A 57,671-nucleotide genomic window follows, 5' to 3' on the forward strand; every position below is an offset into this window, starting at 1 on the left:
TCAACCGCTGTTCCTGAGATATCCTGAACATCAACTCCCTGTGGATCCTGACCGATTGCAATAGCTGTATTGCTTACCACTCCGGCATCAATATCAGCTTGTGTGATAGTATATTCCTGTGTGACTACTCCTGTTGCCAATGGTGCTAACGTAGATGGAACTAAGGCCAAAGCGGTGGTTCCTAATTTAGCATCATTGATTACAATATTACTTACCGTTACATTTCCGGTATTGCTTACTGTGAAAGTGTACGTAATCTTATCACCTACAACAGCTTTAGTCGCATCACCATTATAAACTCCTGTTTTAACAAAAGCTAATGAACCTGATTTTGGGATAGTCGTCTCTGTGCTGGTATCATTATCAACCGCTGTTCCTGAGATGTCCTGAACATCAACTCCCTGTGGGTCCTGACCGATTGCAATAGCGGTATTGCTTACAACTCCTGCATCAATATCAGCCTGAGTAATCGTATATTCCTGTGTAACTACTCCTGTTGCCAATGGTGCTAAAGTGGATGGAACTAAGGCCAAAGCTGTCGTTCCTAATTTAGCATCATTGATTACAATATTACTTACCGTTATATTTCCGGTATTGCTTACTGTAAAAGTGTAGGTAATCTTATCTCCTACTACTGCTTTAGTCGCATCACCATTATAAACTCCTGTTTTAACAAAAGCTAATGAACCTGATTTTGGGATAGTCGTCTCTGTGCTGGTATCATTATCAACCGCTGTTCCTGAGATATCCTGAACATCAACTCCCTGTGGATCCTGACCGATTGCAATAGCTGTATTGCTTACCACTCCGGCATCAATATCAGCTTGTGTGATAGTATATGTTCCTTTAATGGTTGCATTTGACATTCCAACACCTAAAGTAGCTATCGGATTACCTGTAATTACCAATCCTGTCATTGGGTCAGTTACTACAACATTACTTAATGTCGTATTTCCTGTATTCGTTACACTAAATGTATAAGTAACCGTATCTCCTACTGATGCTCTAGTAGCATTTCCATTATAAATTCCTGATTTCACTAAAGCTATCGCAGGGGTTTGTGTAACCGGAGTTTCCGTAGCATCATCTGTTACTGCTGTTGTTCCGGAAACATCCGTAACATTATTATTCTGTGGATCTTTTGCTATTACTAATGCTGAGTTTGTAACTTTTCCTGCATCAATATCAGCCTGAGTAATTATATAAGTTCCTGTGATAGTTGTATTAACCGCTCCAGGTGCTAATGTAGCTATTGGATTTCCTGTTATAGTTAATCCCACCATCGGATCACTTACTACAATGTTTTTTAATGTAGTAGTTCCTGTATTAGTTATACTAAAATTATAAGTAATCACATCTCCTAAAATCCTTGTTCCTCCCGGAACTGAAGCTGCTGTTTTTACTAAAGCAACAGATGATGTTTGAGTTACCGGTGTTTCTGTAGCATCATCGGTACCAATTGTAGTTCCCGAGATATCCGTAACCGGATTATTTAAAGGATCATTTGCAGTCACGGTTGCCTGATTAACTACTTTCCCTGCATCAACATCAGCCTGAGTAATAGTATATGTCCCTGTGATACTTGTATCTGTACTTCCCGGTGCTAATGTAGCTATTGGATTTCCTGTTATAATTAATCCAGACATTGGATCAGTTACTATGATATCCGTTAAGGTTGTAGTTCCGGTATTGGTTACTTCAAAAGTATACGTAATAACATCATTTAAAACTCCTGTACCACCAACGCTTGCTGATTTAACCAGTGCAATTGTTGATCTTTGACCCACTGGCGTTTCAGTGGCATCGTCTGTAGTTAAGGTAGTTCCGGATATATCAGTAACATCATTATTTTGTGGATCCTGTGCGGTAACTAATGCTGAGTTAGTTACTTTTCCTGCATCAACATCAGCCTGAGTAATATCATAAGTCCCTTTGATACTTATATTAGTAGCTCCCGGTGCTAATGTAGCTATTGGGTTTCCTGTTATAATTAATCCAGACATTGGATCAGTTACAACTACATTTGTAAGCGTTGTTGTTCCTGTATTTTTGACAGCAAAAGTATACGTAATTGTTTCACCCAATCCTCCGGCTCCAACAATACTTCCTGTCTTAACCAAAGCAATCGAATTAGTCTGATTCACCGGAGTTTCTGTATTATCATCAGTCGTAATAGTTGTCCCTGAAATATCAGTTACATTATTATTTTGCGGATCCTTAGCAGTTACTAAAGCCGAGTTAGTTACCATTCCTGCATCGACATCGGCTTGTGTTATAACATAAGTTCCTGTAATATTTGTATTTGTAGCTCCCGGAGCTAATGTAGCTATTGGATTTCCTGAAATTACTAAACCTGGCAACGGGTCAGTCACTACAACATTAGTCAATGTTGTGTTTCCTGTATTTGTCACACTAAAAGTATATGTAATTACGTCTCCCAAAACTCCTGTTCCACCTACAGATGCAGTTTTAACTAAAGCAATTGTATTCGTTTGTGTTAGTGGTGTAGCTGTACAATCCGTGCATCCAGGGTTTACCGGACAAGTTGCACAAGGTGTCGGATCAGTAGAAGTAGCTGTAATAGTAGTTCCTACATTAGTTGTTGCACTAGCTGTTGCTAAGTTATACACTACTCCTGCATCAATATCAGCCTGAGTAATCAAATAAGTTGCTGTATAACTTGTGGTATCATTTGCACCGGCAGCCAGACTCGCTATTGGAGTTCCGGTTACTGTGGCATTATTATCAGTCACAGTTACATTTGTCAAAGTCTCAAAACCGGTATTTCTTACATCAAAAACATAATCAATTCGGTCGCCTACATTTGTAATTCCATCATTGTTAGCATCAACATAAGTTCCGTCTTTAGTAATTGTAACTGCAGAAGAATTACATTCTAAACCACTTCCCGGTCCTCCGTCACTTTCTGAAGTATTTACAAATGCTCCATATACATCTATTGAATTGATAACACTAGCAATAGAATTCAACGTAAGTCTTATTTCATCAAAAGGTAAGCTTGTTTTAAAACCTACATTATATACTCCTGGAGTTGATCCTAAAATATCAATTCCCAAAAGAGATAAATCAATTAACTGTCCTGCAGTTCTTGATTCTTGTAAAACATTATTATTATAAGTACTAATAGTCAGTGACTGAAGCAAATTAACCTGAGCTAAAGTTCCAAGGTCTCTGATAACATATCCTGCAAAAGTTCCCTGAGGATAAGTAAACAACTGATCTTTTACGGCAACTGATCCGGAACCAACCACTCCAGCAATTAAAGTGATATTAGCAAAATCTGTTTGATCGGCTGTCAATAAGTTATCTGTATTATTTACTGCACATGAAACGCAGGCAACTCCGTCAATTCCTGTTCTGTCTCCATTAATTACAACCGGAAAATCAGGATTTGACAAAACATAATCTTCATTACATTCAACGACTGGATCACATAATCTTTGGAAAACCGCATTATAAACTCTAACCTGTCCTAAATTTACAGAAGCTAAATTTTCAAAAGTAATCTGAACTTCATCAAAAGGCATTGTAGAGACAAAACCTACAGTGTTTCTTCCTGTACCCACTAACAAATCAGTACCAACAGACACTAAAGGTCCGTTCCCTGTTTTTGTTTCCTGCTGTACACCGTTTAAATAAGTGGTCACTCTTACTGCGTCTAAAGCTCCAACTGTTAACAGAGCCGGATTTTCTATAGTATAACCGGCAAAAGTTCCTGCAGGATAATCCGTAATTTGTTCTTTAACTGATAAGCTTCCTGTTGTTCCTACTCCTACAGACAAATTCACCTCAGCATAATTAGTAAGATCTGCATCTATTAAATTATCCTGATTAACAACAGTACATAAAGCACAAAGCACGCCATCAATACCCGTATTATCACTATTAATATATACCGGATAAGTTGGTGAAGTCAAAGCTGTTTTTGTATTACAATCTAAAGGAGGACCTGCACAAAATCTTTCAAATACAGCATTATAAACTCTAACCACTCCTAAATTTACGGAAACTAAATTTTCAAAAGTAATCTGTACTTCATCAAAAGCTGTTGTAGATACAAAACCGATCGTTGTTCTTCCTGATCCTCCCAGCAAATCACTACCAATAGCTACTAACGGTCCATTACCTGTTTTTGTCTCCTGTTGAACACCATTTAAAAAAGTGGTAACTCTTACTGCACCCAATGCATTAACATCAAGCAATTTTGGATTTTCTACCATATAACCGGCAAAAGTTCCTGCCGGATAATCTGTAATCTGTTCTTTTACAGATAAACTTCCTGTAGTTCCTAATCCTACTGCCAGATTAACTTCTGCATAATTATTAGGATCAGCATCTACTAAATTATCCTGATTAACTACTTCACATAAAGCACAAAGCACCCCATTAATACCTGAATTTACATTGTTTACATAAACCGGGAATGTTGGAGAAGTCAAAGCTGTTTTTGTATTACAATCTAAAGCTGGTCCTGCACAGAATGTTTGAAAAACAGCACCATATACTCTTGTAGTCCCAAGATTTAAACCAACAGTCTGATTAAGAGATAATTTCACTTCATCAAAACTCAGTGTACTAACAAATCCCAGTTTAAAACGACCTGCCGAAGGAAGCAATCCAACATTTGCAACTAAATCACTACCGCTGAATTGTTCTTGTACAGCTCCGTTTAAATAAGTAGAAACGACAACATTTCCTAAAGCAGCTATATTTAAAAGACCCGTATTTTCTATTTCAAAACCGGCATAAGTTCCTGCCGGATAATCAGTAAGCTGATCTTTTACAGCGATACTTCCTGACGCTAATAAACCAACAGTTAAATCAATTGTTGCATAATCAGCATCATTAGAGCTAATCGCATTTTCAACATTAGAAACACTACCTACACTAATACCTGACATTCCTGTATTAGCCTGACTAATGGCTACAGGGAAAGTTGGCAAACTCATTTTAGTAACTGTATTACAGTCCAAAGCTGGTCCTGCACAATATTCTCTTACAACTGCATGATATATATTAGTAGAACTCAGTAAAGCCACTCCTCCATTTAAAACAATTTCTACAGCATCAAAGCTTTGAGTTGTATTAAAACCAACAATATACTCATCCGAACCTGATAGCAGATTCAAACTTAATAAAGATGCTCCAGTGAATGTTTCTCTCAGATTACCATCATTATAAGTTATTATAGTTACACCATTTAATAAATCTAAACTTAGCAATCCTCCGCTAGGCGAAATTTTGAATCCTGCAAATGTCCCAGCAGCATACGTGGTATTACCATCAGTCACTCTTAATGAATGATTAGTACCAACACTTAATACCCCAAAACTAGCCGTGGCAAAATTAGTTAGACTTGTATCTGTTAATCTGTTTTCATTATCTATACCACAACCTAATAATTCAGCACATGCACCAGTAGTATTTGTAGATACTGACAAATCATCAAAATTATCAGACACAAAAGGTGTTGGAATTTCAACATTACATTGTCCGTAAGAATTTAAAGACAATAATATAAAACCAATAACTAATAGAAGAGAACGGAATCCGCTTCTTGTTTTTTTAATATCGGTAAAGGTTTGATTAGATAAATCTGGGTAGTTTTTTCTCATAATTCAAAAAATTTAATTTTGACTGAAATCCATGCTAAGGCTTTTTTATCCGAATAGTAAGACTATAAAAATTATAAAATCAACAGCAATAAAGATTTATTGACAAAATTAAAGGATACGATAGAGATAGAAACAGAATTATGCTAGACATAAAACTATAACTTAACAAAATAAAAACTATTAAAAAATAGCTAAAATTCAATCTCAAAACAGATTTATTCTTACAAAAAGTACTTAATTATAATGGTATATTTGTGAAGAAGAATCCTGACATTGATAAAAATTGCTTTCCGTGTCATTGGATTTCTTACATTAACAACCCAATCAAATTACACCAACTTATTTTTTTGAAAAGATTGAAACAGGCTAAAGCAAATACTATCACTTTTTTGATTATAATATTAACCGCTTGCTCCATGTTAATAGTCATCAATTTTTACACTATTAAAACACTTTCGGCTACCAGAGCATATGTTAATGGAGAATCCCGCTATTCTAAAGGGCATAACATTGCCACACGCAACCTGATCAATTACATTTTTACTTCCAAAAATGAATATTGGACAAATTTTAAAGCAAATCTTGCTATCCCTATAGGTGATGCCAAAGCCCGAATCGCATTAGAAGGCGAATTAGATACTGAAACAATAAAACAAGGATTCAGAGAAGGTCAAAATAGCGAGGAAGACTTGAATGACATGATCTGGTTGTATAAAAATTTTAAAAATTTCTCTTTTTTTAAAAATGCGATAGCCGAATGGAAAGCTGGGGATGAACTGAATTTAGAATTATATCAAACAGGTCATCAAGTAAAAGAAAAATTAGACAATAACGAAATCGATATCGATGAAAAAATTCAAACATTAGAAATACTGGACAATATCAGTAAAAAAATTGCTATTAAAGAAGATAATTTCTCTAACTCTCTGGGAAAAGGAACACGAACAGTAAAGTACTACCTTCTTTTAACAAACATTTTCTTTATCTGTATAATTATTGGTTCTATCAGTATTTACTACAGTGCCATGCTGAGAAAAATAATAAAATCCAAACAGGAGCTGAACCAGCAAAAAGAACAGCTGGAAGCTATAATTAATGATTTGGAAAAAACAAAACAAGATTTACATTCTGAAATTATTCAACATAAAAAAATAATAGGAACAGTCAGTCACGATATCAGAAGTCCGTTAAAATATATTCAGCTAATTGCAAAACACCTGAGCAGCAACACTAAAAAATCCAAAGATGCTACCTTAACTAAATATGTAAATTCAATCTATAAATCCTCTTCACAACTCTATGAATTTACTAAAACACTGATTGAATATTCCAAAATATATATCGAGGATCGTGACTACAATCAAACCCCATATTCTGTTTATGATTTAATTGAAAACAAAAAAAACTTTTTTGAAGAAATCGCTGCCAATAACGGTACGAAAATTATCAATAAAACCGATTTAAATTTAAAATCAGATTTAAACATAAGAATCATCTCCATAATTATTCATAATCTGATAGACAATGCAGTAAAAAATACTTTTTCTGGCATTATAGAGATAGGCGCTCATATCAATTCAGAAAATATAACTTACTGGGTAAAAGATACCGGTTCAGGAATGAGTCAGGATATTATTGACTATTACAACAGCCTGTTTAAAAACAGAGATACTGAGAAATTAATTCTAAGTACTTACGGCATCGGTTTACATCTTGTTTTAGAATTATTAATTATCCTTAAAGGAGATATTTCATTTTCAAACCCGAGTAACCAAGGAACAACTGTAACAATTGATATCAATTTAAAACAAAACAAGTCTTTAATCTAAATATTTAAGCTATGCAAAAAGAAATCCTTATAGTTGACGACCATTTAGTGGTAAGAACCGGTGTTTCAATCATATTAGAAGAGAAATTCAAGAATATCACGATTACAACCTCAGAAAACTACAACGAAACCTTAGCTGTATTAAAAGAAAAGAAATTTGATTTAATCATATTAGATATAAATATTCCCGGTGGTCGCAATACTGCTATGATTGAACAAATAAGAGAAATTCAGGAGGATGTAAAAATACTTATTTTTTCGGTATATGAAGAAGAAACTCATGCCTGTCCGTATGTTATAGCCGGAGCAAATGGATACCTTAATAAATTAAGTGACAAAAAAAAACTGACCAGTGCAGTCGATTCTATTTTAAAAACAGGGAATTATTTAACTCCTGATATAATCAAAAATTTAGTAAAGGCTTCAACAAATAAAGAAAGTATCAATCCGCTGGACAAACTATCCAAACGGGAAAGAGAAATCTCTGAATTACTGGTTCAGGGTGACGGAAATATCGAAATAGCGAATAAACTAAGCATTCAGCTCACCACTGTAAGCACTCATAAAAATAAAATTTTTAATAAACTACATATAAAAAACATTGTAGAACTCATTTCTTTATTCAACAAATCCTTAGGACTGGACAACTAAAAACCTGTATAATAAAAAAGCCAGGCTCTTCTCTTTGTTGAAAAACCCAGCTTAATAATAAATTTGCAAAATTACTTATTGCCTGTCATCAAATTTTTCGTGTTTGATAATCTTAGCCTTAATCATAAAATGAACATGCTCGGCAATGTTAGTACAATGTTCTGAAATGCGTTCTAAATGTTTTAAGACCATCACTAAGTTCATCCCCGAAACAACAGTCTTAGAGTTAGATTTCATCTCATTCATTAAATTATGAATGGTATCGTCTGTTCCTTTTTTAATACTGTTATTAAGAACAAAAATCTCCCCTATTGTAGTTTCACTTCTGTCCAGAAAACACTGATTCATTTTCACTGTAATCTGTTCCACCTGCTTGGCTAATTCCGCAATATTAAATTTGATTATTAAATCATGTTTGTCTTTAATATTCTTGGAGTTTTTGATAACACTCATTGCTAAATCCCCTATTCTTTCAATTTCATTACTAATTTGCATTGAAGCCATAATGAATCGCAAATCAGAAGCTACAGGCTGTTGTAGAGCAAAGATAGTCTGACAAATCTCATCGATTTTCACATCCAGTTTGTCGATTTTATCTTCGGTCTTTTTTACTTCCTTCTTTTCGGCCATCGGCTCAGAAAGTAACGCTTTTACAGCTTCGCTCAATTGGGATTCTGCAAGATTACCAATTTTGATAATTACATTTTTAAGCTTTTCTAATTCTATTTCGAAGTGTGATGCCATTTTATTTAATTTAAAAGTTGCTAACTGATGATACTATATAAAAATTAACCAAATCTTCCTGTTATATAATCCTCAGTTTGCTGTATTGTTGGTTTTGTAAAAATTGTTTTTGTTTTATTGTGTTCAATCAGTTTACCCATATAGAAAAAAGCTGTATTATCACTTACACGTGCAGCCTGCTGCATATTATGAGTTACAATAACAATCGTATATTTATTTTTCAATTCATGAATCAATTCTTCGATTTTAGAAGTCGATATAGGATCTAATGCCGAAGTAGGTTCATCCATTAATAAAACAGAAGGCTGAATTGCTAATGCACGAGCAATACACAAACGCTGTTGCTGTCCTCCTGAAAGTTCAAATGCCGATTTTTTTAATTTATCTTTTACCTCATCCCATAGCGCCACCTGCTCAATAGAAGTGACTACTCTTTCTTCAATAATTTTTTTATCCTCAATACCATTTACTCTTAAACCGTAAGCTACATTTTCATAGATTGTTTTAGGAAAAGGATTCGGTTTTTGAAAAACCATTCCTACATTCTTTCTCAAATCATCTACATTAGTATTTCTAAGATAAATATCTTTCTGGTCAATTAAAATACTCCCTTCCATTCGGGTATTATCAATCAGATCATTCATTCGGTTCAACAAACGCAGGTAGGTAGATTTTCCACATCCCGATGGGCCAATAAGCGCCGTCACGGTGTTTTCCTTTATCGACAAAGAAATATCGTGTAAGGCCTGAGTTTCTCCGTAAAAAAAGTCTACGTTTCTGGATTCTATTTTGTACATGTTATACTTTTTACTTTACTTTATAAAACAGCTGATTCTGGTATAATGCCGTTGTATTATTTTTATTTGTTCCAATATTCTGTTGTCTTTTCTAACAAACAGTATTAATTCATTTTTACTTTTTTTCCGTAATATTTACGAAGTGCATTTGCTAATAAATTAGAGATTAATACAATTAAAATTAAGATAAGTGCTGTTCCATAAGCCATTGCACGGGATTTCTCTATGTTAGTTCCACTGGTCGCAATTACATATAAATGGTACGGTAACGCCATAGCCTGATCAAAAACAGAAGAAGGTAATTTAGGCAAAAAATAAGCCGCTACGGTAAATAAAATAGGAGCTGTTTCTCCCGAAACTCTTCCGATTGAAAGAATCAAACCGGTAATAATATTAGGAAAAGCAATAGGCAGAACCACTTTACTTGTCGTTTGCCACTTAGTAGCTCCCAAGCCCAAACTGGCTTGTCTGAAAGTGGCATCTACTGCTTTCAGGGATTCTTCGGTAGTTCTGATCACTACAGGAAGCACTAATAATCCTAATGTTAAACCACCAGCCAGAATAGAATCTCCAAAACCTAATTTATTGACAAACAATGACATTCCAAATAATCCAAAAACAATGGAAGGTACGCCCGCAAGGTTATTAGTCATTTGTTTAATTATTTTTTTTACCCAACCATCCTTTACATATTCATTCATGTAAATAGCTGCTAAAACACCCACCGGAAAAGCAAAAACCATACTCGCAAAAACCAGACAAAGGGTACCCACAATAGCCGGAAAAATTCCGCCTTCAGTCATTCCGTCACTTGGCATTGCAGTAATAAACTCCCAGCTGATTACGCTGATTCCTTTGATCACAATAAAAGCTAATATAACAAATAAAAGAGCGACAATAGCATAACTGACAACTGTAAAAATCCCAAAAGCAATGTTCTGACTGATTCTTTTTTTACGGGCTAATTTATTATTTTCTGAATTCATTATTAATGTTTTTTGTGTGATTTTCTGTTAGTCACTAATTCTACCAACATGTTAATCCCAAAGGTGATTAAGAATAAAATACAACCTAAAGCAAATAAAGCTTCATAATGCAAACCACCATTGGGCGCTTCACCCAGTTCGGCAGCTATAGTTGCAGGAATAGTTCGTACCGGTGCTAAAAGTGTATGGGGAATTACTGCTGCATTTCCGGTAACCATTAAAACAGCCATCGTTTCTCCAATAGCCCTTCCAATTCCTAAAATAGCTCCGGCTGTAATCCCGGATGCCGAATAAGGCATTACTACTTTATAAATAGTTTGCCACTTACTGGCTCCAAGTGCTAAACTGGCTTCTTTCATGGCACGAGGCGTATTACGCATAGCATCTTCTGAAATGGTAATAATAGTAGGCAAAGCCATAATGGCCAAGACCACACTTCCTGCTAATGCAGTTTCTCCTACAGGTAAATTAAAAGTACTTTGTATTAAAGGAACAATAACTACTAATCCAAAAAAACCATACACTACCGATGGAATTCCGGCTAATAATTCGATTAAAGGTTTTAATAAACTGCGGGTTCTTTTTTTAGCAATTTCACTAAGGTAAATTGCTGCCGCTAACCCAATAGGTAAAGCCAATAAAATAGCACCAAAACTTACCCACAAAGTTCCGTAAATCAAAGGCTTCACTCCCATTTGAGCAATAGGCTGGGCAGTAGGAAACCATTCTTCGCCAGACAAAAATTCTCCAACCTTGATTTTATCAATATCTAATTCTCTGCCACTAAAATTATCCGACTTATATTTATCTGAAAAGAAAGCTATAATCCCTGGTTGTTTACTGATTAACTCATTAATCTTTTCCGGGAAATATTCAAAATCAGGACCTAATTCTTCTTCTGTGTAATAATCGGTAATATCACTTGTCCGAAACAATACGATAGGTCTGTTTTCTCCTCCTACCTGATTCCAATTCGTGATTTTTTTATCAAAAATATCTTTAATCTGTGACGGATGAAGTCCTTTAACTTTATTAGTAGCATTCACCGCTAACAAATACCCGTCATCAATTGGTTTTCTGTTAAAAACACCGGCACCTTCAATAAATAAAAAAAAGACAATCAAAACTACTGTTATACTGGTAGCCGCACCGCTCAGCATCAAAATCGTTTCAATGATTTTTTCTTTTAGCTGTTTCAAATTTGTTTTCAAATCAGTATCTTTTATTTTTTGCAAAACTACAGCGGCTTTAAGCAAACAACGTTCTGTAGTGATTATGTTTAAGTTAACTTAATGTTAAGCAATTGTATTTTTAGAAAATAATCAATAAAAAAGGCTACCGATAATGATAACCTTTTTTAATACAGAATAACAACCTTTATTAGTTTAATGGAATATATCCAATATCAGAAACTGTTTTTTGACCTTGTTCTGAAAGTGCATAATCAACAATTGATTTTACTTTAGCAGCATTCGTTTTATCAAACATATAAAACAATGGTCTTGAGATTGGATACGTTTTATCTTTAGCACTTGCTACAGATGGTTCGATAAAAGTTTTTCCCTGATCATAAGAAACCCCTAATTGTTTTACTTCTTTAGTTTCATAAGCTAAACCAATATAACCAATAGCACCTTTAGTCTGACTAACTGCCTGAACAATTGCCCCAGTAGCCGGTAAACTTAATACATCAGTGGCATAGTTTTTCTTTTCCATTACTTCTTCTTTAAAAAACTCGTAGGTTCCTGAAGATGATTCTCTTGAATAGGCTACGATTTTCTCATCTGCACCACCTACTTCTTTCCAGTTTTTAATTTCACCGGTAAAAATTTTCTCTAATTGCTCACGGGTTAGCTGTGATACTTTATTAGCCGGATTAACAATAACTGTTAATGCATCAAAAGCAATAATTACTTGTTCGATTTCTTTTTTCTCCTCAGAAAATTTTAATTTTTCTTCCGTTTTTAAATCTCTCGACGCCATAGCAATATCTGTAGTTCCGTCAACAAGGGCAGTAATTCCCACTCCTGATCCGCCACCTACTACTGTGATACTTACGTTTTTGTCTGATTTCATCAAATCTTCAGCTTCTTTTTGAGCTAACGGCAAAACAGTATCACTTCCTTTTATAGTTACCGAAACAGCTGCTGCATTATCCTCTGAAGTTTTGTCTTCAGTTTTAGCCTTACCACAACTCAACATACCTATTAAAGGTAAAATCAAAAATAATTTTGTTTTTTTCATTTTGTTTTAAATTAATTGTTGCAAAAGTAACTCCTCAATATTAAGCCTGCGTTAATTCATTATTAAGCAATTAAACCCTAAAGAGTCCTTATATATTTATTAAATTTATATACCTATTTCTACTTGTCCACGCACATACCATGTTCCACTTGTATCACCTGAAACAAATTTATCTTTTCTATAAGAAAACTCTGTTTGGAATTTAAGTTTATGACCTAAAATATACCGGGATACTCCTATTGCATATTCATCAGCATCCGGCACATTAGCATGTATCTCATCATCCGCTTTCTGAATAGAAAACCGCGCTCCGATTTGATAATTTGACGGAAAAACATAACTCAGCTGTGTATCAATACCATATCCTACAAATACACTTTGAGTCTTAGTTACATCTAATGGATTCACTGTAACAGGATCATTACACATACTCGACATATAAGCTCCGATAGCAGACCAGCCGCGGTATTTTAGCATTGTATCAAAAAACAAAGATTTAATTGTACGGGGTTCGAACAACTCACTTCCTAATTGTCCTTGTTTTCTCAAGGCGTTGTTGTTTTGAGAAAATGCACCCGATATCATCCATTTTAAAGATTTTTCTCTTTCTAAATCGGCCTCAAAAAGCGAACCGTGTTTTGTAAAAGAGCCTAGAGGAAATAATTCAGCTTTAGCAGTTAAAGCAATTCCGTCATCCTCTGTTTTTACCCAGTTTCTTCCCTCTCCTTTTGTTATAGCACCTTTCAATGAATAAGCAAATTTTGTTGGGTTTTCATGACTGTAATCTACAAAAAGACCAAAATCACGATCAATATTAAATTGAGAATTATTAATGGTTCTGTCTGTAAACTCCAATGACCCTGAAGAAATTACACGCTGATTATTCCCTGGTAATTTTGTCTGTCCAAAAGCAATAGTCCAGTTTTTAGTGGGATGGTAAAAGAATACCGCATCCAGTATCACATTTCCATTCTTATTATCAAGAGTTACCATGTCTTTAGCCGCAAATCCAAGTTCGATTTTATAACCAAATTTTGGGTTATATACAAAACCATCCAGCTTCAATCGCATTCTTCTCACCTCTCCTTCATAAAAACCATTTTCACCTTCCGTTTTTTCAAAACCTGCTCTGCTCTGAATTCTAAAACCAATATTCACCTGAAATAAACTATCAGTTGCAGTGAAACCTAATTTCTTTTTATTCACACTATATCCTTCTGTTTTTTTGCTTTCCTGTGCAAATCCAATCATAGAGAACATTAGTAGTATAACAAATAATTTCTTTTTCATTTTAACCCTGAATCAATATTATATTATTTTTGTGCAAACCTAATATTAAACTTCATGCTAAATATTAAGCCTGAGTTATCGTTAAGAGAATATAACGTAAACTTTTGTTCACATTGAGATACAATTATATAAGAAAGACATTATACAAAAATCAAAAAGCCAGTAAAATCAATACTTCGCAAGGTTTATTTGCTTAACATTTACTTAACATTGAAAAAAACAAGCCTGTTTTGAAACTCCCAAAAAACTGCTTTCAAATCTATTTTTGATTAAAAAGCACAAAAAAAAGGTGCAGTTGAATGAACAACTACACCTTTTATAAACCTATTTTTTTTTAGAAAATTATTTGAGCTCCTGTTTCTTTCTGGTATTTGCTTTTTCTATGGTAAAAGAAAATTCAGAACCAATACCAAATTCACTTTCAACATATATTTTTTCTTTATGAGCTTCTATAATATGTTTTACAATCGCTAATCCTAATCCGGAACCGCCTTCTGCCCGGGAACCACTTTTATTAACACGATAAAAACGTTCAAAAAGCCTTGGGATATTTTGTTTTTCAATCCCTTCTCCATCATCACTAATGCGGACTAATACTTTTTCTTTAGTCAGATTCACTACCGCTACTTCAGTAGTCCCTTCTTTTTTACCGTATTTAATCGAATTTACAATCAGATTTTCTACAACCTGCTGGATTCTGTCTTTATCTGCTTTTACAAAATTAGGACGGATGTATTCATTCTCGAAAGCCAGTGTAATTTTTTTCTTGTCGGCTTTCATTTCCAGCAGCTCAAAAACATTCCGGATTAGTTCGACTATATCAAATTCAGTAATTTCTAAATTCAGATCACCCGATTCTAATTTAGTAATCATATCTAAATCTTCTACAATATATATCAAACGCTCGACACCTTTATCGGCACGTTTTAAATATTTTTTTCTGATAGTCTTATCTTCCATTGCTCCGTCCAGCAAAGTAGAAATGTACCCCTGAACGGTAAACAAAGGCGTTTTTAATTCATGCGAAATATTTCCCAGGAACTCTCTTCTGTATTCTTCACGCACCTGCAGCATTTCTATTTCCAGCTTTTTATCCGTAGCAAACTTTTTAACTTCTCTTGTTAAAGTTTCCATATCTGTAGTGATAGGCTGATTGATAAGTGTGCTGGATTCTAAAAGAGAAACATCATCGTAGATTTTTTTTACTCTTCTGTAGATAAAACGCTCCACACGATACTGCAGAACTAAAAAAGAAAAAAGATAAATCACACAAACAAAAAACAACCCAAAAAGCCACAAACGCTGAGTTGTAGCTTTAAAGATAACTGTTACCAGAAAAAGGACAAAAGCAGTAGAAAAAAGGCTAATGTAAAATGCCGACTTTATGGCAAACTTATACGTTTTTTTAAAACTAATTTTCATTCATTTGTCTTTGCTCGTAAATAATAACAATCCTGCTTTTTTTTTACCATATCAATCAGATAGTTTTTTGTCTTTCGTATTACAAAAATATAACTTTTAAAAGTAGAGCATATAAACCTGAAGAACAAAAAGAAAATTGTTATAAACTTAAAATTATTATTACTATTGAAATATTCAACTTACCAGACAGTCACTTGAGTGCACTTCTTTTATAAAAAGAAAAAAGTCTAACTAATAACATCATTAGTTAAACTTATATGTCTTATAGGGTTATAACAAATATTATTTCATTCATTTATTATATGTTTTTTGAAAATTACACTTCAAATTTGTAACCTACTCCTTTTATTGTTTTAAAAAGTTCGTCTCCTATTTTCTCACGAAGTTTTCTAATGTGCACGTCAATAGTTCTTCCGCCTACCACTACTTCATTGCCCCAGACTTTATCTAAAATCTCGTCTCTTTTAAATACTTTTCCAGGTTTTGAAGCTAAAAGATAAAACAATTCAAATTCTTTTCGGGGCAGAGCAATCTCGATATCGTCTTTGATAATCTTATATTCTTCACGATTGATTTCAATACCGCCTACATTAAGTGTTTCACTATCCTGCTCGCCGGATTCTTTTAATCTGCGTAATAACGCTTTTACTTTACTGACAAGCAATTTTGGTTTAATCGGTTTTGTGATATAATCATCTGCACCGGCATCAAAACCGGCAACCTGAGAATAATCTTCACTTCTTGCAGTTAAGAAAGTAATGATTACGTTACTTAATTCAGGAATGTTTCTGATATTTTCACAAGCTTCCATCCCATCCATTTCAGGCATCATCACATCCATAATAATCAGGTCAGGTAATTCTTTTTTTGCTTTAGCAATGGCATCTTTTCCATTGGAAGCCGTAACAATCTGGTAGCCTTCCTGCGATAGGTTATAACCTACAATTTCTAAAATATCCGGTTCATCATCAACCAGTAAAATTTTTGTGTTTTTCTTTTTCATATATAGCAAATTTTCTTTTGCGATGGTAAATGTAATAATAAAAAAACAGCATAAAACGCGTGTTAACGGTAATTTAAAGAGATAACAATTTAGTAATACTACAGCAACACAATAGTAACAACCGATTAACATGAACTTTACAAAGCTACCATTTCTTTGCAAAAAATTTAATCAATTATGAAACTTAGATTATTTATTCTATCACTTTTTATTACAACATTAAGCTTTGCACAAAGCAAAGGTACAATTTCAGGGGTAATAACAGACAAAGATGCGAACAATGAGACATTACCCTTTGCAAATGTTTTTGTAAAAGGAACTAAAGTTAGTGCAACAACAGATATTGATGGAAAATACACTATTAGCCTTGCACCAGGAAGCTATGTTATTCAATATACTTTCATAGGATACGAACCTAAAGAAGTTCCTGTAAAAGTAACTGATGGTGCTAAACTTGTAATCAATCAGGCATTATCAGCAGGAGCTTACGCACTGGATGATGTAGTGATTAAAACGGTTGTAAACAGACAAAAAGAAACTGCCTTATTATTAGAACAAAAAAATGCCGTGGAGATTAAACAGGCTATTGGAGCACAGGAAATGACACGAAAAGGTGTTAGCGATGCCGCAGCAGCAGTGACTAAAGTAACCGGTATTTCAAAACAGGACGGAACAGCTGGTATTTTTGTACGCGGATTGGGAGATCGTTACAACAGTACCACTTTCAACGGACTACCTTTACCATCTAATGAGCCTACAAATAAAAACGTTGCTTTGGATTTATTTTCAACCGATGTTATTCAGTCCATTGGTGTTAGCAAAACATATTATCCCGATTCTTACGGAGATGTTGGAGGAGCAAATATCAACATCGTATCAAAAGAACATATTGGAAAAGGAACATTAAATATCGAAATTGGAAGCGGTTTAAACAACAATGCTTTTAACGCTGATTTTAAAATGGCAGACGGAGTTCAAAAATCAGGATTCTATAATGTAAAAAAGCCAAACAATATCAGTGTTTATCAATTTGAAAACAGATGGTCTCCTAATAAAAAAAACAATCCAATTGATGCAAACCTAGGAATCTCTGGAGGTAAAAATTTCAACATTGGAGAAAACGGAAAATTGAGTTTCTTTGGAACAGCCTCTTTTGAGAATGGATACAACCTGAAACAGGGTTCTCAAAGAAATATTGGAAACACCAATAACAATATTATTGAGGATTTTTATGATGTTGATAAATATGAATATGTAACAAAGTCAACAGGAATGGCGAATGTTGCTTACAAAATCAATTCGAACAATTCTGTAAAATGGAATAGCGTTTTTGTAAACTCTTCAAAAAGCGATGTAAACGAATATGGATTTATTAATGAAAACGGATCAGATAGTTTTACAAGACAAACTATTACGGAGCAAAACAAATTGTTTTTAAACCAGCTTTTAGGAAAACATGAACTTTCAGAGAGATTAACATTAAACTGGGGCGGTTCTTTTGGAATCGTAAATTCTGATATGCCTGACAGGATTACAAGTACTTTAGTAGAAAGCACAAATGGCTATATTTTTAATACCAATTCACAATCAACTAACAACCGATATTTTCAGTCTTTGAAAGAAAATGAAGCTGCAGCAAAAGCAGTTTTTGATTATAAGCTATTTAAAGGTGAAGGAGAAGAAGATTACAAAGGGAAATTGACTTTTGGTTATAACGGAAGAATTAAATCCAGAGATTTTGAAGCTACACAATTCAATTTCAGAATTAACGGAGGAATAGAAACAAGTCCGGATACTATTGACGATTTCCTAAATGCTGAAAACCAGTCTGAGTCAACAAACGTCAACAATACGTTTAAGATTCTGACTTCAAGAAACGCAGGTAGTTTAAAACCTTTTACTTATAATGCAGATGTAAACATTCACTCCGGACTTGCAAATCTTGAATATTCTCCATCAGAGAAATTAACCTATACCGTAGGTGTAAGAGCAGAAAAAGTTTTACAGGAAATGGAATGGGATACCAATATCTCTTTACCAAATGTAAATTTTGATGATGCAAAAATTGATAAACTTTACATTCTTCCGGTTGCAACATTAAAATATACTTTAAACGATAAACAAAATTTAAGAGTAGCTGCTAGTAAGACGTATACTTTACCTCAATTTATTGAAAAAGCACCTTTCCGTTTTGAAGTTGTGGGAGAAAGCACCGTGGGTAACGCATTCTTAAATCCATCTGACAATTATAATTTTGATATTAAATGGGAATTGTTTCCAAGTAGTGACGAATTGATTTCGGTAACTGGTTTTGGAAAATATATTATGGATCCTATTAGTAAAGCCCGATTAAATTCTGCTCTAAATGATAACACTTTTGTAAATGCCGGAGACAATGCATTTGTTGCAGGTGTTGAATTTGAAATTAGAAAAAACCTATGGAATGTAGAAGATAAATCAAACCTTTCGGCAGGTTTTAATTTCACTTATATGTATTCTGAACAAAAATTAGATTCAGAAAAAGTAGCCGCAGAAACCAATAATACAATTAGTGTGAGCTTCAATGATTCTAAAGACGGTTTACAAGGTGCATCTCCCCTTTTACTAAATGCAGATCTGACCTACCGAATTGAAGCAGGTAGTTTTAAACCAACTATCTCATTAGTTGGAAATTATTTTCATGACAGAATTTATTCTCTTGGAAATATACAAACCGGAGGAAATGTTATGGAAAGAGGAATTCCAACACTTAACTTTATTTCCAGTGCAGCTATCGGAGAACGTTTAAATATCAGCTTCAATGTAAAAAATCTTTTGGATAGTAAAATCGAAAGATATCAGGAAAACGCTGAGGGCAATGCGACAACCTATTCATACAAGACAGGACTTGATTTCAGTTTAGGAATTAAATACAGCTTATTCTAAACTTAAATTATTATCAAAAAATAAAAGCAGTTTTCGGACTGCTTTTTTTAGCACTATACAATACTGAATGCAATAAAATCAGTAACATTAAATTTACAATTATTCAATTTTAAAATAAAGATTAGATAACCCTTAGATAACTTCCGTCTTAGTAATTCAGTCCATATTTGCAGTACTAAATATAAACAAAAAAATCACATTAAGAAGATGAAAAAATTAGTATTGACTCTAGCTATTTTAGGTGCAATTGTTACAGGTTGTTCAAATGACGATAACAATAATGGTCCTGAAGTTCCGGAAACAGGAGTTTTATCTGGAAACATTACAGAAAATATGACATTAAACGCTGAGACACTTTATACATTAAAAGGTGCTACTTATGTTAAATCAGGTGTAACTTTAACTATTCCTGCAGGAACAAGAATTGAAGCAGATAGCCAATTTGAAGAAGTTGCATTTTTAGGAATTGAAAAAGGAGCTAAAATAATAGCTCAGGGTACTGCAGCTAAACCGATTGTTTTTACATCAAACGCAGCATCTCCTGCACCACAGGACTGGGGAGGATTAGTAATTTGTGGAAATGCAGTTACAAACCTGGGAACAAACGTTACTGCAGAAGTTACAGGTTTAACTTATGGAGGAACAAACCCAGCTGATAATTCAGGGGTTCTTTCTCATATTATCGTTGAATATTCAGGTAACTTAATCAATGATGATGCTGAATTTAATGGTGTTACTTTTTATGCTGTAGGTTCAGGAACAACTGTTAACAACATCTTAGTTTACCAAGGTTCTGATGACGGATTTGAGTGGTTTGGAGGATCAGTAAATGCAACAAATCTTGCTGCTATTGGATGTCAGGATGATTCTTTTGACTGGACAGAAGGATGGAACGGAACTGTAACTAATTTATATTCTGATCAATCTTCTGCTACTGGTTTTTCTGCTGACAGCCGTGGAATCGAAGCTGATAACAATCAAAACAATGCTTTATTAGCTCCAATTTCTAACCCAACATTATCTAATGTAACACTTATAGGAAGAAATAATCCTGCAGTTACAAAAGAAGCCGGTGCCTGGTTAAGAAGAGGAACTCATGCTACAATCACAAACTTGTATATCACTGGTTTTAAAAGTACTCAATCTGGATCTGGGTTTGGAATCAACTTTGACGGAACTGATTCTCAAACTTATTTTACAGCTAATAAATTAAACAATGTAACAATTGTAAATTCAACTACTGCAAGTAATATGATTTTAGGATTCAATGCTACAACTACTGCAACCGGTGCCGGAAATGGTGCTGCAAAAGCAAGCTGGATGGATTGGATGGGTCTATAATCCCTAATAAATAACATTAAAAATGCCTTCCTTTTACAGGAGGGCATTTTTTTTGGTACAGTATTTGATTTTTCGTATATTTACTACTCAAAATCAAGCTAATGAAAAAAAACTACTTTTATAGTATCATTTTAATGGTTTTTCTTTTCTCCCTGAACAGTAATGCTCAGGCAGCAAAGTCACAAATAAACCTGAATGCTCCTTCTGTAATAGAGGGCTTGAATTTGTATCCTAATCCGGTAAGTGATAGTCATGTATACATAACAACTAAAAATGATGCCGATAAAGAAATTATTATTTTTGATCTTCTGGGGAAAAAAGTACTTCAAACCAGAATCAGTTCCAAAGAATTGAATATTTCTAATTTGGCTCCGGGTGTTTATATCATTAAAATAAATGAACAAAATGCTACGGCAACCCGAAAACTTATTGTAAGATAAAATACAAATTCAGAAAACAATCATAAAAGCTTCAAAATTCAAATTGAAGCTTTTTTTATACCTGAGAAAAAACATTAATTTATACCTTTGCTAAAAAAATTCTTGATCACAGCTACTGATATATTTACGATTTCGAGCCAAAAGCAATTTGAAAAAATAGCATTAAAAGTGTTTCGTTTTCAATATGAAAATAATTTAGTGTATAAAGAATTTTGCGACTTCTTAAAAACAGATGTGCAACGTGTAAAAACGATACAACAAATCCCTTTTTTACCCATCCAATTTTTTAAAAGCCACCAAGTAGTTTCTAACAACAATCCTATTCAAACCACTTTTACAAGTAGTGGAACCACAGGAATGATTACCAGCAAGCATCTTGTAACCGATGTAACGCTTTATGAAGAAAGTTACCGCAAAGGATTTTCTGAATTCTACGGCAACATCGAAAATTATGTCATTCTGGCTTTGCTTCCTTCCTATCTGGAAAGAGACGGTTCTTCATTAATTTATATGGTTGAAGATTTGATAAAATTGTCTAATCATCCTGAAAGTGGTTTTTATCTGCACAATCATGAAGATTTGATTGAAAAATTAATCGAATTAGACCAATCCGGACAAAATATAATCCTGATTGGTGTTACCTATGCTTTGTTAGATTTAATCGAAAAGCAAAAATTTGAATTACAAAATACTATCATCATGGAAACTGGCGGCATGAAAGGCAAACGCAAAGAAATGATTCGTGAAGAGCTTCATGAACAATTGTGTGACGGTTTTGGCGTTTCGGCAATCCATTCTGAATACGGCATGACTGAACTATTGTCTCAAGCCTATTCTTTAGGCGAAGGCGTATTCGAATGTCCTTCGTGGATGCAAGTCCTTATTCGTGATACCGAAGATGCTCTGACTTATATTCCGCAAGGAAAAACAGGCGGAATTAACGTAATTGATCTCGCTAATATCAATTCCTGTTCCTTTATTGCCACACAGGATTTGGGCAAAAAATATCCCAACAACTCTTTCGAGGTATTGGGACGTTTTGATAATTCCGATATTCGCGGTTGTAATTTGATGGTGCTTTAATTTTCTTCTATTACACCTATACTTTCAACTCCTTCTTTTTTTATTAGTTCTCTTTCCTTTTGTCCTTTTTTCTCTAAAAATTTATAAACGCCATAACATCCTAAACCTCCACAAAAAACAAAAAACAAACTCCAGGCGGAACCGTCATAATTTTCATTAGCTACAGCATCAAAACCATACACAATTCCAAACAAAATGGCTCCAAAAAAACCAGCTATCATCTGTCCACCATAATACGACCCAATCCCGATAAAAAAATAGAGCCATTTATTTTTTCCGTATTCAATCGCTAAATTGCTAAATGATTTCCAAATCCAATAAATAAATAAAAGTCCAATCATAGTTTATAATTTACATCAGCACTAACTTACAAAATAAAACAATATTTCAGCTCTATTGACAGAAAGTATTTTTTTCAATCAAATAATACATCCCAATGACTCTTTCGAATTATTGGGATGTATGGATCATTCAGTAATTGGTTTATAACTTGATGAATAATTTAAATTATTCCTTCTCTATTCAATATAAAAAAAGAATATACCAACAAAAAAGACTGTCAAAAATTACTTTTTGAACAGTCTTTTGTAAAGAAAAATTGCTGCAATAATGATTATTTATTCAAGCACTACTTTTAAGTTATTTTCTCCATCAGCACTTAGTACTTTTAAAAGATATATACCTCTTGCCTGATTAGGCAGATTAAATGGTACATCTTGTTTTCCATCTTTCAGACTAACTTCTTTTTGCATTACTAATTGCCCTATAATATTTGTAATAATAATAGTCGCTTTAGATGATTTATAACCGCTAAGTTGTACTGTAAAATCTCCTGTAGTAGGATTAGGGAAGGCTAGAACCTCAACTATTAGTTCTTGTTTTTGTGATATTACCGAACATGAGCCCAATTTACATCCATGATTTAAATGTGCCTGAACAGCATTTGAACTCACACAAATTTCCTGTCCATTATGACATACCATTACCTTGTTTCCTGAATTACCACATTGTACATTGATTACATTAATATCAATTGAAGCCGAAGTTTGACATCCAAGAGCATCAGTAATAATTACGGTATAGGTTCCTGCCGAATTTACAATAATTGATTGTGACAATTGTCCGTTACTCCAGTTGTAAGTGTAAGGCGCTTTACCACCATCTGTTGTTGCTGTTATGGTTAATGACGATGGTCCATAACCAACGTATAAAGTGTTTTTTTCATGTGCATTGTTAATGGCATAAACATCAGCAATAGTTGCATTTAATGCTGCATTAACAGTAACTGTATTACTCACAGCAGTCTGATTATCATGAATATCAGTTACGGTCCACGTTATAGTAGAAACACCAACATTGAAGTTTCCACTGGCATCATTACTATTTCCACTTCTCGAAGTAGCACCGGTTATAACATAACTTATGGAATCGATACCGCAATTATCTGTTGCATTTAATGTAGGAATAGAATAAAAACCATTATCGTCATAACATACTGACACAGCTGATAATTCTGAAACTAAAGGTTTTTGGGTATCCAATACGATTACTTTTTGAGTGGCTGTATTGCTGTTTCCTACCCCATCTTTTACTGTCCAGGTTACTATTGTTGTTCCTGTAGGATATGTATTTGGAGCATCGTTAACAGGAGTTTCAACATGGTTAACATCACTGGTTTCAGGATTGCCTAAAACAACATTTGTTGCTTCACAACGTCCATTATCAGCACTAACAGTAATATCGGCTGGAGCAATGATAGCTGGGCCGGTGAAATCAAAAGTATAAATTTCGCCAGAAGTAAATCCGCTTTGCAGATTATTATTAGCTTCATCAACAATAGAAATTCCGCTTGCTTTTACATCCAACCGTAATGTTCCGTCTCCACTAATATCGCTCACAGTTACCTGATAAGAAATGGGACTCTCCGAAATGACAGAGCTGATTGTTCCTGCTGTATTCCCTGTTGCAGTAAGCGTAAAAGCATTATGATTTACTCCTGTGACATTTTTTGAAAATGTTACATTATAAGTAACTGTCGTTGCATTTGTGAGTGCATTTGCTGTTGCTGGTCTGTTTACCGCAAAGACCGCAGGAGGCATATTATCGATAATTCTAATATCAGGTTTAGGAGAACCATTTGGCAAATAGTAACTCAAATTTGCGGGCTGATTGTAGCCTATATTTTGAGTAGCTACCTGCATTCTGTAGGCTGGGTCGTGCATCAAAGCATATACTTTATGCTCTGTAGGAATCCAGGATGAAAAAAGTACAAATGCACTATTATCAGATTTTACAAAAACTAATTCTTCTCTCCAGTCTCCTAAAATATCTGCTACTAAATTAGCGTCCTGTTTAGTGGAGTGTATCGTGCTTGCTCCATAATACCAGGCTGTTAAAAGTCGGCCTCCATTATTAACATCATCAATTCCTGTATTATTTCTTAATTCGCGTTGAATATCACCATCAAAATAAACGGGCTGATAATAAGAATTGTAATTATAAGTTAAAGGATTTCCTTTTACATCAAATACAGAACTTTGATCGTCTTTGCCATTATCAATATAATCACCCACTACAGATATTTCAAAACCCGGATTATCGGCTGTAATGTCGGCTGCCCATGCTCTTCCTACATCTGCGGGACTTAGGATTTCCCAAATAATTTCTCCGGTGGCGGCATCACGAAATGATACTCCGTAAGTAGCATTTTCATGAGGTTGAAAATATTCCATACCAGGTCTGTCCGGATCTAAATCTCCTACAGCATGTGCATCACCATGACCTCTTCCGGTTGCATACAGACCTTTCCCATCATTATCAATCGCGCAGGCACCATACATCAATTCATCCGATCCGTCACCATCAACATCTGCAACAGTTACACCATGATTTCCTTCTCCTCTATATAAAGTTCTCTCAGGTTCAGCTAATTTATCACTATCAAATTCCCATTCCTGTTTTAAATTATTACCATCCCAGGTATAGGCTCCCATAGCAATTCTGGAATATATTCCACGACAGAAAACCAATAACGGACCTTTGTCCTTGTCGTACAAAACTGCTGATTTTATAGACTGTGCTCTTTTGCCATAATTATCTTCCCAAGTCGCTTCGTGATCTTCTCTTGAACCTATAGAAATAGGATAATTTACTGTGGCCATTTCGGCTCCTGTTTGTCCATTAAAAACAGTCATATACGAAGGGTCTTCCATTAAATGTCCCGAAATTCTAGGTATAATCATAGCATCATCATCAGTTGCTGCAGGACCTTTACTTAAATAATTCCCTAACCCATCTTTGGTCCCTGGTCCCGTTTTACAAGCTATTTCAGCTTTTCCATCTCCATCCAGATCATAAACCATAAAAGCAATACTATTATATGTTGTATTAGGTCCACAACTTATTCTCCACAAACTATTTCCTTTTAAATCAATCGCTTCTAAATAGGCATTTTCAGGATGTGTGGTAGGTTCCCATTCAAAAATCAACTCATACTGACCATCGCCATCTAAATCCCCAACAGACATATCTCCTGCAAAATAATCCGGACCCGGGGCTGCGGGGATAGGAATTTCTAATCTTGCTACATTTGGTTTTCCGGGTTCAATAGAAGGTGCATACGGCCATACAGTAACTTCGGGAGAAGTTTGATTCCCTGATGAAGAAATTGCTTCTACTTTATATACATCGGAAACCAGTCCACTAGGATCAACATAATTTGTCGATGACGTAATTGGTGTTGTATTTAGTTTTGCGCCGTTTTTGTATAAATTGAAACCTACATCCGGGTTATCGCTACCCACCATTCTCCAGGAAAGAAAAACACCATTTTTAATTCCCAGAGCTACTAAACCTCTATCCAGAAATTCCATTGGTCGTGGCATTGAACCACCCGGATAATCATTTACAGCAATAGCTATTTTAGCAGTAGTACTGCCTGCTATATTAGTAGCAGTAATCGTGTACTCATTTTCAGCCGAAACACTTCTTGGAGTTCCGCTAATAATTCCTGTTTTAGTATTCAGACTTATACCTGCCGGCAAATTTGGACTAACGCTGTAGGAAGCAACCGCTCCTCCGCTTACTGTCGGATTTAATGCTTTGAATATACCTTTTGTAAATATATTTGGTGTACTGTAACTTAAACCATTTGGACTTGGAATATGAGATATTGTAATAGTAACATTCACTATATTACTATCAGATGTTCCATCATTGGCTCTATAAGAAAAACTATCTGTTATTGTATCAGATCCATTATGAACATAACTAAAGGTTCCATCCGAATTTAAAATTAAAGTTCCATTAACCGGACTATTAACTAAAACAGCGCTTAAAACATTATTCTCAATATCGTTATCATTAGCCAATACAGATGTTTGTCCATTGTCTAAACTCGTTGCCGTTCCATTGAGAGCTACTGTAAATGCATCTGCAACCGCTATAGGAGGATTATTTATAAATGTACCAGCAATAACTGTGGTAGTATTGGTTTCGGAATCATATTTACCTGAAATTGGTTTTCCTGCTGCCAGCGCCATTCCCGATGCTTTTATCTTATTAGCATCAACCAACGCCTGAACCGCCATTGTTTGATCACCAGGAATCCGCATACTTCCGGCATCAATTGTAACAGAACCGGTAGTATTGATGGATAATGATGAAAAAGAAGTATAATTTACATTTAACGTTCCTGAATTAATATTGATAACACCTGTACTATTGCTACTATAACCTAAGGTTAAACTTCCTGCAGAACCTAAAGTCAATGTACCCCCGTTAATATTAATTGTACCTGAGGAAGCAAGACCTAATCTCCATACGTTATTTCCAATTAAATTAGCACCTGCATTCACATTTACAATACCAGGCGAGGCTGATGAATTTCCAACATAAAATTTCGCACTATTAACTGTAGCTGTATTAATATTTAATGTTCCATTAACCGAAGTAGTAGCCGCACTTGGTGTCGTGATATTTTGGGTCACATTAAAAGTTACCCCTTTACCTATGGTAATCTGCCTGCAATTAATAGCAGCCGAATTGGTTATCTGACTGTCATTATTAGCTGTAGCAGTAATAGTAAACACATCAGAAGCAGTAAAAGCCGATGGTACAGGATTCCAATTTTCAAAAGTTGAAAAATCAGAAGAAGCTGCGCCCACCCAGGAATAATTCTGAGCTATCGCATCATTAAAAGTCCCTAAAAAGAAGACGATAACAATCCCCCATAGAAGATTGTTTTTGAGTAATTTTCTATTCATAAATAATTTTGGTTGGTTAATAATAAAACAAACTTAGATATTACATAGGCTTATCAACGTATCAATAATTGCCAATAGTTATCAAAACCTGCCAAAACTATTTGTGAACGTAATCAATTTAAAAACATCAATTATCCAAATTATAATGTTCAATTCTTCTAAAAAAACAAAAACACTTGTAAAAAGATTTAGCAAATTCGGGCACTTCCTGAATCCATAAAGCAGTAGTATACTGTAAACAATTAAAAAAAGTCTATCTCCATTTAAAAAAATTTCGATAGACTTTTCAAAAAAAATTGACTAAACCATTTATAACAAATTATAAACTTCTGTTTTCATTTCGCTAAAAAAACGAACTAATTAACCGCTTCATAAAATTCAACTTCCACTATTTTTAATTGACCATTTGCTTTATCACCGGCTTTCAATCCGGCCTGATCAACTTTTCCTGTGATTTCTACAATATTCATATCACCATCATCTTTTGTTATACCCGCAAGCTCGATTCTTATTTTTTCTCCTTTAACCGCTTTACAGTCTAAAGTGACATATCCTAAGCTTGTAGGAGTCGTACCATTATAAATTTCCTTATCATCCGAAAAAATTCGGATTGGATATCTTTTACTTCTCCATCCGGAAAGTTTTAACACTACCTGATTAATCGTAGCTTTTCGCTCTAGTTCGTATTCAATTCTTGGATTACCTTCTTTATCGTTTGACCATTCTGTTAATTCATTATCATCATAACTTTTAGCTGCATCGGCTTGGTTAGAAGTTGTTTTTACTCCAACAATTGCAATTGGAGTTCTTGTTTTTTTAAATGAAGGAGTCAAAGGTGTTGGACCTTTTTCTAAATAAGAAGGCAAATTAGCATCAGGTAATCTCTTAGTTAACTTTGAATTCTCAACAGCAATGGTTTTTATAACTAATTCGCCTGTTTTAAGATCAGCTGAAGTAGCTTTTATTTTAATTTCTCCTTCTTTATTGCTTGTTCTAATCATAATCCGGTTCACACCACATTCTACAGGAAGATTTTTAGACCCAATATAATTATCCGGTCCCTGAGCAATCCCTCCGATAAATGTTCCCTGACCCTGAACATCAAAATCAATCATGTTTAAGGCTGTGGGACAGCGACGTCCTTTATCATCTACCACTTCAACTTCAACAATAGCTATATCACTTCCGTCAGCCAGAGTTCCTCCTGGTCTTGTTATCGGACTTAATTTAACCGCAGCAGGTTTTCCGGCAGTATAAATCACATCTTCACAGACTTTTTTACCTTTCTGATCGTAGCCTACCGCTTTTATATTCCCGGCTTCAAATTTTACATTTTTAAAAGTAAAAAGGAAATTCTTAGTTCTGGCACCTTTCCCAAGGCTTTTATTATTCACAAACAATTCCACATTATCTGCCGTAGAAACTACAGTGATATTTTTAGTAATATTAGTATCATAATTCCAATGTCCAATAATATGAGCAGCGGGATTCTCAGTATCTACCCATCCGTCCCAGATTACCTGATGAGCAAAAAAACCATCTTTAGGAATTCGTATCGGATCTACTTCACCACTTCTTCTGTAATTTTCAGCTCCTCTAAAATGAGTATTACTATCGGAGAAAATAATATTTACACCTCCAGAACTCACTCTGTTTCCGGTACCCGGTCGTGCTTCCCAGTAGTCGTACCAACGCGTTACACTTTCAATAGCATGAGCATCCTGATTATGATTATAAGGACTTGCATCAGCTACTTTACTACCATTTACATTAGTATGATTAGTCCCTCCTGTTCCTTCTTTATGAAATGGTGGCGTGAATTCATCCCAGTATTTACGGAGACCTTCATCCCTGCTGTATTCAGTAGCCCAAAACGGAAGCCTGGCACTTTTATTAATATACAGCATTTCTCCTCCATATTCTGCCACCTGACTATCCAGCATTTCCCGGCTCCCTATTGCACGTCCGCCAAAAGGATCATAAGTATCCCGAATTGCTTTCATCTCAGCCATATGTTCTTCAGAAATACTTTCGTTACCTGATTCATAGAATAAAATACTCGGGTTGTTGCGGTTGTAAATAATAGCATCACGCATCAATTCAGTACGTTGTTTCCATCTTCTGCCGGTTACATCCTTTTCAGAATCTCCAGCCGGCATTGCCTGGATTAAACCTACTCTGTCACAAGATTCTACATCCTGTTTCCATGGAGTAATGTGCATCCATCGCACCAGATTTCCGTTGCTTTTAATCATCAGACTGTTGCTGTAATCACTCATCCACGCAGGAACAGACATTCCTAAAGAGGGCCATTCATTACTGGTACGCTGAGCATAACCATGCATCATAATCACACGGTCATTGAGCCATATTTTCCCTTTTTCAAACTTTGTTTTACGGAATCCGGTACGAATAGTTACGTTATCAACTACTTTGTTATCTACTATTAATTCGCTTTTTACATTATATAAATACCCGTAACCCCAACTCCAGAAATTTAAACCAGTTAATGCTTTAGATGCTTTTAAATCCTGTACCGCATTGGGAGCAATTGTAATAGTTTCTCCTGTAAAAGTGGCTACAATCTTCCCATCCATATCGGCAACATTAACTTTAAGCTGTGCTTTTACAGATGATGCATTTTCATTTTTAACCTGAGAAGAAATATTGATTGTCGCTTTCTTATTTTCAATGTCAAAATTACTTGCATAAACATAGGTTCCGGTTGTACCTAAACCGGAAAATAAAGGCAAGGTCTGGTACACTTTTGATTTTATATGTAAGAATACGTTTTTTGGAATACCTCCGTAATTAGCATTAAAATTTTTATCATTCCATTGATAAGGTGAGTTGGATGATTTTTCTCTGTATTTCCAATCATTATCTGTCTTTACTGCGATCACATTTTCTTTTGGATACGGATTTAAGAAAGAGGTAATATCGAAACCAAAAGCCATAGCACCATTTTCATGACGTCCCACAAAATTTCCGTTTACATAAACTTCTCCCATTTGGCGAACACCTTCAAACTCGATAAAAACCTTTTGATTTTTTGCTTCTGCAGGAAGCTGAAATGTCTTGCGATACCAGGCAATACCTGTAGACAAACTCGTAATATCTACTTTAAAAGCTTCTTCCTGATTCCAGGCATAAGGCAGATTAACTCTCTTCCAGTCCTTATCATTATAATCTTGATTTTTGGCATCCACATCCCCCACATTTAGTTTCCACTCGTAATTGAAATTGTATTTTACCCCTTCATCCACTTCTTGGGCAAAAATGCTACTCGTAAATAACAATAATAAACTGATTTTACAATACAATAATTTCCTGCTCATTTTAATTTATCTAAAGTTAGTAATCCTTAAAGACTTCTGCTAAAAAATCGCAGAAGAGAAAAAACAAATTTAGTCTTAAAGTTATTTTTATAAGTATCAAATACTGCCAATTTATATCATATTTTGCCATATCTCTATTGGATACCCAACAACAAAAACAGCTTAAACAATTGATTTTAATAAATTTAAAAAACTATTTCCCATACTGCGAAGGACTACAGCCAAAATACTTGGAGAAAGTACGCGAGAAGTTAGACGGTTCCGAAAAACCTAACTTATAAGCAATTTGCGAAATATTCAAATCGGAATTCCGGAGTAATTCTTCGGCCTGATTCATCTTTACTTTTGTAATAAATTCATGCACGGTATTTCCGGATATCCCCTTTAATTTTCGATACAATTGTCTGGAACTGATATGGAGCAGTTTGGCCAATTCTTCCGAATTGAATTCGACATCTTCCATATTCAGATGAATCAGATGAATTATTTTTTCCAAAAATTCATTATCCTGATTGGGCATTTCTTCCTGCAATTGCTCAATAGTTGCAATACCGGCCATTTTTTTCTGCAGGATGATTCTGTTTTCTAAAACACTTTTAATTTGAGCCCTTAACACCTCCACATTAAAAGGCTTCATCACATAAGCTTCGGCACCTAAATGATAGGCTTCTATTTTGCTTTCGTCGGCTCCTTTAGCCGTTAACAAAATAATCGGAACGTGACAGGTATTTTCATCACTTTTTAATGCCTTACAAAGCTCTGTACCTTCCATTTCGGGCATCATAATATCGGAAACTATAATATCCGGAATTTGTTTAATGGCTGTTTCTAGTCCTTTTTTACCATCATACTCCTGAAATACAATATAATCCTTACTTAATTCTTTATTCAAATAGGTTTGAATATCAGGATTATCTTCCACAATCAAAAGGGTGGGCTTAGCGCCTTCAAAAGGCTGCTCATCAATTGGCTGAACCGGATAGTTATCTTCAAAAAAAGTTTTTTCAGGAACGAGCTCTACTACATCCTCTGATGCGGCAGCAACAAATGGTAAGCTGATAAATACTTTTGTCCCTTTATTCAACACACTCTTAATGTTTATAGTTCCATTTAAAAAGTGCACCAGATTTCTGGTTAGCGACAAACCAATACCCGATGAATACCCATAATACGGACTTGGTCCTACATTATTAAAAGGCTCGAAAATTTTCTCCAACTCCGATTCCTCGATTCCGATACCATTGTCTTCAATTACAATATCAATACCCGATGCGACGGTATTATGCGTTACCGAAATAGTTACTTTTCCGCCATCAGGTGTGTATTTAAATGCATTGGAAACAATATTGGTAATAATTTGCTCTGTTTTTTCAAAATCCAGATAACAAGGCAATGTTTCTTCGGAAGTATGCAATTGCAGCGCAATATTTCGCTTTGTCGAAATAAATTTGAACGTATTGTAACAGCTTTCTATGAACACATTAAAATCCTGAACCGTAGGATTGCTTTTTAATTTTCCGGTTTCGGATTTTCTAAAATCCAAAATCTGAGCTATCAGCTTACTCAGATAACTGATATTTCTATTGACAATTGAAAAATAAACTTCCTTATCTCCGGGAGCCAATGTATTGTCCTGAATACGTTTTAAAGGATCAACTATCAGTGTCAACGGTGTTTTTAAATCATGGGAAATATTAGTAAAGAATTCCAGCTTTTCTCTGTTTAATTCTTGTTGTTTTTCGGCATTTAGCCGTTCGGATTTAATTTCGTTTTTTAACCGTTCACGGTACAATATTCCTTTGATAATCCAGTAAACAATACCAATTATCAAAACTGAAAATAAAATTCTGGCCAGCCAGGTATCATACCATGGAGCCTCAACGTGTATTTTTAATGCTCTGAGCGGTGACTTTGTATTATCAGACGACAGCAGGCGGGCTTTAAAAACATAAGTTCCCGGAGGTACTTTATTATACGTTATTTTACTATTTGTGGTCTTAATCCATTTATCATCATACCCTTCTAAAATATATTCATAAACCTCTTTATTGGTACGATTGTAATTTAAAGAAGCTAATTCAATTGCAAAATTTCGATTTTCATATTCGAGCTGAATAAATTCCGTTTGCGACAAATCCTTAGTTAAAACATCTCTTCCTTTTACAGTATCCATCGGAATCACTTTCTCATCCGAGAGATACAGGGTTTTAAAAATGAGTTTATTATTAGTTACAACGGTTTTTATTTCCGACGGATTAAATGCCAGATAACCATTTTTATCACCAAAATATATTTTCTGATTTACCGTATCCTTATAAAAAGCTCTTTCAGAAAAAGTCCATGAGCCAAACTGATCTTCTTTATGAAAATTAGAAATTTTATTCGAAACCAGATCAACCATTGAAATTCCCTTTTTATGAGCAATCCACAAATTTCCTTTTGCATCATCTGTAATAGAAGAAATATAAGAATTAGGTGTTTCCGAGTGCAGTTGTACTTTCTCAATTCGCATCGGATTGCTTCTAACATCTATTTTATTCAGCCCCTCACTGGTACCCACCCATATGTTTCGGTTTTTATCCTGATGTAAAGCATAAATAATATTGCCTGAAATAGTGTTTTTAACATTCTTCTGAAAAGTATTCAATTGTATTTCGTCATATACTTTCCCTTTACTATCTATTTTCAGCAGGATCACTCCATTTCCCTCTGTAGCCAGCCAGAGTTGACGATCATCAACCGATAAAATATCCATGACACTGTGATTATTGATTTTATCTGTCAGGTCAATAAAATCAATAGCCTTACTTGTTAAATGTACCCGGGCAATACCATTATAAAGTCCAACCCATAGATAATTACTTCCTGATGCCTCCAGCGCATACACAGACCAAGTGCTCAGATCCGGACATAAATCTTTATTAATAATCCATTTACAACGGTTGGTTTTTGGATCGTAATATTCTAATCCGTTGATTCCTCCTATCCAGATTCCTCCTTTATCATCTTTTAATAAAGTACGTACAAATTTTATCCGGCTGCCCGATTTATAAAAAGGATGGCTGTTATCAAGCTCTTCCTTATTGTAAATTAAAATTCCATCATCAGTTCCTAACCAGATCTTTCCTGCTACTTTTAATACTGCTTTGACAATAGAAAATTTAGAGTTTCCACTGTCTTTTCTAAAACTGTAATGCAATTCGAAAGGATTCCGGTTCGGATTTGCCTTGTAAACATCTCCGCCTCTGGTACCCAGCCAGATTGTATTTTGATTATCTATAAAAAAATCGGTAATATAATCATCTACTAACTGTCCCGGATGATTGATATTAGCTTTATAAACATATTTCTCGCCGGTTTTGACATCCTGAGACGTAAACTGGTGTAAGGATAAAAAATAGCTCTTTCCGTTTACAATTCGATTTCTATGGAGCTGATTGGCATTACTGCTTAGTTTTTTAACTAAAATTTCAGGTACTTTATCATCAGCAATTACTTTAAAAGTATTTTGCTGATAATCAAATTTGACATATTTATTATCAAATGTCAGAAACCAAAGTCCCCGTTTTTGATCTGAAATAATATTGCGAATCCTATTATTAGGCAGTGAGGTTTTATCATTAGGAATGTGATAAAAAAAGTCAAATGTTTTACCATCATAGCGATAAACACCATTCCAGCTCCCAATCCAGATGTAACCTACAGAATCTTTAGCAATACCATGAATTTGCGTTACAGGATTGACTTCCCTGCCGGTAATTTTTTCAAAAAAGAGATTTTGTGCTTTTACTGATGAGTTTAACAACAGAAAAAGCATAAAAAAAGAAATGACATAAGAAAAAACCAGTTTGTTTTTCATACAATTCAAGCAAATAAATTCCTGTTATTAAAATCCAAAAATAGACAACATCTTTAATAAACCAAAAAAACCTGATAACATATTGCTATCAGGTTTTAGTGTTTTTAGAATAATCCTATTTATAATTCAGGAACTTTTATATAATTTTACAACCTATGTATGAAATTTTCCAAAAATATCTTGACGAAAAAACGACGCTGACAAAAGCAGAATCAGAACTGATACAATCATTTGCAATTATAAAAAAACTGCGTAAAAGACAATATCTCCTTCAGGAAGGTGATATCTGGAAATATGATGCTTTTATTACACGCGGCTGTTTGCGCACTTATTCCGTTGATGAAAAAGGAACTGAACATGTAAATAGTTTTAGCATCGAAAACTGGTGGACAGGAGACAGGGAAAGCCTTATGTTTCAACAGCCATCCCGCTTTAATATAGACGCTATTGAAGACAGCGAATTAGTATTATTTACACATGACAATTTTGAGTTTTTGTGCAAAGAGATTCCAGCCTTCAATAATATGGTAAATGCTATATTGCAAAAAAGTTTTATTGCAGCTCAAAACCGAATTCAGGCTTCGCTTAGTTTTACAGCAGAAGAAAAGTATCTTAATTTTATATCTAAATATCCTGGATTTGCTTCAAGGATTCCTCAAACCATGATTGCATCTTATCTGGGAATGACACCGGAAACATTAAGCCGTATCAGGAAACAAACAGCAAAAAAATAATCTATACATAAAGGAGCTTTTCAGCTCCTTTTTTTATGCCTTTTTCAAAACTCTTGATATAGATCAAGTTTTTACTTATTTCTAATCAATGCCCAGGTTTTGCATTCTACGCAACTTTGTAATGTTCAAAAGAAACAATAATAACATTATAAAAATTAGAAATCATGTCAAAAACAATTTTCATTACAGGTACAAGTACAGGCTTTGGTAAACTTACAGCTATAACATTAGCTAATGCAGGTCATTCAGTAATTGCAGGAATGCGCAATACCAAAGATAAAAATGCCGATGCAGCAAAAGAACTTTCTCAACTCTCAAACATTGAAGTAGTAGATATTGATATTACAAATGATTCTTCGGTAAAATTGGCCTTCGAAAAAGTAATTAATAAATACGGTAAAATGGATGTACTAATCAACAATGCTGCCGTAAGTGGATTTGGTCTATTAGAAGGATATTCAATCGATCAGATAAGTAAAATGTTTGATGTAAATGTTTACGGAGTACTTCGTACTTATCAGGCTGTTCTTCCTTCCATGAGAAAAGAAAAAAATGGACTTATCATCAACATTACTACTGGTGCAAGCGGTCATACACTCCCTTTTATGATTCCTTACATTTCTTCAAAATTAGTGGTAGAAAGCATTACCGAAGGTTTACAGGATGAACTTGCTGATTACGGAATTGAAAACGTAAGTATTCAGCCTGGTGTATACCCAACTGAAATGAACAATGGTTCTAAAGCCGGTATTCATGCTGACAAACAGGAAATCCTGGAACAATATGGTAATGTGGCTACAGCAAAATTTAATGCTTTAGGAGCTGCACTTTTTGGTAAAATGGCTCAGTTTGATATGAATCCGCAAACTATTGCTGATGGAATACTAGAATTGGTTAGCATGAAAAAAGGAGAACGACCACTCCGTTTTCCACTTGATGCAATTGCTCAGGGAACTGATAAAGAATTTATTGAAGCACGTGCCAGAATTAAAGCAAAATGGTTAGCTGCATACAGTAATTAATTCAATTAATAAATAATTTAAATACAATTAGATCATGAAAACAAATAATAAAACAAATCAAAAATTACAAAACTCTGCCATTGCCTTAATGAATTTAGTGTTATTCTTTTCAGCCTCTGAAAAAGCAGAGGCTCAAAAAAAAGCTAATATAATTGGTATTGACCACGTAGGAATAAATGTCCCAGACATGAATCAGGCAATAGGTTTTTTTACCGATGTACTGGGTTTTTCGCCAGTCACTACACTTGGACCAATTCCGTTAGATGATGCCTGGAAAAAAACAAATCATATGCAAGCAGCTACAGGTCCGGTCACCATAAAAATGATTCAGGCAGGAACGGGTGCTAACATTGAATTATTCGAATATAAAGATAATAAAGGAAGTACAAAACATCCCGGGGGTGATGATATCGGAGCAAGTCATATTGCATTTTATATCGATGATATTAAGCAAAGTGTAGATTATTTAAAAAGCAAAGGCGTTCAATTCCTTGGCGAACCATTTCTAATGCCATCGGGTGACACCGAAGGAGAAAGCTGGGTATATTTTTTAACACCCTGGGGTTCTAAATTGGAATTAGTATCCTACCCAAATGGTAAAGGTTATGAAAAAAACAAACCTACTACACTTTTATGGTCGCCTAAAAATCCTCTTGGAAAATCAAATGTACCTGAAAACCATCAGGATATTTTATCGGAATCAGCTATTCATTCTTTAGTCGAAACGCATCTTACTATATGGAATGAAAAAGACGTGAAAAAACGTGAGTCTTTAATGAATGAAGTCTATACTGATACTATCGAAATGATAGATACTCATCTCATTGCAAAAGGTCATTCTGAGATTAACGGATTTATTGATGGCTTACACAAAAAAAATCCAAATTCCAGATTTTCCCATATCAAAGCTATTGATTTCAATCATAATATAGCACGACTTTATTGGCAAAATGGTCCGTCTGAGAAACCTGATGCTACAACAGGAATGGATCTTTTCATTTTCGAAAATGGAAAAGTAAGTCGCTTATATGTTTTTGTTGACAATAAAAAATAAATAGTATGAAAAAGATTTTGCAAAACAGGACTTCGACAAGTCATGACAAGACCCAACCAACAACAATTACAGTGAGCGCTTATTACAGAGTTCATCCAACCGACAGACAAACTTTTATTGATGCCGTTATACCTGAAATGATTGCAGCAAATCAATTGGAAGGTTGTATTTATTATGCCTTTTCACAGGATCTTACTGATGAAAACACTTTCCATCTCCTCGAAGGATGGGCAGATGAAGAAGCATACGAACGTCACGAAAATTCGGAAACATTTTTAACCGCTTTAAGTACAGTTGTAAAAAATGTAGAAATACTCGATCGTCAGGGAGTTCGTTATGCTATTTCGAAAATCCATATTGATGATCCAAGAGACAAAGTATCATAAATAAAACAGAAACATCTATAAACTCAAAAAACCTGATAACATATTGATATCAGGTTTTTGAATTCAAGTATTATATTGGAAATTAATCTTTCAATTAAACTACTCTTACCACAAAATAATTTTTCTTCCCGCTTTGTAATAATACAAATTGATTATTTATTAAATCATTGTTTGAAAGCACAAAATCTTCTTTTACTTTTTCTCTGTTTACCGAAATAGAATTAGCAGTCAAAGCGCGTCTGGCTTCACCATTGGATTTTAAAAATCCGGTCTTTTCGTTTAAAACATCCACAATATTAATTCCGGTTGCAATTTCAGTTCTTGCAATTTCAGCTTGCGGAACACCATCAAAAACTTCCAAAAAAGTAGCCGAATCTAATTGTTTTAAATCGTCAGCATTCGAATTTCCAAACAAAATTCCCGATGCTTTTACAGCATTTTCTAAATCTTCCTTCGAATGAACCATAATTGTAATTTCTTCAGCTAAACGCTTCTGTAACAATCGCAAATGCGGAGCTTCTCTGTGTTGCTCTGTTAAATCCTCGATTTCTTCTTTCGATAAAAAAGTAAAAATCTTGATATACTTTTCAGCATCAATATCTGAAGTGTTTAACCAATATTGGTAAAATTTATAAGGCGAAGTTCTTGCTGCATCTAACCAGATATTTCCTCCTTCGGATTTTCCGAATTTAGTTCCGTCGGCTTTTGTAATCAACGGACAAGTTAAGGCATAGGCTTTTCCGCTGACAATTCGGCGCACTAATTCAGTTCCGGTAGTGATATTTCCCCATTGGTCGCTTCCTCCCATTTGCAACGTACAACTTTTATCTCTGTACAAATGCAGGAAATCATAACCCTGAACCAGTTGATACGTAAATTCCGTGAACGACATTCCTTCGGCAGCTTCAGAAGACAAACGTTTCTTTACAGAATCTTTAGCCATCATGTAGTTTACAGTAATGTGTTTCCCCACATCGCGAATGAATTCCAGAAATGAAAAATTCTTCATCCAATCGTAATTGTTTACCAACTGAGCGGCATTTGGAGCATCTGAAGTAAAATCTAAAAAACGAGCCAATTGTCCTTTTATCGCTTCCTGATTTTGACGCAAAGTAGCTTCGTCCAGTAAATTTCTTTCGTTAGACTTTCCTGACGGATCTCCAATCATTCCGGTTGCTCCACCTACTAAAGCTAAAGGTTTGTGTCCCGAAAGTTGAAAATGTTTCAACAACATTACGCCAACTAAGTGTCCTATATGTAATGAATCTGCAGTTGGGTCAATTCCCACATACGCCACACGCATTTGTTCCATCAAATGTTCTTCAGTGCCCGGCATAACATCGTGGAGCATTCCTCTCCAAGTTACTTCTTCAATAAAATTTTTCATCTTTTTTAATCAATTTACTTCATCTGTTCAGCCATTCAGGCTTCGAGTGCGCAAAGATAACTTTAATTACACAATTTGAAAATTTGAAAATGTACCAATTTGAAAAAAAATCTAAAATACTAATTGTTGCCTTGTAAAATTGATAAATTGTTACATTTGTATTTATGATTTTAGTTACAGGAGGAACAGGTTTAGTAGGCGCGCATTTATTGCTTCATTTAATTGAAAATGGAGAAAAAGTTCGTGCTATTTATCGAAAGCAAAATAATATTAAAAAGACAAAAGCGCTGTTTGAACATTACAATAAATCAGCACTGTTTGACGCTATAGAGTGGGTTCAGGCAGACATTATTGATATTCCTTCGTTAGAACATGCTTTTATTAATATTACCAAAGTCTATCATTGTGCCGCAATAATTTCTTTTGATCCCAGAGATGAGGACTTACTTCGAAAAACAAATATTGAAGGCACTGCTAATATTGTTAATTTCTGCCTTGCTAAAGGTGTTCAGAAACTATGTTACGTCAGTTCTGTAGCTGCTCTTGGTGATTTAGCCCCACACGAGACCATTATCACAGAAGAAACAGAATGGAATCCTGAGAAACATCATAATGATTATGCGATTTCAAAATATGGTGCCGAAATGGAAATCTGGCGTGGTCAGCAAGAAGGATTAAACGTAATTATCGTCAATCCAGGAGTAATTTTAGGACCCGGATTTGAAGATCAGGGTAGCGGGCAACTGATTAAAAAAATAGCTTCCGGATTATTGTTTTATACCAAAGGAACCACCGGATTTGTTGCCGTTAGTGATGTAGTACAGATTATGGAGCAATTAATGGAAAGTACCATCAAGAATGAACGTTATATTCTGATTTCTGAAAATGTTGTTTTTCAGGATCTTTTTAATACCATTGCAGACAGTGTAAAAGCAAAAAGGCCCAGCATTGAAGCTAAGCCTTATATGATGGAAATAACCTGGCGACTGCACTGGTTTTTAAGTCTTTTTTCGGGAAGAACCAATAATTTATCCAAACATACGGTACGTTCTTTTTTAAGTAAAACTACTTTTTCTAACACAAAAATTAAAAATGCAATAAATGTTACTTTTTCAGATGTACACCAGTACATTAAAGAAAATTTCAGCGTTAATTAATTTTAACACCATTTTTGATTACCGTAGCTTTTATTGCTTTAGAAGTTGATTTCGATTTTTCCGTTTTTTTCTTTACTAGTTTTAAACTGTCTTTTTTTCTGATTTTCTGTAACGAATCTTTTTTAGCCAAAGCCACTTTTTTTAATTCAGCAATAGAATCCAATCGTTTCTTTTTTACAGCAATCAGCGAATCTTTTTTGGCTTCTTTTTTAATCAGGGAATCTAAAACTATTTTTTTTCTTTCTATACGCTTAATCACACTATCGTACATTTCTTTATAATCGTCATATTTAGACGCATAATAAATGTTGTTTTGTGCAAATTGTACGCTGTCTACTTTATATTTTCTGAAAATAAACTCCTTAGGATTTACTTTATAATTTTCAGTAGTATTGGGATCATTGTATTTTATAGCTTCCAAAAGCGATAAATCATATATAATATTCTCCATTACTTCTTTATCTATAAGCGAATCGGGTTTCTGAACACCTTCTTCTTTACAGCTAAAAAACAATAGTATAATTACTAAAAATGAAACCGTTTTTTTCATGACTTATCTTTCAAATAATAGTCTTTTTCCAGCACGAATATCTTTTACTTTAAAAGCATTGTAAACTAATTGTCCGTTGACAAAAGTATGGGTAATTCTCGATTTAAAAGTATAGCCTTCAAATGGAGACCAACCGCATTTAGCAAAAATATTTTCTTTTTTCACTCCCCATGGCAAACCGGAATTTACAATTACTAAATCGGCATAATATCCTTCTTTAATAAAACCTCGTTTTTCTATTTTGAAAATCTTAGCCGGATTGTGACACATTTTTTCCACTATTTTCTCAATGCTTATTTTACCCTGATGGTATGCCTCAAACATAGCTACAACTGCATGCTGCACTAATGGTCCTCCGGATGGTGCTTTTAAATAAGGCTGCTTTTTCTCTTCCAGTGTGTGCGGTGCATGATCAGTAGCAATCACATCAATCCTGTCATCATTCAAAGCTTTCCACAGCGCTTCTCGGTCATGAGCTGTTTTTACCGCCGGATTCCATTTAATAAAATTGCCTTTGGTTGCATAATCATCATTGGTAAACCATAAATGATGCACACATACCTCAGCAGTAATTTTCTTTTCTTCTAATGGAATTTTATTGGTAAACAAATCCATTTCTTTAGCGGTAGACAAGTGAAAAATATGCAAACGGGCTCCTGTTTTTTTAGCCAGTTCAATTGCTTTTGAAGAAGACAAATAACAGGCTTCTTCGCTTCTTATTAAATGATGAACAGTTACCGGAACATCATCACCATATTCCGCAATATATTTTTCAGTATTGGCTCTGATAGTGGCTTCATCTTCACAGTGCACAGCAATTAAAAGCGGTGTACTTGAAAATATTTTTTCCAGTGTAGCTTCATTATCCACCAGCATATTTCCTGTTGACGAACCTAAGAATATCTTAATTCCGGCAACATTTTTAGGATTCGTCTTCAGAACTTCTTCTAAATTATCATTAGTAGCTCCCATCATAAACGAATAATTCGCATACGATTTTTGGGATGCTAATTGGTATTTCTCCTCTAAAATTTCCTGAGTAACCGCATTAGGCACCGTATTAGGCTGTTCTATAAAAGAAGTAATCCCTCCGGCAACAGCGGCACGGGACTCTGATTCAATATCACCTTTATGTGTCAAACCCGGCTCTCTAAAATGCACCTGATCATCAATAGCACCCGGAATTAAATAATTCCCTTCGGCGTCTATAATTTTACAATCGGATGATTTGGCACTAATGCTTTCTGAAATCTCAACAATTAAGTCATTCTCAATTAATACATCGCCTTCAAAAATTACTCCTTCATTTACTATTTTGGCATTCTTAATTAAAACCCTGTTCATTGTCATTATATTATAATCTGTTAACTAATTTTTTTAACCGAAGCGAAATCACTCCAAAAACAGCTTCTACTATTATGGAATTACTCATTTTAGACTGTCCTTTGGTTCTGTCTGTAAAAATAATGGGCACTTCGGCAATATTGAATTTATTACAAAAAGTACGGTATTTCATCTCTATCTGAAAAGCATAACCCACGAATTTTATCTTATCCAGATTTATTTTCTCCAAAACAGACCGTTTATAACAAACAAAACCTGCCGTAGCATCATGAATCATCATCCCGGTAATCATTCGTACATAAACCGAAGCAAAATATGACATTAACACACGGCTAAGCGGCCAGTTCACGACATTTACACCTGTGACATAACGGGAGCCAATGGCTAAATCAGCATCCCCAAAATGACAGGCATTGTATAATTTTTCTAAATCATTTGGATTATGCGAAAAATCAGCATCCATCTCAAAAATGAATTCATAATCATGAGCCAGAGCCCATTTAAAACCATGTACATAAGCGGTTCCTAAACCTGATTTTTGCTTTCTGTTTTCTAGAAATAAGCGTCCTTCAAATTCAGTTTGTAATAACCGAACCTTATCAGCCGTATGATCTGGAGAATTATCATCCACTATAAGAACGTGAAAAATCTTGTGTTGTGAAAGTACCGCTCTAATGATACTTTCGATATTCTCAATTTCGTTATAGGTTGGAATTATAACAATACAATTATTCATATTTCTGGAAATTTCAACGCAAAAGTAACCTTTTTATAGCATTTGATTCATAATAATATTATAATAAAAATATTGATATAAAATTTTACTAATTTTGCTTTCGCTATGACAGACTACCTCTTACATCCGAGAATCACCGAAAACAAAGACTGGGCTACCCTTTTATTTGTTTTGGCTTTTGCTATTATTGCATTCACTAAATCGGCTTACGGAAATCGATTTGGCGATTTTATCAATCTCATCTTCTCGGATAAATATTCTAAAGTGTATCGTGACAGCAGCCAGTTAAAAAGCAGCTTTACCATCTCCTTATTTTTTGTACAGGTGATTTCTTTTGCTTTTTTTATTCAGATTTCTTTAAGCATTTTTGGATATGCTTCAAAAACGGACTGGTTACTTTATATTCAGATTATCACTTTTCTTATCTTTTTCATTTTATCAAAGTTTTTAGTCGAAAAAATCATTGCGACAACTTTCAATATTGAAGAATTTGTAGAGCAATTTAACCTTCAGAAAATCACTTATCGCACTTATATTGGTATTATTATTTTACCTGTGAATATTATATTATTCTACTACAACACTGTTTCACAGAATATTCCTATAGCAATAATCGCCGTAATACTTATGCTAAGCGTTCTGACTTATTCTATTTCAATAAAAAAATATCAAAAATTAATATTCAGTAAGTTGTTTTATTTTATTTTATATCTTTGCACTCTCGAAATAGCTCCCTATTTTTTCATGTATTATTTGTTTACAAAAGGGAGCGCTTAGAAAATGTTAAAATATGAAAGTCAAAACAATTTTGGTATCGCAACCAGAGCCTAAAGTAGAGAATTCACCTTACTTTGAACTCCAACAAAAACATAAAATCAAAATTGATTTCCGCCCTTTTATACACATAGAAGGAGTTAGCGCAAAAGAAATTAGACTTCAAAAAATTGATCTCAACAATTTTTCTGCTATTATTTTAACCAGTAGAAATGCTGTTGACCACTTTTTTAGAGTGGCGGAAGAAATGCGTTTTAAAATCCCGGAAGGTTTAAAATATTTTTGCCAGTCGGAAGCAGTAGCTTTTTACCTTCAAAAATACGTAGTATACAGAAAACGTAAAATTTATGTTGGAGCAAAAGATTTTGCCGACTTATCTCCTTTGATTAAAAAATACAAAGACGAAAAATTCCTGTTACCAGCCTCAGATCAGCTAAATGCTGACGCTCCAATTACTTTAGACAACCTGAAAGTAGACTGGACTCAGGCCACTTTCTACAGAACAGTAATGAGTGATTTATCTGATTTAGCAGATGTTTATTATGATGTTCTGGCTTTCTTTAGCCCAACAGGAATTAAATCATTATATAAAAACTTCCCGGATTTCAAGCAAAACAATACCAGAATTGCTGTTTTTGGAAGCACTACTCAAAAAGAAGCTTTAGACCACGGATTAAGAATTGATATTCTTGCTCCTGCACCGGGCACACCTTCTATGACTATGGCATTAGAAAAATACATTGCTGAAGCTAATAAAGCGAAGTAATCATACCGATACAATATAACACAAGACCATCTCATTTTTTTTGAGATGGCTTTTTTATTTTATTGCTCTCCGATTCGTTTTTTAAGTATTTTTGATTAACAACCAAAAATTAACTCAAACAATGAAAAGAAAAATTCAGCTCATTATGCTAATACTGCCGTTATCTATGCTGTTTATCAATTGCAGCAGCGTCCGAAAAAACAATTCAGGATATGTTGACATTAAAAAGATAAGTTATAGCAGCGACATCAAACCTCTTATTGAAAATAGCTGTACGCCATGCCACATTCCTCCACAAGGAAAAAAAGAAGCTTTTGACAGCTATGAACATGTAAAAGAAAATATTGACGCTATCATTTCGCGTGTGAGACTGCCACAGGATGATCGTAAATTTATGCCTCCTGTAAATAAAAAACCTCCTTTGACTGACGCTCAGGTAGCCGTTCTGATAGAGTGGCAGCAACAAAATATGCCGGAATAAAGATTCAATGGTAATTTTTAAATGCAGAAAAATAAAAATCCAAATTCCAATTAATCACTAATTATTGGAATTTGGATTTTATATTTTGAAATTGATTTTTGAAACCGCTATTGCTATTGAATTTCTTAATCCCTCCTGTTTCCTCCCATGTAAATGGAAAGATAGTACAATAAGGTTGCTATAGAACCTATGGCAGCTACCAGATAAGTACGTGCTGCCCATTTTAACGAATCTTCTGCTCCGGCATATTCTGCAGGATTAAGCATGTTTTTTGTTTTAAGCCAGGCCAGAGCACGATTACTGGCATCATATTCTACAGGCAAAGTAACAATCGAAAACAAAGTAGTCGCCGCAAACAGGATAATTCCAAAAAGCAACAGCCCCGGAAACGTTTCCAGCATAATAATCCCGGCTAATAATATCCACTGCATGAAATTCGAAGCTACATTAACAAACGGAACCAGTTTAGAACGCATAGTGAGCCATTCATAACCCACGGCGTGCTGAACCGCATGACCACATTCGTGAGCTGCCACAGCTGCGGCAGCCGCATTACGCTCATTGTAGACCGCCTCACTTAAATTTACTGTTTTATCCACCGGATTGTAATGATCTGTCAATCGTCCCGGAGTCGAAATTACCTTTACATCATAGATTCCGTTATCGTGTAGCATTTTGGTAGCAATCTCTGCACCACTCATATTGTTTTGCAAATGCAACTGCGAATAATGCTCAAACTTGCTCTTTAATCTCGAACTTACTAACCAGCTAAAGAGCATGATCACTCCCGCCAGAATTAAATAACCACTTCCCATATTTTGATCGTTTTAGTTTTGTTTTCCTAAACAAACAGCAAATTATACACCAAATTAAAAAAATGTCAGTTTGACAGCTGTTAAAAATGTATTAAATTGCCATTTCAAAAACAAAATTCCAAACCCCAATTACACTTCGACAAGCTCAGTGTAACAATTGGAATTTGGAATTTATCCCGAAACTTCGGGCAATGTCATTATGTTAAGTAAGATACACCTTGTTTTGTCATTCCGAAGAATGAGGAATCACACTAGCTGCTCACGTTATGTGATTTCTCCCTCTGGTCGAAATGACACAAAATACACTTAACTTAATGACATTGAAATTGAAATTGCGATTGATTCGGTTAGCCAACCAAATTGATAATTTTCCCCGGAACAATAATCACCTTATTTGGCGTTCTGCCATCTAATTGTTTTTGAGTTCTTTCGTCATTCATTACGATTTCCTCGATTTGTTCTTTGGTCAAATCCAAAGGCAATTTGATAGTGAATCGCATTTTTCCGTTGAAGGAAACCGGATATTCTTTCTCTGATTCTACCAAATGTTTTTCTTCGAATTTTGGAAAAGGAACAGTTGCAATAGAACCTTCATGTCCTAATTGAGACCACAATTCTTCTGCTATATGTGGCGCATAAGACGAAATCACAACAGCCAATGGTTCCAAAATAGCACGAGAATGACAATTTTGAGCCGACAATTCATTCACACAAATCATAAACTGAGAAACCGAAGTATTGAAAGAGAAATTCTCAATATCTTCTGAAACTTTCTTAATGGTTTTATGTAAGCTTTTCAGGTTGTCTTTGGTTGGTTCGTCATTAGTAACAATCAAACCATTGTCATCAAAATACAATCGCCATAATTTTTTAAGGAAACCAAAAACTCCCGAAATACCAGCTGTATTCCATGGTTTTGCCTGTTCCAATGGTCCCAAGAACATTTCGTATAAACGCAAAGTATCTGCACCGTATTCAGCACAAATATCATCTGGTGTTACAACATTGTATTTCGATTTTGACATTTTTTCGACTTCGCGAGAAACAAAAAACTTGTCATCTTTAGTTATAAACTTAGCATCTCTAAAATGATAATCTTTATTTTTCAATTGCTCAAAATCTAATTCATCATTCCCATTTACATAACTAACAGGAACATGTAATCTATAAGTTTTCAACTGAGATAAAGGTGAAAATGCAACATTATATTTATCTGTAGTAAAACCATTTTCTTCTAACTCTTTAATAACTGGAGTTACGAATTCATCCGAAAATTCCACATATAATTCATCGGATTTTTTTAAATCTGAGACAATATCAGAAGAAAAATATGTGTCTTTTATTATTTCTATTTTGCTAATTATTTCATTAATGCTTTTATAATTCTCGTCACTTTCTGTTATTTGAACATTTAAATTCTTGAAGTTTTCATTATCAGATTTCTTAGAAACTATTAATTTAAAACCTATCATATTTACAAAAGCACTCGTCCCCAAAATCATTCCCTGATTGATCAGTTTTTTGAATGGTTCTTCTGTTGGTGCAAAACCTTTGTCTTTTAAAAATTTGTTCCAAAAACGGGAATACAATAAGTGTCCGGTTGCATGTTCGCTTCCTCCAATGTATAAATCCACAGATTCCCAATACTTCAAAGCTTCTGCAGAAGCAAATTCAGTATCATTATGTGAATCCATATAACGCATCCAGTACCATGAACTTCCTGCCCAACCCGGCATGGTATTTAATTCCAATGGAAAAACAGTCACATGATCTATCAACTCACAACTCACAACCGACAACTTTTCAGTGTCCCAAGCCCAAACAGTAGCGTTTCCTAACGGAGGCAAACCATCTTCTGTTGGTAAATATTTCTCAACTTCCGGTAAAATGATTGGCAAATGTTGTGCATCAATCATTTGTGGCAAACCATTTACATAATAAACCGGGAATGGCTCTCCCCAATAACGCTGACGGGAGAAAACCGCATCACGCAAACGGTAATTGATTTTCCCATAACCCTGGTTGATTTTTTCTAATTCGGCAATTACTTTTTGAGTTCCGTCTTTGTAACCCATACCATTTAAGAAATCGGAATTCACTAATTGGAAACCTTCTTTAGCACCAAAAGCCGCTTCTGAAATGTCTTTATCTACAATATTTTTAATTTCCGGCATTCCGTTAGTTCCTTTGAAGAAATTAGCAAAAGCATAATCTCTTTCGTCTCCGCAAGGAACCGCCATTACAGCTCCTGTTCCATAACCCGCTAAAACGTAATCCCCAATCCAAACCGGAATAGGTTCTTTAGTAAACGGATGTTCGGCATAAGCACCTGTAAATACTCCCGAAATGGTTTTTACATCCGCCATACGCTCTCTTTCAGAACGTTTAGCCGTTTTTTCGATATAGGCCTCAACAGCCGCTTTTTGTTCAGCAGTTGTGATTTGAGTTACCAATTCGTGCTCCGGTGCCAAAGTCATAAAAGTCACTCCGAAGATAGTATCAGGTCTAGTCGTAAATACATCGATAGTTGCTGGTTGTTGGTTGTTGGTTGTTGGAACCACATGGAAAGCAACCATCGCTCCAACCGATTTTCCAATCCAGTTTCTTTGTGATTCTTTAATCGATTCGCTCCAGTCAATATCGTTCAACCCTTGCAATAAACGCTCTGCATAAGCCGAAATTCGCATACTCCATTGGGTCATTTTTTTACGCACCACAGGAAAACCGCCTCGTTCTGAAACACCGTTTACGATTTCGTCATTCGCTAAAACCGTTCCCAATCCCGGACACCAGTTTACTTCCGTTTCTGCCAAATAAGTCAATCTGTATTGCAACAGGATTTTCTCCTGAGTATCTTTTGCGAAAGCGTTCCACTCAGCAGCCGTAAAAGCTTCGATGTTATCATCGCAAACAGCATTTACGCTTGAATTTCCTGTTGTCTCGAAAATGGCAATCAAAGTCGAAATATCCTCTGCTTTATCCGTTTCTTTATTGTACCAGGAATTGAATAATTGGATAAAAATCCACTGCGTATGCTTGTAATAATCCGGATTTGATGTGCGCACTTCTCTGTCCCAATCAAATGAAAAACCGATTTTATCCAATTGCTTACGGTAACCTGCAATTTGGTTTCCTTCTTTATCCACTCCTCCGTCAATATTCACCCGGGTGGTATCTTCCGGACGTTGTCCGGTTTGAATCGCATATTGTTCGGCCGGCAGTCCAAAACTGTCATAACCCATGGGGTGCAACACATTAAAACCCTGATGTCTTTTATATCTGGAATACACATCCGAAGCAATATATCCCAGCGGATGTCCTACGTGCAATCCCGCTCCCGACGGATAAGGAAACATATCTAAAACGTAATGTTTTGGTTTAGCTGAATTATTTTCGGCTGCAAAAGTTTTATTGTCAGCCCAGTATTGTTGCCATCTGGCTTCGATTTCGTTCGGATTGTATTTCATTTTTCGAGTTGCTAAGCTATAAAGTAGCTAAGTTTCTAAGTTTTAGTAAATAAAATTATGAGGTCGCAAATTTACGTTTATTGTACGGGCTATAAAAATTATTTTATTTAGAATAAAAAAAATCATAGTTACGTATTTTTATACGTAAAAATACTTATTTTTGCACTGTGTTTTAAAAAACATAACCATGGCCAATAAAAAATATAAAATAGAAGTTCGTCTTTGGATAGAAGAAACAGAAGGTCCTTTTCTTGGAATTGGAAAAATCTGGCTTTTAGAAAACATTCGAAAAACGGGTTCCATTACTAATGCCGCCAAAGAAATGAAAATGGCTTATCGGCAAGCCTGGCAACTGGTAAAGGAAATGAATCAGCGAGCCGAAAGTCCTTTAGTAGAAAAAATATTAGGCGGAAAAGGCGGTGGCGGTGCCCGTTTGACTTCTGCCGGAGAAAAAGCCATTGTTACTTTTTATGAAATAGAAAAGCGAATTAAAGATTTTGCTGAAAAAGAAAATAAAAATCTAAAATTTTAAAAACACATAAATCTGCTTCATACATTTATGAAAAAATCGATTATTCTTTGCTTCTTAGCTGTATTTGCTTTTCTTCCTGTCGTAAGAATGAAAGCTCAGGACAATGCAGCTTTTACGAGGTTATTTGTTCAAAAAAAATTGATTACTCAAAGAGAAGCCGACTCTATACTGACAGCTACAGAAATAACTAAAAAAGGAAGTTCAGAAAATAAAGATTTCAGCATTAAATTGGAATTCAGACCCCGATTTGAATACCGGGACGGTTACAAACAATTGCGAACAGCCGATAGCAAAGCGGCTTATTTTACTTCGCAAAGAAGCCGATTGAACTTTAATTACGAACAGCCAAAATTCAAATTCCATACTTCGATTCAGGATATCCGTGTTTGGGGACAATACGGACAAACTTCTGCATCGGGTTCCCTGAATGTATTTGAAGCTTATGTTGAAACTGGAATTTCAAATCATTTCTCGATAAAATTAGGTCGTCAGAAAGTAGAATTAGATAACGGCAGAATTTTCTCAGCAGCCAACTGGAGTCAGGCAGCGAGAGCACATGACGGAATTAATCTGACTTTCAACAACAATACGATTCATTCGGAATTGATAACTTCTTTTAACCAAACTTCCGAACGTATTTTTGATACCGATTTTTCACCAACAACTTTCACCAACTACAAATTGCTAAACGTTCATTATCTAAAAGCGAAACTGAATAAAAATTTCAGTCTGACAACAATGAATGCTGCCGATAGTTACCAAAGTAAAACCAATAGCAATACGCTCTACACTCGTGGAACTTCTGGAGGACGACTGGATTTTGAAAAAGGCAATTTATATTTAACCCTGAGCGGTTTTTACCAATACGGTCAATTACAAAGCGGAAACCGTATTTCGGCTTATTATTTACAACCAGAAATTCAGTTAAAAACCAATAAACTTGGTACACGTTTAGGAGCAGAAATCACGAGCGGTGATAATGCCGAAAAATCAACTACAATTTCCAAATCCTTCGTGCCGCTTTATGGAGTAGCCTGGAAATTCATGGGAAATATGGACTATTTTACGTCCTTTCCTTCTGATGTAAAAAATGGAGGTTTAATTAATCCGTATTTATTTTTTACTTATGATTTAAATAATAAAATAAGTCTGCGTTCTGATTTTCATTTGTTTTACTTAGCTAATAAAGTCAAAAATAATCTGGACCAAAACATCAATCCGTATTTGGGTTTTGAAAATGATTTATCAGCCCACTACAAATGCAATTCTTTTACCCTAATTGATTTTGGATTTTCGTACATGGCAGCCGAAAAAAGCATGGAAACCCTGAAATCAGGAAACAGCAACATCACCCCAGTTTGGAGCTACGTGATGGTAACTTTTAAACCCGAATTGTTCCACCTTAAAAAATAATTTTCATGGATTACAGCCCTATTTTAATACTATTTCTATTAGCATTGGTTGCATTTTTATATTCATCTGTAGGTCATGGCGGTGCCAGTGGCTACTTAGCTATTATGACAATGGCAGGTGTAGCTCCCGTTATGATGAAACAATCGGCATTAGTGATGAATTTAGCTGTATCGCTATTCTCATTTATTGGTTTTTACAGAGCAGGTGCTTTTAGGTTAAAATTATTTCTGCCTTTTGTGATTGCAAGTATTCCGATGGCTTTTTTAGGAGGCAGTATGAGCTTACCGGATACTATCTATAAAAAAATATTAGGTATTTGTATCTTCATTTCAATTATCAGGCTCGTATATCAATTTGAAGAAAAAAATGAACCCAATCGGGAAATCCCTCTTTGGGCAGGACTTTTTTCAGGGGGCAGTATCGGACTGCTCTCCGGACTATTAGGTATTGGTGGCGGTATTATTCTTAGCCCGTTAATGCTTTTAATGCGTTGGTCAAAATTAAAAGAAACCGCAGCTGTATCGGCTTTATTTATTTTTGTCAATTCGATTTCCGGACTTTATGGGCAAATTCAAAAAGGAGGTTTCTACTTATCCGAAGATTTACAAATAGCCGTTCTGGCTACCATCATTGGGGGTTTATTAGGCTCTCATTTTGGAAGCCAAAAATTCAACACTAAAACATTAAAATACCTCCTCGCTCTTGGACTGACAATTGCAGGCCTGAAGTTACTTTTCACTTAAGTCTCTTTTTTGAAATTTATTTAAATTAAAAAAAATCTCTGTCCAAACCTAAAGAGAGGAAAACCTCTTGAAATTGACCAAAATCACCCCCTTTATGGTTTGGGAGATGTTTTTGATGATATTAAAACAGGCTCTGGCAATAATATTTTTAAAATCCCGGTTTTATTATAAGAAAATTAAAACTTTGAACGTTATTAACTTCATATTAAAGAAATACTTTATTATTTTTACCCCATAATTAAAGTAAGCTATGAGTTCTTCATTTGATAAGTTTCAAAAACGCAGGTTAATTTCCTCTTATTTTTCGGTAGTATTGAGTATATTCTTAGTGTTATTTCTGCTGGGAACATTAGGACTTTTTATTATTAATTCTAAAAAGTTAGCAGACGATTTTAAAGAAAAAATTGCCATGACGGTTTTCTTTAAAAACGAAGCTAATGACACTATCTTAAAAAGTTTTGGAGCCGAATTAAAAAAAGCTCCTTATGCAAAATCCATTACGTATGTCAGTAAGGAAGCCGCAGCTAAACAGCATACGGATATCATTGGTGAGGATTTTTTAACTTTCTTAGGCGAAAATCCATTGCAGAATTCTTATGACATCCATATCAAAGCTTTGTATGTAGAAAAAGATTCTGTGGCTAAAATAGAGCAAAAATTACGTACTAACCCAATGATTTCAGACATTGTTTATGACAAACAATTAGTAAATCTGGTAAATGAAAACATAAGAAAAGTAAGTATGTGGATTTTAGTAATCAGTGGATTCCTTACTTTCATAGCTGTATTACTAATCAATAGTTCACTGAGACTTTCGATTTATTCAAACCGTTTTATTATCAAAACCATGCAGATGGTAGGTGCTACAAAAGCATTCATCAGAAAACCATTTGTAATGCGAAGCGTAAAATTAGGAATGCTTGGAGCTGCATTAGCAATTTTAGCATTAATTGGACTTTTATCTTATGTAAATGCTAACTTTCCAGAACTGGGAATCGTAGAAGATAAGACTTTGATTGTATTGGTTTTTGCTGCTGTTTTCGGATTTGGCGTTTTAATCACCTGGTTAAGTACTCATTTTGCTACCCAGCGATTCTTAAACCTCAGAACTGACGATCTTTATTAATTTCAGATTGCAAATTCAGATTTTAGAATTAGAAATAATAACTTAAAAAAAACGGAATGAGATTGCTTCGTTCCTCGCAATAAAAAATGAAAGACGATAAACACGAATTTTTATTTGACAAAGTAAACTACAAAATCCTTTTGATAGGAATTGGAGTAATTGCCCTTGGATTTATTTTAATGTCAGGTGGCGGCAGTGATGACCCAAAAGTGTACAGCGACGCTATCTTTAATTTCAGGAGAATTCGATTAGCGCCTACTACTGTTTTAATTGGTTTTGGAATTACTATTTATGCCATTTTAAAAAATCCAAAGAAATAGTATTCAGTGTTCAGTATTTAGTGATCATTTAGTAACAACTAAAATCTGAATTCTAAAATCTAAAATCTAAATTAAATGAATACATTACAAGCTATTGTTCTTGCAATAATAGAAGGAATTACTGAGTTTCTTCCTGTTTCTTCTACCGGACACATGATTATCGCTTCTTCCTTTTACGGAATTGCACAGGACGATTTTACAAAACTTTTTACTATCGTCATCCAGTTAGGAGCGATACTTTCAGTTGTAATTCTTTATTTCAGACGCTTTTTTCAATCTTTTGATTTCTATTTTAAATTATTGGTTGCCTTTATTCCTGCGGTAGTTTTAGGCTTATTGTTAAGTGATTTTATCGATGGTTTATTAGAAAATCCGGTAACGGTTGCCATTTCGCTTTTAATTGGAGGGATTATTCTGCTAAAGGTAGACGACTGGTTTAACAATCCTGATACTACCGAAACTTCACAGGAAATCAGTTATTCACAAGCCATCAAAATTGGTTTTTTCCAGTGTTTAGCCATGATTCCGGGAGTTTCCCGAAGTGGAGCCAGTATTGTGGGAGGAATGTCTCAAAAATTATCCAGAACATCAGCAGCCGAATTTTCTTTTTTTCTGGCTGTACCTACCATGTTTGGAGCTACTGCAAAAAAATGCTATGATTATTACAAAGACGGTTTTGTATTAACTGATGAGCAAACTAACTTGTTAATTATTGGCAATGTGGTTGCTTTTATTGTAGCACTTTTAGCTATTAAAACCTTCATTGGATTTTTAACGAAAAACGGATTTAAAGTTTTTGGTTATTACCGAATAATTGCCGGAATCGCTTTGTTATTGATTCACTTTTTTATTCATCCGCTTAGCATATTATAATGACAACCGAAGAATATTTAGACGGACAAATTTTACTGATAGACAAACCTTTAAAATGGAGTTCGTTTCAGGCAGTTAATAAATTAAAATACCTGCTGATTAACAAAGTGGGATTGCCTAAAAAGTTCAAAATAGGTCATGCAGGAACTTTAGATCCACTAGCCACAGGATTACTTTTAATCTGCACCGGAAAGTTTACCAAAAAAATTGCTGAACTTCAGGGACAGGCCAAAGAATATACGGGAACGTTTCACATAGGAGCCACTACTCCATCTTATGATTTAGAAACCGAAATTGATGCCACTTTCCCAACAGCACATATTGATGAGGCTCTAATTCACGAAACGGTGAAACAGTTTTTAGGTGAAATTGACCAAAAACCACCTATTTTTTCGGCAATTAAAAAAGACGGAAAACGCCTGTATGAACATGCCCGTGCCGGTGAAGAAATAGAAATTTCCAGCAGAAAAACCACCATTCACGAATTTGAAATCACCCGAATTGCACTTCCTGAAATCGACTTCAGAGTCGTTTGCAGCAAAGGAACTTACATTCGTTCACTGGCATTTGATTTTGGGAAAGCCCTGAATTCCGGTTCGCACTTAACCGTTCTAAGACGAACAAAAATTGGCGATTTTGATGTAAAAAATGCGATTGATGTTAACTTGTTTGAAGAAAGTTTAGGATTAAATGCTAAGTGAAATCATTCTGTAGAAACAAAATATAGAAGGCTATGATTAAATTCATAGCTTTTTTTATTTTAGAAAAATACTACAAAAAATAATTATTGATTCTGTTTTTTATTAGATTTGTTTCAACCAGTAACTAATAAAAATCAGACATGAATGGCAGAATAATTATTTTATTGATTTTTTTATGTTTTGCTTTAAACTCTTATGGACAAATAGAAGGCGTTCGTGTTACTTACACTAGAAATCCTGATAACAGCTGTGATTTTTATTATCAAAAAAGCAGTCCCGGAACTTACCATCTTATTGTAAAATTTGAATCACTTAAAAACACTGATAAATATTTTTATGAAGGAAATATTAAAGAAAACTCCGGATTTTTATTCAAACTAAAACCCATTAAACCAGAGAAAAAGATAAAATTTATTTGTGAGCCTTATTTCATAAAAGGAAATCCAAAACCTGATATTGATAAAAATTTCAAGTATTTATTACCTTTCAAGAAAGATGAAAATATTAGTATATGGTCAATTATGACTCTTATGAGCCAACTTGCTGAGGGCGATAATAATTATATCACACCTATTAATTATTCTGAATCCACTCAAAATCAAACAATACACGTTATGAGAAAAGGTATTGTTATTGAAATAGAAAATGAATACGATTTTGATCCCAAAAGTTTTGACATATTTTACGAAAAAAGAAATTCCATTATAATAGAGCATGAAGACGGAACTTATGCCAAATATGCAGGGTTTAAAAAAGATGCTATCAACGTAAAAATTGGGCAAACCGTTTTACCAACAGAGTATTTAGGAATTTTAGAAAAAAGTGTAGATAATCAATACCATCTTTTTTTTCAAATTTACTATAAAGCTTACATGAAAGATGTTTTTCCAGATAAAACAAAACATTTAGACCGACGAATTACAAAAAAATTAAACCCATTTTTCCAAACAAATAAAGGCTTGATTGCTTTAGATGATAAAATGTACAAATCCCAAGATTACACTGTAACTACTCCTGAAAACATTATCAAACAGGAGCTCACCAAAAAAGAATTAGAAGAAAGAGCCGAATTTCTAACCAAGAAAACTGCGATATCTAATTAGAAATTTAAAATATCCATTTTAAGAAAAATTATGATCAGATTATTTTACATTATTTACAATTCTTATTATAAACATGGAGAATACAAAGATGACATCCCTAATTTAACTGTTGGCGGAATATTTACAGTTTCATTTTATTGTGCTGAATTATCAATGATTAATCTAATCGGTTATATTGACCCCTCATACCAAAAAATGAAAATAAGTGGATTTAAAGGTTTCATTATTTCAATCACTAGCATTTTGATAGTTTATTTTCTTTTTTATCATAAGAAAAGATACCATAAAATATATGACCATTATAAAAATGATACTTTTTTAAATAGTAAAACAGCAAAATGCCTTGGTTTTATTATTATTGTTCTGACAATTATATCTCCGTTTATTTTAGCGATGCTACAAAATAAAATTCTTCATGGTTATTGGGTATAATTTCTATAAAAAATCACGTAAAGTCTACAAAACAAAAAAGCTCACTAATTCTCCACATTCTCCTTGTCTAAATCCAGCATCATATCTATAATTTCTGCCTGAGTTGAAATTCCTTTATCATGTAAATACCATAACTGCAATTCGGTTTTTATGGTTTCATCAAAAACTTTATGTTCTTTTCTGTAATTAGCAATAAGATCCGCAGCTCCTTTTGGTCTTGGTCCCCAATGCGCTAATGCAACCGAGGTTTTTTTATTGATAACAATCAGTTTAGGAATGGCTCTGCCTTTATTGGTTAGAAAATGATCCATTAATTCTAAATTATCATCTCTCAGAACAATTCTCATTTCAATTTTTCCATTCGAAGCATCAACCATTTTATCAAAAATGGGCAACAATTGCGCTGCATCACCACACCAGCCTTCAGAAATAACCAGCCAGATATACTCATTTTTCAATGAACCGAGACTGTTACTGTAATCATCTGAAAGTTTCATCGTTTTCTCTAAACGATTCATCCGGGTTTCGTTGAGACTGCTGTAATTTGTTAATTCTTCTGACTGTTCGTTTCCTGTAGATTTACCATCTTTTAATAAGTCGGTTATTAATTTTCTGTATTCTGAATAAGAGTAACTATTGAATAAGGCACGGGCAATGGACTGTATCATATTTTGCTAATGTTTTGAGTAAAGTTAAGCTAAATATAGTGAATGAAAAATGAAAAAAATCACTTCCTAATAACTAAAAAGTGTATTTTTATAAAAATTGCAAAAAGATGAACTTAAATTCAAAATCAATTGGACTGGCGCTTTCAGGCGGCGGAACAAAAGGTTTAGCCCATGCGGGTGCTATCAAATTTTTAGAAGAAAAAAACATCCGTCCTAATCAAATTGCAGGAACCAGT

Annotated in this window: 43 protein-coding genes (1 of these 43 running past the window's edge); 23 read left to right on the forward strand and 20 right to left on the reverse strand. The window is 34.4% G+C overall.

Annotated features, from left to right (window positions below; translation table 11 throughout):
• Positions 1 to 5,636 (reverse strand): beta strand repeat-containing protein (locus ABS764_RS02805; RefSeq protein ID WP_408079763.1); only part of this gene is annotated, 5,636 nt, incomplete at its 3' end.
• Between the two features lie 416 nt (positions 5,637 to 6,052).
• Between ABS764_RS02805 and ABS764_RS02810 the strand changes: the two genes are divergently transcribed.
• Together ABS764_RS02810 and ABS764_RS02815 are read left to right on the forward strand one after the other, a co-directional pair.
• On the forward strand, positions 6,053 to 7,465 hold the full coding sequence (locus ABS764_RS02810) for a sensor histidine kinase (RefSeq protein WP_408079765.1): 1,413 nt from the start codon (positions 6,053 to 6,055) through the stop codon (positions 7,463 to 7,465).
• 11 nt (positions 7,466 to 7,476) lie between these two features.
• Entirely contained in the window at positions 7,477 to 8,115 is a 639-nt protein-coding gene (locus ABS764_RS02815; RefSeq protein WP_408079767.1) for a response regulator, read from the forward strand.
• Between the two features lie 75 nt (positions 8,116 to 8,190).
• Here the strand turns inward: ABS764_RS02815 and phoU are convergent, their stop codons facing one another.
• The 8 genes from phoU to ABS764_RS02855 all read right to left on the reverse strand — a co-directional run bounded on the left by phoU (position 8,191) and on the right by ABS764_RS02855 (position 16,601).
• Entirely contained in the window at positions 8,191 to 8,859 is a 669-nt protein-coding gene (gene phoU / locus ABS764_RS02820; RefSeq protein WP_408079769.1) for a phosphate signaling complex protein PhoU, read from the reverse strand.
• Between the two features lie 44 nt (positions 8,860 to 8,903).
• Positions 8,904 to 9,656: a phosphate ABC transporter ATP-binding protein PstB gene (pstB, locus tag ABS764_RS02825; RefSeq protein ID WP_408079771.1), complete on the reverse strand. Its 753-nt coding sequence runs from the start codon at positions 9,654 to 9,656 to the stop codon at positions 8,904 to 8,906.
• Positions 9,657 to 9,760: 104 nt separating this feature from the next.
• Positions 9,761 to 10,642, reverse strand: coding sequence for a phosphate ABC transporter permease PstA (pstA, locus tag ABS764_RS02830; protein WP_408079773.1), 882 nt, complete (start codon positions 10,640 to 10,642; stop codon positions 9,761 to 9,763).
• Positions 10,643 to 10,644: 2 nt separating this feature from the next.
• The gene (pstC, locus tag ABS764_RS02835) at positions 10,645 to 11,853 is read right to left on the reverse strand and encodes a phosphate ABC transporter permease subunit PstC (RefSeq protein WP_408079775.1); all 1,209 of its coding nucleotides are present in this window, start codon (positions 11,851 to 11,853) and stop codon (positions 10,645 to 10,647) included.
• Positions 11,854 to 12,022: 169 nt separating this feature from the next.
• A complete protein-coding gene (locus tag ABS764_RS02840; RefSeq protein WP_408079777.1) occupies positions 12,023 to 12,886 on the reverse strand; it encodes a PstS family phosphate ABC transporter substrate-binding protein in 864 nt (287 codons plus the stop codon).
• Between the two features lie 105 nt (positions 12,887 to 12,991).
• Positions 12,992 to 14,176: a porin gene (locus tag ABS764_RS02845; RefSeq protein ID WP_408079779.1), complete on the reverse strand. Its 1,185-nt coding sequence runs from the start codon at positions 14,174 to 14,176 to the stop codon at positions 12,992 to 12,994.
• A gap of 342 nt (positions 14,177 to 14,518) precedes the next feature.
• Positions 14,519 to 15,598, reverse strand: a complete 1,080-nt coding sequence (locus ABS764_RS02850; protein WP_408079781.1) for a sensor histidine kinase — start codon at positions 15,596 to 15,598, stop codon at positions 14,519 to 14,521.
• A gap of 316 nt (positions 15,599 to 15,914) precedes the next feature.
• The gene (locus ABS764_RS02855) at positions 15,915 to 16,601 is read right to left on the reverse strand and encodes a response regulator transcription factor (RefSeq protein ID WP_073241962.1); all 687 of its coding nucleotides are present in this window, start codon (positions 16,599 to 16,601) and stop codon (positions 15,915 to 15,917) included.
• Between the two features lie 177 nt (positions 16,602 to 16,778).
• On the opposite strand from ABS764_RS02855, the gene ABS764_RS02860 reads away from it, so the two are divergent.
• The 4 genes from ABS764_RS02860 (at position 16,779) to ABS764_RS02875 (ending at position 22,390) form a co-directional block, all read left to right on the forward strand.
• Positions 16,779 to 19,526, forward strand: coding sequence for a TonB-dependent receptor domain-containing protein (locus tag ABS764_RS02860; RefSeq protein WP_408079783.1), 2,748 nt, complete (start codon positions 16,779 to 16,781; stop codon positions 19,524 to 19,526).
• Between the two features lie 207 nt (positions 19,527 to 19,733).
• Entirely contained in the window at positions 19,734 to 20,867 is a 1,134-nt protein-coding gene (locus tag ABS764_RS02865) for a hypothetical protein (RefSeq protein ID WP_408079785.1), read from the forward strand.
• A 101-nt stretch (positions 20,868 to 20,968) separates the two neighbouring features.
• Complete coding sequence (locus ABS764_RS02870; protein WP_408079787.1) at positions 20,969 to 21,307, forward strand: T9SS type A sorting domain-containing protein; 339 nt, start codon at positions 20,969 to 20,971, stop codon at positions 21,305 to 21,307.
• A 102-nt stretch (positions 21,308 to 21,409) separates the two neighbouring features.
• Entirely contained in the window at positions 21,410 to 22,390 is a 981-nt protein-coding gene (locus tag ABS764_RS02875; protein WP_408080736.1) for a LuxE/PaaK family acyltransferase, read from the forward strand.
• On the opposite strand, the gene ABS764_RS02880 is transcribed toward ABS764_RS02875, so the two are convergent.
• The 4 genes from ABS764_RS02880 to ABS764_RS02895 all read right to left on the reverse strand — a co-directional run bounded on the left by ABS764_RS02880 (position 22,387) and on the right by ABS764_RS02895 (position 34,851).
• Positions 22,387 to 22,731 carry a hypothetical protein gene (locus ABS764_RS02880; RefSeq protein WP_408079789.1) on the reverse strand — a complete coding sequence of 115 codons (345 nt, stop codon included), beginning with the start codon at positions 22,729 to 22,731 and terminating at the stop codon, positions 22,387 to 22,389. The two genes, ABS764_RS02875 and ABS764_RS02880, sit on opposite strands and share 4 nt — an antisense overlap.
• A gap of 276 nt (positions 22,732 to 23,007) precedes the next feature.
• A complete protein-coding gene (locus ABS764_RS02885) occupies positions 23,008 to 27,654 on the reverse strand; it encodes a rhamnogalacturonan lyase family protein (RefSeq protein ID WP_408079791.1) in 4,647 nt (1,548 codons plus the stop codon).
• 356 nt (positions 27,655 to 28,010) lie between these two features.
• Positions 28,011 to 30,992 carry a glycoside hydrolase family 2 protein gene (locus tag ABS764_RS02890; protein WP_408079793.1) on the reverse strand — a complete coding sequence of 994 codons (2,982 nt, stop codon included), beginning with the start codon at positions 30,990 to 30,992 and terminating at the stop codon, positions 28,011 to 28,013.
• Positions 30,993 to 31,185: 193 nt separating this feature from the next.
• Positions 31,186 to 34,851: a hybrid sensor histidine kinase/response regulator transcription factor gene (locus ABS764_RS02895; protein ID WP_408079795.1), complete on the reverse strand. Its 3,666-nt coding sequence runs from the start codon at positions 34,849 to 34,851 to the stop codon at positions 31,186 to 31,188.
• 155 nt (positions 34,852 to 35,006) lie between these two features.
• Between ABS764_RS02895 and ABS764_RS02900 the strand changes: the two genes are divergently transcribed.
• The 4 genes from ABS764_RS02900 (at position 35,007) to ABS764_RS02915 (ending at position 38,047) form a co-directional block, all read left to right on the forward strand.
• Complete coding sequence (locus ABS764_RS02900; RefSeq protein ID WP_408079797.1) at positions 35,007 to 35,585, forward strand: Crp/Fnr family transcriptional regulator; 579 nt, start codon at positions 35,007 to 35,009, stop codon at positions 35,583 to 35,585.
• 164 nt (positions 35,586 to 35,749) lie between these two features.
• On the forward strand, positions 35,750 to 36,607 hold the full coding sequence (locus tag ABS764_RS02905) for an SDR family oxidoreductase (protein ID WP_408079799.1): 858 nt from the start codon (positions 35,750 to 35,752) through the stop codon (positions 36,605 to 36,607).
• Positions 36,608 to 36,641: 34 nt separating this feature from the next.
• Positions 36,642 to 37,661: a VOC family protein gene (locus ABS764_RS02910; protein ID WP_408079801.1), complete on the forward strand. Its 1,020-nt coding sequence runs from the start codon at positions 36,642 to 36,644 to the stop codon at positions 37,659 to 37,661.
• Positions 37,662 to 37,666: 5 nt separating this feature from the next.
• Positions 37,667 to 38,047, forward strand: coding sequence for a putative quinol monooxygenase (locus ABS764_RS02915; protein WP_408079803.1), 381 nt, complete (start codon positions 37,667 to 37,669; stop codon positions 38,045 to 38,047).
• A gap of 94 nt (positions 38,048 to 38,141) precedes the next feature.
• Here ABS764_RS02915 and tyrS read toward each other — a convergent pair whose 3' ends face one another.
• The gene (gene tyrS, locus ABS764_RS02920; RefSeq protein WP_408079805.1) at positions 38,142 to 39,434 is read right to left on the reverse strand and encodes a tyrosine--tRNA ligase; all 1,293 of its coding nucleotides are present in this window, start codon (positions 39,432 to 39,434) and stop codon (positions 38,142 to 38,144) included.
• A gap of 164 nt (positions 39,435 to 39,598) precedes the next feature.
• Here tyrS and ABS764_RS02925 point away from each other — a divergent pair, with 164 nt between their 5' ends.
• The gene (locus ABS764_RS02925; protein ID WP_408079807.1) at positions 39,599 to 40,591 is read left to right on the forward strand and encodes an NAD-dependent epimerase/dehydratase family protein; all 993 of its coding nucleotides are present in this window, start codon (positions 39,599 to 39,601) and stop codon (positions 40,589 to 40,591) included.
• Here the strand turns inward: ABS764_RS02925 and ABS764_RS02930 are convergent.
• Genes ABS764_RS02930 through ABS764_RS02940 form a run of 3 tightly spaced genes read right to left on the reverse strand, consistent with a single transcriptional unit; the run spans position 40,584 to position 43,221 of the window.
• Complete coding sequence (locus ABS764_RS02930; protein WP_408079809.1) at positions 40,584 to 41,141, reverse strand: DUF4296 domain-containing protein; 558 nt, start codon at positions 41,139 to 41,141, stop codon at positions 40,584 to 40,586. The two genes, ABS764_RS02925 and ABS764_RS02930, sit on opposite strands and share 8 nt — an antisense overlap.
• 3 nt (positions 41,142 to 41,144) lie before the next feature.
• Entirely contained in the window at positions 41,145 to 42,485 is a 1,341-nt protein-coding gene (locus tag ABS764_RS02935; RefSeq protein WP_408079811.1) for a dihydroorotase, read from the reverse strand.
• A 10-nt stretch (positions 42,486 to 42,495) separates the two neighbouring features.
• Positions 42,496 to 43,221, reverse strand: a complete 726-nt coding sequence (locus tag ABS764_RS02940; protein ID WP_408079813.1) for a polyprenol monophosphomannose synthase — start codon at positions 43,219 to 43,221, stop codon at positions 42,496 to 42,498.
• Positions 43,222 to 43,326: 105 nt separating this feature from the next.
• On the opposite strand from ABS764_RS02940, the gene ABS764_RS02945 reads away from it, so the two are divergent.
• The 3 genes from ABS764_RS02945 (at position 43,327) to ABS764_RS02955 (ending at position 45,242) form a co-directional block, all read left to right on the forward strand.
• Positions 43,327 to 43,998, forward strand: coding sequence for a DUF4271 domain-containing protein (locus ABS764_RS02945; protein WP_408079815.1), 672 nt, complete (start codon positions 43,327 to 43,329; stop codon positions 43,996 to 43,998).
• A 13-nt stretch (positions 43,999 to 44,011) separates the two neighbouring features.
• Entirely contained in the window at positions 44,012 to 44,761 is a 750-nt protein-coding gene (locus ABS764_RS02950; RefSeq protein ID WP_408079817.1) for a uroporphyrinogen-III synthase, read from the forward strand.
• A 121-nt stretch (positions 44,762 to 44,882) separates the two neighbouring features.
• Positions 44,883 to 45,242: a hypothetical protein gene (locus tag ABS764_RS02955; protein WP_408079819.1), complete on the forward strand. Its 360-nt coding sequence runs from the start codon at positions 44,883 to 44,885 to the stop codon at positions 45,240 to 45,242.
• A 125-nt stretch (positions 45,243 to 45,367) separates the two neighbouring features.
• Here the strand turns inward: ABS764_RS02955 and ABS764_RS02960 are convergent, their stop codons facing one another.
• Positions 45,368 to 46,057, reverse strand: a complete 690-nt coding sequence (locus ABS764_RS02960) for a zinc metallopeptidase (protein WP_408079821.1) — start codon at positions 46,055 to 46,057, stop codon at positions 45,368 to 45,370.
• Positions 46,058 to 46,404: 347 nt separating this feature from the next.
• Entirely contained in the window at positions 46,405 to 49,524 is a 3,120-nt protein-coding gene (locus tag ABS764_RS02965; RefSeq protein ID WP_408079823.1) for a leucine--tRNA ligase, read from the reverse strand.
• Positions 49,525 to 49,711: 187 nt separating this feature from the next.
• Here ABS764_RS02965 and ABS764_RS02970 point away from each other — a divergent pair, with 187 nt between their 5' ends.
• The 8 genes from ABS764_RS02970 (at position 49,712) to ABS764_RS03005 (ending at position 56,335) form a co-directional block, all read left to right on the forward strand.
• Positions 49,712 to 50,056, forward strand: coding sequence for a winged helix-turn-helix domain-containing protein (locus ABS764_RS02970; RefSeq protein WP_408079825.1), 345 nt, complete (start codon positions 49,712 to 49,714; stop codon positions 50,054 to 50,056).
• A gap of 27 nt (positions 50,057 to 50,083) precedes the next feature.
• The gene (locus ABS764_RS02975) at positions 50,084 to 51,469 is read left to right on the forward strand and encodes an alginate export family protein (protein ID WP_408079827.1); all 1,386 of its coding nucleotides are present in this window, start codon (positions 50,084 to 50,086) and stop codon (positions 51,467 to 51,469) included.
• Between the two features lie 5 nt (positions 51,470 to 51,474).
• Positions 51,475 to 52,212 (forward strand): sulfite exporter TauE/SafE family protein, encoded by a 738-nt coding sequence (locus ABS764_RS02980; RefSeq protein ID WP_408079829.1) that lies wholly within the window; start codon positions 51,475 to 51,477, stop codon positions 52,210 to 52,212.
• Positions 52,213 to 52,462: 250 nt separating this feature from the next.
• The gene (locus tag ABS764_RS02985; RefSeq protein ID WP_408079831.1) at positions 52,463 to 53,338 is read left to right on the forward strand and encodes a cell division protein FtsX; all 876 of its coding nucleotides are present in this window, start codon (positions 52,463 to 52,465) and stop codon (positions 53,336 to 53,338) included.
• An 86-nt stretch (positions 53,339 to 53,424) separates the two neighbouring features.
• Complete coding sequence (locus ABS764_RS02990; protein WP_408079833.1) at positions 53,425 to 53,658, forward strand: DUF3098 domain-containing protein; 234 nt, start codon at positions 53,425 to 53,427, stop codon at positions 53,656 to 53,658.
• A gap of 75 nt (positions 53,659 to 53,733) precedes the next feature.
• Positions 53,734 to 54,531: an undecaprenyl-diphosphate phosphatase gene (locus tag ABS764_RS02995; RefSeq protein ID WP_408079835.1), complete on the forward strand. Its 798-nt coding sequence runs from the start codon at positions 53,734 to 53,736 to the stop codon at positions 54,529 to 54,531.
• On the forward strand, positions 54,531 to 55,232 hold the full coding sequence (gene truB, locus ABS764_RS03000) for a tRNA pseudouridine(55) synthase TruB (protein WP_408079837.1): 702 nt from the start codon (positions 54,531 to 54,533) through the stop codon (positions 55,230 to 55,232). Before ABS764_RS02995 ends, truB begins: the two co-directional genes overlap by 1 nt.
• A gap of 140 nt (positions 55,233 to 55,372) precedes the next feature.
• The gene (locus ABS764_RS03005) at positions 55,373 to 56,335 is read left to right on the forward strand and encodes a peptidoglycan DD-metalloendopeptidase family protein (protein ID WP_408079839.1); all 963 of its coding nucleotides are present in this window, start codon (positions 55,373 to 55,375) and stop codon (positions 56,333 to 56,335) included.
• A 476-nt stretch (positions 56,336 to 56,811) separates the two neighbouring features.
• Here the strand turns inward: ABS764_RS03005 and ABS764_RS03010 are convergent, their stop codons facing one another.
• Positions 56,812 to 57,435 carry a thioredoxin family protein gene (locus tag ABS764_RS03010; RefSeq protein ID WP_408079840.1) on the reverse strand — a complete coding sequence of 208 codons (624 nt, stop codon included), beginning with the start codon at positions 57,433 to 57,435 and terminating at the stop codon, positions 56,812 to 56,814.
• Positions 57,436 to 57,542: 107 nt separating this feature from the next.
• Here ABS764_RS03010 and ABS764_RS03015 point away from each other — a divergent pair, with 107 nt between their 5' ends.
• Positions 57,543 to 57,671, forward strand: partial view of a patatin-like phospholipase family protein gene (locus tag ABS764_RS03015; protein WP_408079841.1) — the start only. The gene runs 657 nt beyond the window's last position; the window shows 129 of its 786 coding nt (coding positions 1–129); its start codon is at positions 57,543 to 57,545; its stop codon lies beyond the right edge, outside the window.

Origin of the sequence: Flavobacterium plantiphilum, assembly GCF_046000495.1 — a bacterium.
Classification (GTDB): Bacteria; Bacteroidota; Bacteroidia; order Flavobacteriales; family Flavobacteriaceae; genus Flavobacterium; species Flavobacterium plantiphilum.

What these genes read in the sequence shown, in the direction of transcription:
- ABS764_RS02810 (WP_408079765.1), top strand. Translation starts at nt 6,053, where the DNA reads ATGTTAATAGTCATCAATTTTTACACTATTAAAACACTTTCGGCTACC.
- ABS764_RS02815 (WP_408079767.1), top strand. Translation starts at nt 7,477, where the DNA reads ATGCAAAAAGAAATCCTTATAGTTGACGACCATTTAGTGGTAAGAACC.
- phoU (WP_408079769.1), bottom strand. Translation starts at nt 8,859, where the DNA reads ATGGCATCACACTTCGAAATAGAATTAGAAAAGCTTAAAAATGTAATT.
- pstB (WP_408079771.1), bottom strand. Translation starts at nt 9,656, where the DNA reads ATGTACAAAATAGAATCCAGAAACGTAGACTTTTTTTACGGAGAAACT.
- pstA (WP_408079773.1), bottom strand. Translation starts at nt 10,642, where the DNA reads ATGAATTCAGAAAATAATAAATTAGCCCGTAAAAAAAGAATCAGTCAG.
- ABS764_RS02840 (WP_408079777.1), bottom strand. Translation starts at nt 12,886, where the DNA reads ATGAAAAAAACAAAATTATTTTTGATTTTACCTTTAATAGGTATGTTG.
- ABS764_RS02845 (WP_408079779.1), bottom strand. Translation starts at nt 14,176, where the DNA reads ATGAAAAAGAAATTATTTGTTATACTACTAATGTTCTCTATGATTGGA.
- ABS764_RS02850 (WP_408079781.1), bottom strand. Translation starts at nt 15,598, where the DNA reads ATGAAAATTAGTTTTAAAAAAACGTATAAGTTTGCCATAAAGTCGGCA.
- ABS764_RS02855 (WP_073241962.1), bottom strand. Translation starts at nt 16,601, where the DNA reads ATGAAAAAGAAAAACACAAAAATTTTACTGGTTGATGATGAACCGGAT.
- ABS764_RS02860 (WP_408079783.1), top strand. Translation starts at nt 16,779, where the DNA reads ATGAAACTTAGATTATTTATTCTATCACTTTTTATTACAACATTAAGC.
- ABS764_RS02865 (WP_408079785.1), top strand. Translation starts at nt 19,734, where the DNA reads ATGAAAAAATTAGTATTGACTCTAGCTATTTTAGGTGCAATTGTTACA.
- ABS764_RS02870 (WP_408079787.1), top strand. Translation starts at nt 20,969, where the DNA reads ATGAAAAAAAACTACTTTTATAGTATCATTTTAATGGTTTTTCTTTTC.
- ABS764_RS02880 (WP_408079789.1), bottom strand. Translation starts at nt 22,731, where the DNA reads ATGATTGGACTTTTATTTATTTATTGGATTTGGAAATCATTTAGCAAT.
- ABS764_RS02885 (WP_408079791.1), bottom strand. Translation starts at nt 27,654, where the DNA reads ATGAATAGAAAATTACTCAAAAACAATCTTCTATGGGGGATTGTTATC.
- ABS764_RS02890 (WP_408079793.1), bottom strand. Translation starts at nt 30,992, where the DNA reads ATGAGCAGGAAATTATTGTATTGTAAAATCAGTTTATTATTGTTATTT.
- ABS764_RS02895 (WP_408079795.1), bottom strand. Translation starts at nt 34,851, where the DNA reads ATGAAAAACAAACTGGTTTTTTCTTATGTCATTTCTTTTTTTATGCTT.
- ABS764_RS02900 (WP_408079797.1), top strand. Translation starts at nt 35,007, where the DNA reads ATGTATGAAATTTTCCAAAAATATCTTGACGAAAAAACGACGCTGACA.
- ABS764_RS02905 (WP_408079799.1), top strand. Translation starts at nt 35,750, where the DNA reads ATGTCAAAAACAATTTTCATTACAGGTACAAGTACAGGCTTTGGTAAA.
- ABS764_RS02910 (WP_408079801.1), top strand. Translation starts at nt 36,642, where the DNA reads ATGAAAACAAATAATAAAACAAATCAAAAATTACAAAACTCTGCCATT.
- ABS764_RS02915 (WP_408079803.1), top strand. Translation starts at nt 37,667, where the DNA reads ATGAAAAAGATTTTGCAAAACAGGACTTCGACAAGTCATGACAAGACC.
- tyrS (WP_408079805.1), bottom strand. Translation starts at nt 39,434, where the DNA reads ATGAAAAATTTTATTGAAGAAGTAACTTGGAGAGGAATGCTCCACGAT.
- ABS764_RS02925 (WP_408079807.1), top strand. Translation starts at nt 39,599, where the DNA reads ATGATTTTAGTTACAGGAGGAACAGGTTTAGTAGGCGCGCATTTATTG.
- ABS764_RS02930 (WP_408079809.1), bottom strand. Translation starts at nt 41,141, where the DNA reads ATGAAAAAAACGGTTTCATTTTTAGTAATTATACTATTGTTTTTTAGC.
- ABS764_RS02935 (WP_408079811.1), bottom strand. Translation starts at nt 42,485, where the DNA reads ATGAACAGGGTTTTAATTAAGAATGCCAAAATAGTAAATGAAGGAGTA.
- ABS764_RS02940 (WP_408079813.1), bottom strand. Translation starts at nt 43,221, where the DNA reads ATGAATAATTGTATTGTTATAATTCCAACCTATAACGAAATTGAGAAT.
- ABS764_RS02945 (WP_408079815.1), top strand. Translation starts at nt 43,327, where the DNA reads ATGACAGACTACCTCTTACATCCGAGAATCACCGAAAACAAAGACTGG.
- ABS764_RS02950 (WP_408079817.1), top strand. Translation starts at nt 44,012, where the DNA reads ATGAAAGTCAAAACAATTTTGGTATCGCAACCAGAGCCTAAAGTAGAG.
- ABS764_RS02955 (WP_408079819.1), top strand. Translation starts at nt 44,883, where the DNA reads ATGAAAAGAAAAATTCAGCTCATTATGCTAATACTGCCGTTATCTATG.
- ABS764_RS02960 (WP_408079821.1), bottom strand. Translation starts at nt 46,057, where the DNA reads ATGGGAAGTGGTTATTTAATTCTGGCGGGAGTGATCATGCTCTTTAGC.
- ABS764_RS02965 (WP_408079823.1), bottom strand. Translation starts at nt 49,524, where the DNA reads ATGAAATACAATCCGAACGAAATCGAAGCCAGATGGCAACAATACTGG.
- ABS764_RS02970 (WP_408079825.1), top strand. Translation starts at nt 49,712, where the DNA reads ATGGCCAATAAAAAATATAAAATAGAAGTTCGTCTTTGGATAGAAGAA.
- ABS764_RS02975 (WP_408079827.1), top strand. Translation starts at nt 50,084, where the DNA reads ATGAAAAAATCGATTATTCTTTGCTTCTTAGCTGTATTTGCTTTTCTT.
- ABS764_RS02980 (WP_408079829.1), top strand. Translation starts at nt 51,475, where the DNA reads ATGGATTACAGCCCTATTTTAATACTATTTCTATTAGCATTGGTTGCA.
- ABS764_RS02985 (WP_408079831.1), top strand. Translation starts at nt 52,463, where the DNA reads ATGAGTTCTTCATTTGATAAGTTTCAAAAACGCAGGTTAATTTCCTCT.
- ABS764_RS02990 (WP_408079833.1), top strand. Translation starts at nt 53,425, where the DNA reads ATGAAAGACGATAAACACGAATTTTTATTTGACAAAGTAAACTACAAA.
- ABS764_RS02995 (WP_408079835.1), top strand. Translation starts at nt 53,734, where the DNA reads ATGAATACATTACAAGCTATTGTTCTTGCAATAATAGAAGGAATTACT.
- truB (WP_408079837.1), top strand. Translation starts at nt 54,531, where the DNA reads ATGACAACCGAAGAATATTTAGACGGACAAATTTTACTGATAGACAAA.
- ABS764_RS03005 (WP_408079839.1), top strand. Translation starts at nt 55,373, where the DNA reads ATGAATGGCAGAATAATTATTTTATTGATTTTTTTATGTTTTGCTTTA.
- ABS764_RS03010 (WP_408079840.1), bottom strand. Translation starts at nt 57,435, where the DNA reads ATGATACAGTCCATTGCCCGTGCCTTATTCAATAGTTACTCTTATTCA.